Annotated in this window: 52 protein-coding genes (1 of these 52 only partly in view); 31 read left to right on the top strand and 21 right to left on the bottom strand. The window is 72.8% G+C overall.

All coding sequences use genetic code 11. From position 1 onward, the window contains the following. Positions 1-229 carry the final stretch of a dienelactone hydrolase family protein gene (locus ACZ4MU_RS11480; protein WP_467874133.1) on the top strand. The gene continues 341 nt to the left of window position 1, outside the view, so only the last 229 of its 570 coding nucleotides appear in the window; its start codon lies off the left edge, out of view; the stop codon is at positions 227-229. Between the two features lie 15 nt (positions 230-244). Here ACZ4MU_RS11480 and ACZ4MU_RS11475 read toward each other — a convergent pair whose 3' ends face one another. The 4 genes from ACZ4MU_RS11475 to ACZ4MU_RS11460 form a co-directional block, all read right to left on the bottom strand. Further along, positions 245-1897 (bottom strand): alkaline phosphatase D family protein, encoded by a 1653-nt coding sequence (locus ACZ4MU_RS11475; RefSeq protein ID WP_467874131.1) that lies wholly within the window; start codon positions 1895-1897, stop codon positions 245-247. A gap of 131 nt (positions 1898-2028) precedes the next feature. Further along, complete coding sequence (locus ACZ4MU_RS11470) at positions 2029-2841, bottom strand: DsbA family protein (RefSeq protein WP_467874129.1); 813 nt, start codon at positions 2839-2841, stop codon at positions 2029-2031. Positions 2842-2927: 86 nt separating this feature from the next. Then, a complete protein-coding gene (locus tag ACZ4MU_RS11465) occupies positions 2928-3617 on the bottom strand; it encodes a hypothetical protein (RefSeq protein ID WP_467874126.1) in 690 nt (229 codons plus the stop codon). Between the two features lie 46 nt (positions 3618-3663). Then, the gene (locus tag ACZ4MU_RS11460) at positions 3664-5037 is read right to left on the bottom strand and encodes a DUF2252 domain-containing protein (protein ID WP_467874123.1); all 1374 of its coding nucleotides are present in this window, start codon (positions 5035-5037) and stop codon (positions 3664-3666) included. A gap of 225 nt (positions 5038-5262) precedes the next feature. Here ACZ4MU_RS11460 and dnaE point away from each other — a divergent pair, with 225 nt between their 5' ends. After that, a complete protein-coding gene (gene dnaE / locus ACZ4MU_RS11455; RefSeq protein ID WP_467874121.1) occupies positions 5263-8802 on the top strand; it encodes a DNA polymerase III subunit alpha in 3540 nt (1179 codons plus the stop codon). Positions 8803-8901: 99 nt separating this feature from the next. Here dnaE and ACZ4MU_RS11450 read toward each other — a convergent pair whose 3' ends face one another. Continuing rightward, entirely contained in the window at positions 8902-9072 is a 171-nt protein-coding gene (locus ACZ4MU_RS11450; protein WP_358834499.1) for a hypothetical protein, read from the bottom strand. A gap of 281 nt (positions 9073-9353) precedes the next feature. On the opposite strand from ACZ4MU_RS11450, the gene ACZ4MU_RS11445 reads away from it, so the two are divergent. From ACZ4MU_RS11445 to ACZ4MU_RS11430, 4 genes are all read left to right on the top strand, one after another. Beyond that, entirely contained in the window at positions 9354-10628 is a 1275-nt protein-coding gene (locus tag ACZ4MU_RS11445) for an NYN domain-containing protein (RefSeq protein WP_467874119.1), read from the top strand. Between the two features lie 105 nt (positions 10629-10733). After that, entirely contained in the window at positions 10734-11741 is a 1008-nt protein-coding gene (locus ACZ4MU_RS11440; protein WP_467874116.1) for an ABC transporter ATP-binding protein, read from the top strand. 23 nt (positions 11742-11764) lie between these two features. Next, positions 11765-12571, top strand: a complete 807-nt coding sequence (locus tag ACZ4MU_RS11435; RefSeq protein ID WP_467874638.1) for an ABC transporter permease — start codon at positions 11765-11767, stop codon at positions 12569-12571. Between the two features lie 34 nt (positions 12572-12605). Continuing rightward, a complete protein-coding gene (locus tag ACZ4MU_RS11430; protein ID WP_467874113.1) occupies positions 12606-13244 on the top strand; it encodes a DUF2567 domain-containing protein in 639 nt (212 codons plus the stop codon). A gap of 558 nt (positions 13245-13802) precedes the next feature. On the opposite strand, the gene ACZ4MU_RS11425 is transcribed toward ACZ4MU_RS11430, so the two are convergent. The 5 genes from ACZ4MU_RS11425 to ACZ4MU_RS11405 all read right to left on the bottom strand — a co-directional run bounded on the left by ACZ4MU_RS11425 (position 13803) and on the right by ACZ4MU_RS11405 (position 18085). Further along, entirely contained in the window at positions 13803-13877 is a 75-nt protein-coding gene (locus ACZ4MU_RS11425; protein ID WP_467874636.1) for a hypothetical protein, read from the bottom strand. A 128-nt stretch (positions 13878-14005) separates the two neighbouring features. Then, positions 14006-14500 carry a Cys-tRNA(Pro) deacylase gene (gene ybaK, locus ACZ4MU_RS11420; RefSeq protein WP_467874111.1) on the bottom strand — a complete coding sequence of 165 codons (495 nt, stop codon included), beginning with the start codon at positions 14498-14500 and terminating at the stop codon, positions 14006-14008. 16 nt (positions 14501-14516) lie between these two features. Beyond that, positions 14517-15281, bottom strand: coding sequence for an LON peptidase substrate-binding domain-containing protein (locus tag ACZ4MU_RS11415; RefSeq protein ID WP_467874108.1), 765 nt, complete (start codon positions 15279-15281; stop codon positions 14517-14519). A 5-nt stretch (positions 15282-15286) separates the two neighbouring features. Further along, positions 15287-16447 carry a hypothetical protein gene (locus ACZ4MU_RS11410; protein WP_467874106.1) on the bottom strand — a complete coding sequence of 387 codons (1161 nt, stop codon included), beginning with the start codon at positions 16445-16447 and terminating at the stop codon, positions 15287-15289. Positions 16448-16543: 96 nt separating this feature from the next. After that, positions 16544-18085 (bottom strand): oxidoreductase, encoded by a 1542-nt coding sequence (locus tag ACZ4MU_RS11405; protein ID WP_467874633.1) that lies wholly within the window; start codon positions 18083-18085, stop codon positions 16544-16546. 229 nt (positions 18086-18314) lie between these two features. Between ACZ4MU_RS11405 and hisD the strand changes: the two genes are divergently transcribed. Genes hisD through hisF form a run of 8 tightly spaced genes read left to right on the top strand, consistent with a single transcriptional unit; the run spans position 18315 to position 24076 of the window. Further along, entirely contained in the window at positions 18315-19646 is a 1332-nt protein-coding gene (hisD, locus tag ACZ4MU_RS11400) for a histidinol dehydrogenase (RefSeq protein WP_467874104.1), read from the top strand. Then, positions 19643-20758: a histidinol-phosphate transaminase gene (locus ACZ4MU_RS11395; protein WP_467874102.1), complete on the top strand. Its 1116-nt coding sequence runs from the start codon at positions 19643-19645 to the stop codon at positions 20756-20758. Before hisD ends, ACZ4MU_RS11395 begins: the two co-directional genes overlap by 4 nt. Continuing rightward, positions 20755-21348 (top strand): imidazoleglycerol-phosphate dehydratase HisB, encoded by a 594-nt coding sequence (gene hisB, locus ACZ4MU_RS11390; RefSeq protein ID WP_358834507.1) that lies wholly within the window; start codon positions 20755-20757, stop codon positions 21346-21348. Before ACZ4MU_RS11395 ends, hisB begins: the two co-directional genes overlap by 4 nt. After that, positions 21345-21509, top strand: coding sequence for a hypothetical protein (locus ACZ4MU_RS11385; protein ID WP_467874099.1), 165 nt, complete (start codon positions 21345-21347; stop codon positions 21507-21509). Before hisB ends, ACZ4MU_RS11385 begins: the two co-directional genes overlap by 4 nt. Continuing rightward, a complete protein-coding gene (gene hisH / locus ACZ4MU_RS11380) occupies positions 21500-22156 on the top strand; it encodes an imidazole glycerol phosphate synthase subunit HisH (RefSeq protein ID WP_467874096.1) in 657 nt (218 codons plus the stop codon). Before ACZ4MU_RS11385 ends, hisH begins: the two co-directional genes overlap by 10 nt. Next, on the top strand, positions 22156-22908 hold the full coding sequence (priA, locus tag ACZ4MU_RS11375; protein ID WP_467874093.1) for a bifunctional 1-(5-phosphoribosyl)-5-((5-phosphoribosylamino)methylideneamino)imidazole-4-carboxamide isomerase/phosphoribosylanthranilate isomerase PriA: 753 nt from the start codon (positions 22156-22158) through the stop codon (positions 22906-22908). Before hisH ends, priA begins: the two co-directional genes overlap by 1 nt. Then, positions 22905-23324: a RidA family protein gene (locus tag ACZ4MU_RS11370; RefSeq protein ID WP_467874091.1), complete on the top strand. Its 420-nt coding sequence runs from the start codon at positions 22905-22907 to the stop codon at positions 23322-23324. The genes priA and ACZ4MU_RS11370 overlap by 4 nt, the downstream gene beginning before the upstream one ends. Beyond that, complete coding sequence (gene hisF, locus ACZ4MU_RS11365) at positions 23321-24076, top strand: imidazole glycerol phosphate synthase subunit HisF (RefSeq protein WP_467874088.1); 756 nt, start codon at positions 23321-23323, stop codon at positions 24074-24076. The genes ACZ4MU_RS11370 and hisF overlap by 4 nt, the downstream gene beginning before the upstream one ends. Positions 24077-24546: 470 nt before the next feature. Here hisF and ACZ4MU_RS11360 read toward each other — a convergent pair whose 3' ends face one another. Further along, positions 24547-25179: a TIGR03085 family metal-binding protein gene (locus ACZ4MU_RS11360; protein WP_467874086.1), complete on the bottom strand. Its 633-nt coding sequence runs from the start codon at positions 25177-25179 to the stop codon at positions 24547-24549. Positions 25180-25262: 83 nt separating this feature from the next. On the opposite strand from ACZ4MU_RS11360, the gene hisI reads away from it, so the two are divergent. The 11 genes from hisI (at position 25263) to lgt (ending at position 34562) form a co-directional block, all read left to right on the top strand. Beyond that, positions 25263-25619 carry a phosphoribosyl-AMP cyclohydrolase gene (gene hisI / locus ACZ4MU_RS11355; protein ID WP_467874084.1) on the top strand — a complete coding sequence of 119 codons (357 nt, stop codon included), beginning with the start codon at positions 25263-25265 and terminating at the stop codon, positions 25617-25619. A 9-nt stretch (positions 25620-25628) separates the two neighbouring features. Then, positions 25629-27113, top strand: coding sequence for an anthranilate synthase component I (locus ACZ4MU_RS11350; protein WP_467874082.1), 1485 nt, complete (start codon positions 25629-25631; stop codon positions 27111-27113). A gap of 284 nt (positions 27114-27397) precedes the next feature. Continuing rightward, entirely contained in the window at positions 27398-28060 is a 663-nt protein-coding gene (locus ACZ4MU_RS11345; protein WP_467874080.1) for a TIGR02234 family membrane protein, read from the top strand. Positions 28061-28190: 130 nt separating this feature from the next. Beyond that, positions 28191-28463: an HGxxPAAW family protein gene (locus ACZ4MU_RS11340; protein WP_467874078.1), complete on the top strand. Its 273-nt coding sequence runs from the start codon at positions 28191-28193 to the stop codon at positions 28461-28463. A gap of 110 nt (positions 28464-28573) precedes the next feature. Beyond that, a complete protein-coding gene (locus ACZ4MU_RS11335; protein WP_467874075.1) occupies positions 28574-29029 on the top strand; it encodes a DUF2752 domain-containing protein in 456 nt (151 codons plus the stop codon). Between the two features lie 148 nt (positions 29030-29177). Further along, the gene (gene trpC / locus ACZ4MU_RS11330; RefSeq protein ID WP_467874072.1) at positions 29178-29987 is read left to right on the top strand and encodes an indole-3-glycerol phosphate synthase TrpC; all 810 of its coding nucleotides are present in this window, start codon (positions 29178-29180) and stop codon (positions 29985-29987) included. A 7-nt stretch (positions 29988-29994) separates the two neighbouring features. Then, positions 29995-30138, top strand: coding sequence for a tryptophan biosynthesis modulator TrpM (trpM, locus tag ACZ4MU_RS11325; protein ID WP_467874069.1), 144 nt, complete (start codon positions 29995-29997; stop codon positions 30136-30138). Between the two features lie 148 nt (positions 30139-30286). After that, the gene (gene trpB / locus ACZ4MU_RS11320) at positions 30287-31576 is read left to right on the top strand and encodes a tryptophan synthase subunit beta (protein WP_467874066.1); all 1290 of its coding nucleotides are present in this window, start codon (positions 30287-30289) and stop codon (positions 31574-31576) included. Then, positions 31573-32388 (top strand): tryptophan synthase subunit alpha, encoded by an 816-nt coding sequence (gene trpA / locus ACZ4MU_RS11315; RefSeq protein ID WP_467874063.1) that lies wholly within the window; start codon positions 31573-31575, stop codon positions 32386-32388. Before trpB ends, trpA begins: the two co-directional genes overlap by 4 nt. Before the next feature lie 131 nt (positions 32389-32519). Beyond that, positions 32520-33512: a DsbA family protein gene (locus tag ACZ4MU_RS11310; RefSeq protein WP_467874060.1), complete on the top strand. Its 993-nt coding sequence runs from the start codon at positions 32520-32522 to the stop codon at positions 33510-33512. Positions 33513-33605: 93 nt separating this feature from the next. Next, positions 33606-34562 carry a prolipoprotein diacylglyceryl transferase gene (gene lgt / locus ACZ4MU_RS11305; protein ID WP_467874057.1) on the top strand — a complete coding sequence of 319 codons (957 nt, stop codon included), beginning with the start codon at positions 33606-33608 and terminating at the stop codon, positions 34560-34562. 135 nt (positions 34563-34697) lie between these two features. On the opposite strand, the gene ACZ4MU_RS11300 is transcribed toward lgt, so the two are convergent. The 7 genes from ACZ4MU_RS11300 to ACZ4MU_RS11270 form a co-directional block, all read right to left on the bottom strand. Next, the gene (locus ACZ4MU_RS11300; protein ID WP_467874054.1) at positions 34698-35546 is read right to left on the bottom strand and encodes an HpcH/HpaI aldolase/citrate lyase family protein; all 849 of its coding nucleotides are present in this window, start codon (positions 35544-35546) and stop codon (positions 34698-34700) included. Beyond that, positions 35543-36760 carry a CaiB/BaiF CoA transferase family protein gene (locus ACZ4MU_RS11295; RefSeq protein WP_467874051.1) on the bottom strand — a complete coding sequence of 406 codons (1218 nt, stop codon included), beginning with the start codon at positions 36758-36760 and terminating at the stop codon, positions 35543-35545. Before ACZ4MU_RS11295 ends, ACZ4MU_RS11300 begins: the two co-directional genes overlap by 4 nt. Then, positions 36757-37662 (bottom strand): ribokinase, encoded by a 906-nt coding sequence (rbsK, locus tag ACZ4MU_RS11290; RefSeq protein ID WP_467874048.1) that lies wholly within the window; start codon positions 37660-37662, stop codon positions 36757-36759. The genes ACZ4MU_RS11295 and rbsK overlap by 4 nt, the downstream gene beginning before the upstream one ends. Continuing rightward, positions 37659-39200, bottom strand: coding sequence for an ADP-ribosylglycohydrolase family protein (locus tag ACZ4MU_RS11285; RefSeq protein WP_467874045.1), 1542 nt, complete (start codon positions 39198-39200; stop codon positions 37659-37661). Before ACZ4MU_RS11285 ends, rbsK begins: the two co-directional genes overlap by 4 nt. After that, positions 39197-40360, bottom strand: a complete 1164-nt coding sequence (locus ACZ4MU_RS11280; protein WP_467874042.1) for an ADP-ribosylglycohydrolase family protein — start codon at positions 40358-40360, stop codon at positions 39197-39199. The genes ACZ4MU_RS11285 and ACZ4MU_RS11280 overlap by 4 nt, the downstream gene beginning before the upstream one ends. A 61-nt stretch (positions 40361-40421) precedes the next feature. Beyond that, complete coding sequence (locus ACZ4MU_RS11275; protein ID WP_467874039.1) at positions 40422-41678, bottom strand: ADP-ribosylglycohydrolase family protein; 1257 nt, start codon at positions 41676-41678, stop codon at positions 40422-40424. Continuing rightward, the gene (locus ACZ4MU_RS11270; protein ID WP_467874036.1) at positions 41678-42673 is read right to left on the bottom strand and encodes an ADP-ribosylglycohydrolase family protein; all 996 of its coding nucleotides are present in this window, start codon (positions 42671-42673) and stop codon (positions 41678-41680) included. Before ACZ4MU_RS11270 ends, ACZ4MU_RS11275 begins: the two co-directional genes overlap by 1 nt. A 249-nt stretch (positions 42674-42922) precedes the next feature. Here ACZ4MU_RS11270 and ACZ4MU_RS11265 point away from each other — a divergent pair, with 249 nt between their 5' ends. From ACZ4MU_RS11265 to ACZ4MU_RS11255, 3 genes are all read left to right on the top strand, one after another. Further along, positions 42923-43654: a VIT1/CCC1 transporter family protein gene (locus ACZ4MU_RS11265; RefSeq protein ID WP_467874033.1), complete on the top strand. Its 732-nt coding sequence runs from the start codon at positions 42923-42925 to the stop codon at positions 43652-43654. Positions 43655-44075: 421 nt separating this feature from the next. Further along, positions 44076-48641 (top strand): glutamate synthase large subunit, encoded by a 4566-nt coding sequence (gene gltB, locus ACZ4MU_RS11260; RefSeq protein WP_467874030.1) that lies wholly within the window; start codon positions 44076-44078, stop codon positions 48639-48641. Next, the gene (locus ACZ4MU_RS11255; protein WP_467874027.1) at positions 48634-50094 is read left to right on the top strand and encodes a glutamate synthase subunit beta; all 1461 of its coding nucleotides are present in this window, start codon (positions 48634-48636) and stop codon (positions 50092-50094) included. Before gltB ends, ACZ4MU_RS11255 begins: the two co-directional genes overlap by 8 nt. Before the next feature lie 132 nt (positions 50095-50226). On the opposite strand, the gene ACZ4MU_RS11250 is transcribed toward ACZ4MU_RS11255, so the two are convergent. The 3 genes from ACZ4MU_RS11250 to ACZ4MU_RS11240 form a co-directional block, all read right to left on the bottom strand. Then, positions 50227-50943: a LamG domain-containing protein gene (locus ACZ4MU_RS11250; protein WP_467874024.1), complete on the bottom strand. Its 717-nt coding sequence runs from the start codon at positions 50941-50943 to the stop codon at positions 50227-50229. Next, positions 50940-52130: a non-hydrolyzing UDP-N-acetylglucosamine 2-epimerase gene (wecB, locus tag ACZ4MU_RS11245; RefSeq protein ID WP_467874021.1), complete on the bottom strand. Its 1191-nt coding sequence runs from the start codon at positions 52128-52130 to the stop codon at positions 50940-50942. Before wecB ends, ACZ4MU_RS11250 begins: the two co-directional genes overlap by 4 nt. Positions 52131-52238: 108 nt before the next feature. After that, positions 52239-53480, bottom strand: coding sequence for a glycosyltransferase family 2 protein (locus ACZ4MU_RS11240; RefSeq protein ID WP_467874018.1), 1242 nt, complete (start codon positions 53478-53480; stop codon positions 52239-52241). A 507-nt stretch (positions 53481-53987) separates the two neighbouring features. On the opposite strand from ACZ4MU_RS11240, the gene ACZ4MU_RS11235 reads away from it, so the two are divergent. The 3 genes from ACZ4MU_RS11235 (at position 53988) to ACZ4MU_RS11225 (ending at position 57524) form a co-directional block, all read left to right on the top strand. Continuing rightward, complete coding sequence (locus ACZ4MU_RS11235; protein WP_467874015.1) at positions 53988-55820, top strand: DUF2334 domain-containing protein; 1833 nt, start codon at positions 53988-53990, stop codon at positions 55818-55820. After that, on the top strand, positions 55817-56899 hold the full coding sequence (locus ACZ4MU_RS11230; RefSeq protein ID WP_467874012.1) for a glycoside hydrolase family 113: 1083 nt from the start codon (positions 55817-55819) through the stop codon (positions 56897-56899). Before ACZ4MU_RS11235 ends, ACZ4MU_RS11230 begins: the two co-directional genes overlap by 4 nt. A gap of 109 nt (positions 56900-57008) precedes the next feature. After that, positions 57009-57524 carry a pyridoxamine 5'-phosphate oxidase family protein gene (locus ACZ4MU_RS11225; RefSeq protein WP_467874008.1) on the top strand — a complete coding sequence of 172 codons (516 nt, stop codon included), beginning with the start codon at positions 57009-57011 and terminating at the stop codon, positions 57522-57524. The last annotated feature ends 147 nt before the right edge of the window (positions 57525-57671 follow it).

Here is a 57671-nt window from a genome sequence, read left to right as displayed (position 1 = left end):
GGTGGACGAGTTGCCCGTGCAGCTCCATGTGGCCGACCCGGACCCGTTCGAGACGCATGACTGGCTGAACACGTGGTACCTGCGCATGGGCAGGATCGGCGCCGACGCGGAGGTGTACCGGTACCCGGGCGCCGGGCACCTGTACACCGACCGCGAACTGCCGGACTACGACGAGGCGGCGGCCGAGCAGAGCTGGACCACCGCGCTCGCCTTCCTGGCGTCGCTGTAGGGCGCGGCGCGGGGGTCAGACCACCGGCGAGTAGACCCGCTCGGCCTTCTGGCTGCCGCTGAGCGTCCGGTACGAGCGGGTCCACGAGGACGTGGCGTCCTGCCTGCGCTTGTCGGACACCGTGTAGTAGTCCATCTGCGAGCGCTGGGCGTCGACGTCGAGGACGCCGTAGCCGTGGCCGTCCATGTCGACCCACTTCACATGGCGGTTGGCGGCCTTGATGGCGGCCGCGGCGACCAGCGACAGGGTGTGCGGGGCGACGTGGAGCATCTCGTCGAGGTTGTCGGAGGTGACCGACGTCACCACGAACTCGGTGCCCGCCGACTTCGACAGCGGGTAGGTGCCCGCCTTGACGGGGACGTCGTTGGCCCAGGCCATGTGGATGTCGCCGGTGAGGAAGACGGTGTTCTCGATGCCGTTGTCGACCAGGTGGGCCAGGAGCTCGCGGCGGTCGTCCGTGTAGCCGTCCCACTGGTCGACGTTGATGGCGATGCCCTCCTTGGGCAGGCCCAGCAGCTCCGCCAGCGGGGCGGTCAGCTCGGCCGGCAGCGCGCCGAAGGCGACCGGGGAGATCATCACCGAGGTGCCGACCAGCTGCCAGGCGGCGTTCGAGGCGGAGAGCCCCGACTTGAGCCAGTCCAGCTGGGCGCGCCCGGTGATGGTGTGCTCGGGGTCGTCCACCTTGCCGCTGCCCACGCTCGCCTGCTGGGAGCGGAAGGAGCGCAGGTCGAGCAGGTGCAGATCGGCCAGCTTGCCGTAGCGGATGCGCCGGTAGGTGGTGCCCGCGGTGGACGGGCGGACCGGCATCCACTCGAAGTAGGCCTGCTTGGCGGCCGCCACGCGCGCCGCCCAGTCGCCCTCGGAACCGGGCGTGTGGTTCTCCGCGCCGCCCGACCAGGCGTCGTTGGCGAACTCGTGGTCGTCCCAGATCGCGATCACCGGGTGGGCCTGGTGCATCGCCTGGAGGTCGGCGTCCGTCCTGTACTTGCCGTGGCGGGTGCGGTAGTCCGCCAGGTTCAGGATCTCGTGGGCCGGCTCGTGCTGCCGTACGACGTACTTCGCCTCCGGATAGGCGCCCGAGGCGTACTCGTAGATGTAGTCGCCCAGGTGCAGCACCGCGTCCAGGTCGGCCCGTGCGGCGAGATGACGGTAGGGGGAGAAGTAGCCCGACTCCCAGTTGGCGCAGGAGACCACGCCGAAGCGGACGTTGGCGGCCGCCGCGTCCGTGGCGGGGGCGGTCAGGGTCCGGCCGGCGGGGGAGGAGACGCCGCCCGCGGCGAACCGGTACCAGTACGCCGTCGCCGGGCGCAGACCGCGCACATCGGCCTTGACGGTGTGGTCGGCGGCGGCGGTGGCCGTCGTGCTGCCCCGCGCCACTATTCGGGCGAAGCCCTTGTCCTCGGCCATCTCCCAGGTGACTTCGGTGTCCGGGCCCTTGCCCGAGCCCGGCACCGCGTCGGGAGCGGGGGTGACCCGGGTCCACAGCAGGATGCCGTCGGGCAGCGGGTCGCCGGAGGCGACGCCGTGCAGGAAGGCGGGGGCCGCGGCGGAGTCCGCGGCGGCGGCGGTCGCGCCGGCCACCAGGGGCGCGGCGACGACGGCGGTGGCGGCGGCGGCCTTGACGACCGTGCGGCGCGTGGGAGTTGAGGAGGTGAATCGACTGGTCACAGCCGGACACCTTACTGATGGGTAGAGCGAACGGGCAGGGTCGCGGCAGATGTTTGTCCGCCCGTCCGCCCGCGGCCACCTGAGCGTACGTCAGCGCCAGGCGGCCGCGGGCGGGACCCGGGAGGGACCGGTCAGCCCTTCAGGGCCTTGTCGATGGCGGCGGTGAACGCGGCCGGGTCCTGCGGGGCGTTGTCGCTGCCCGCACCGGTGATCTTCTTGCCGTCCATCTTCAGGGTCGGCGTCGCGGTCACACCGCTGTCGTCGAACTTCTTCGACATGGTGAGCGCCCACTTGTCGAACGTGCCGTCCTGCACGTCCTTCTGGAACTTGGCGTTGCCCTTGAGCGCCGGGACGCTGTCGGCGACCTGGAGCAGGTAGTCGTCCTTGGCGAACTTGTCGCTGGTCTCGGCCGGGTGCCACTTGGCCGAGTAGAGCTGTGCCTTGTACTCCATGAACGCCTCGGGGCTCACGTTGAGCGCGGCGCCCAGCGCGCTGAGCGCGTTCTTGGAGCCGGTGCCCGGGCTGCCGTTGTCGATGAAGGTGGCGCCGATGAACTGGACCTTGTACTTGCCGGCGTCGACGTCCTTCTTGACCGTGGCGCCGACCTGCTGCTCGAAGACCGAGCAGACCGGGCAGCGCGGGTCCTCGTACATCTCCAGGGTCTTCTTGGCGCCCGGCTTGCCGATGACGACGGTGGTGCCGTCGGCGCCCGTGGTGTTGGCGGGCTTGACCAGCGTCTTGTCCTTCGCCGCGTCCCACTCGCCGGGCTTGTTGGCCTGCATGACCGCGTAGCCGATACCACCGGCTATCGCGAGGACGCCGACGATCGAGGCGGCCACGACCACCTGGCGGCGCACCTTGTCCTTCTTGGCCTGGCGCTCGCGCTCCAGTCGCAGCCGCTCACGGGCGGCTGCCTTGCTGGCCTGGCTGTTGCGCTTGCTCATGATCGTTTTCTCCGTGTGACAGGTGGGGCAGGTGAGAAGTGCTGGGGGCCCGTGCGGGGGCCGCGTGTGCTCGGCGGGGCCGTCGCTCAGACGGCCGGGAGCAGCGCGGCGGGGGGCGGTCCCCGCCGCCCCACGCAGTGCACGAGCAGCCGGGCGCGCGAGGGCGGGTCCGCGCGCCGCACGGGCCGCGTCCGCGCCCGCGAGGGGCGGACCGCGCCGCCCACCACGGCGACCGCGAGGAGCAGCGGCCGGAACGCCAGCACCCCGACCGTGCGCACCAGGCGCGCCAGGGCTGCCTCGCCGCGCCGCAGCCAGGCCGCGGCCAGCAGCCCGACCGTCACGTGCGCGGCGAGCAGCAGCCAGGGCACGGCGGGCCCGGGGCCGCCGAGGAGCGCGGCCGCGCTCGCCCGGGACCCGGCGACGCCCGGCAGCTCGGCGCCCATGCTCCCGCCGCACAGCACGTCCACGCCCACCGACCGCAGGGCGCCCGCGACCGGGCCGCCGGAGGGCCCGTAGCAGACGTGCTGGCCGGTCGAGAAGACGGTGTCGGCGGCCAGCTCCAGCGGGACGAGCAGTCCCGCGATCGACCAGAAGCCGCGCTCACGGCCGGCGAGCGCGTACGCGATCAGGAACACGGCGCCGGCCGCGCCCGCGACCAGCCCCGCCGGCAGCGGGACGTGGGAGAGCAGGACGTGGGACGCGCTGGAGAGCGCCACGACGAGCGCCGTGAAAAGCGCCGCGCGTGCCGCTCTGAGCCGGGTCCCTGATACGTCCATCGGTGCTGAAGTCTGCCACGGCCCGCTGTCGGCGGAGCCTAAGAATTCAGTGAGACCGAAGACCCGGAATCCGACCGTTACGGAACAGGTCGACGAAGATCTGGTGGTCCGCCCGCGCCCGCGCGCCGTAGTCGTGCGCGAAGTCCACGAGCAGGCCCGCGAAGCCCTCCTCGTCGGCCGCGATCGCCGCGTCGATGGCCCGCTCGGTGGAGAACGGCACCAGCTCCGAGTGGCCGCTCTCGTCGTCCGCCGCCGCGTGCATGGTCGCGGTGGCGCGGCCGAGGTCGGCGACGACCGCCGCTATCTGCTCGGGGTCGTCGATGTCCGACCAGTCCAGGTCCACCGCGTACGGCGACACCTCGGCGACCAGCTGGCCGACCCGGCGCCCTCCCTCTTCGATCTCCGTCCAGCCCAGCCACGGGTCGGCGGCGGCCTGGAGGGCGCGCTGCGAGATCACCGTGCGGTGGCCCTCGTGCTGGAAGTAGCCGCGCACCGCCGGGTCGGTGACGTGCCGGGAGACGGCCGGGGTCTGGGCCTGCTTCATGTAGATCACGACGTCGTTCTCCAGCGCGTCGCTGTGGCCCTCCAGGAGGATGTTGTACGAGGGCAGACCGGCCGAGCCGATCCCGATGCCGCGCCGCCCCACCACGTCCTTGACCCGGTAGGAGTCCGGGCGCAGCAGGCTGGAGTCCGGCAGCGTCTCCAGATAGCCGTCGAAGGCGGCCAGGACCTTGTAGCGGGTGGCCGCGTCCAGCTCGATCGAGCCGTCGCCCTCGGCGAAGCGGCGCTCGTACTCGCGGATCTCGGTCATGGAGTCGAGCAGTGCGAAGCGCGTACGCGCGCGTGCCGAGCGCAGGGCGCCGAGCAGCGGCCCCTCGGCGGTGTCCAGGGTGAAGGAGGGCACCTCGTCCCCCTTGGCACCGGCGGCCAGGGCGTGGATCCGCTCGCGGTAGGCGCCGGCGTAGATCCGCACCAGCCCGGTGATCTGGTCGTCGCTGAGCGCCTTGGCGTGGCCGATCAGGGCCAGGGAGGCGGCGAAGCGCCTGAGGTCCCAGGTGAAGGGGCCCACGTACGCCTCGTCGAAGTCGTTCACATTGAAGATCAGCCGGCCGTTGGCGTCCATGTACGTACCGAAGTTCTCGGCGTGCAGGTCGCCGTGGATCCACACCCGGCCGGTGCGCTCGTCCAGGTACGGCCCGCTGTGGACGCTCCCGCCGCCGCGCCCGGCGTTCTCCGCGTCCAGGTCCGCGTAGAACAGGCAGGCCGTGCCCCGGTAGAAGGCGAACGCGGAGGCCGCCATCTTGCGGAACTTGACCCGGAAGGCGGCCGGGTCGGCGGCCAGGAGCTCGCCGAAGGCGGTGCCGAAGACGGAGAGGATCTGCTCGCCGCGCTCATCGGCGGTGTGCTGCGGGACCGACATCGCCGGGTGCCTCCTGGTACGTACGTGCGGGTGGTGATGCGCAACGGATGGGACGGGTGGTTCCGCCCCTTCCAACGCGTGACCGTACCCCGGAGTGCCCGGCGCCCCCCGCCCGCCTCCCCCCGGCCGTGAGCCGTGAGCCGCAGCGGTTCCCCCGCGGGCTGTCAGTCGGCCGACGTAGACTTCCAGGCTGTCCCCCCTCTCCCCGCCATGGAGGCCCCCACCGTGTCGAAGCCGCCGTTCACGCACCTTCACGTACACACCCAGTACTCGCTGCTGGACGGTGCCGCGCGGCTCAAGGACATGTTCGACGCGTGCAACGAGATGGGCATGACGCACATCGCGATGTCCGACCACGGCAACCTGCACGGGGCGTACGACTTCTTCCACTCGGCGAAGAAGGCGGGGGTCACCCCGATCATCGGCATCGAGGCGTACGTGGCGCCCGAGTCCCGCCGCAACAAGCGCAAGATCCAGTGGGGCCAGCCGCACCAGAAGCGCGACGACGTGTCCGGTTCGGGTGGTTACACCCACAAGACGATCTGGGCGGCGAACGCGACGGGCCTGCACAACCTCTTCCGCCTCTCCTCCGACGCGTACGCCGAGGGCTGGCTCCAGAAGTGGCCCCGGATGGACAAGGAGACCATCTCCAAGTGGTCGGAGGGTCTGATCGCCTCCACCGGCTGCCCATCCGGCGAGCTCCAGACCCGGCTGCGCCTGGGGCAGTACGAGGAGGCCCGCCAGGCCGCCTCCGACTACCAGGACATCTTCGGCAAGGACCGGTACTTCCTGGAACTGATGGACCACGGCATCGAGATCGAGCGCCGGGTCCGCGACGACCTGCTGAAGATCGGCAAGGAGCTGGGCATCCCGCCCCTGGTCACCAACGACTCGCACTACACGTACGCGCACGAGGCCACCGCGCACGACGCGCTGCTGTGCATCCAGACCGGCAAGAACCTCTCGGACCCCGACCGCTTCAAGTTCGACGGCACCGGTTACTACCTGAAGTCGACCGACGAGATGTACGCGATCGACGCCTCGGACGCCTGGCAGCAGGGCTGCGCCAACACCGCCCTGGTCGCCGAGCAGGTCGACGTCAGCGGCATGTTCGAGGCGAAGAACCTCATGCCGAAGTTCGACATCCCCGAGGGCTACACCGAGGTCACCTGGTTCCGCGAGGAGACCATGCGGGGCCTGCACCGCCGCTTCCCGGACGGCATCCCGGAAGACCGCATGAAGCAGGCGGAGTACGAGATGGACACCATCATCTCGATGGGCTTCCCCGGCTACTTCCTCGTGGTCGCCGACTTCATCATGTGGGCCAAGAAGCAGGGCATCGCGGTCGGCCCGGGCCGAGGCTCCGCGGCCGGTTCGATCGTGGCGTACGCGATGGGCATCACCGACCTCGACCCGATCCCGCACGGCCTGATCTTCGAGCGGTTCCTCAACCCCGAGCGCGTCTCGATGCCCGATGTCGACATCGACTTCGACGAGCGCAGGCGCGTCGAGGTGATCCGGTACGTGACCGAGAAGTACGGCGCCGACAAGGTCGCCATGATCGGCACCTACGGAAAGATCAAGGCCAAGAACGCGATCAAGGACTCCGCGCGCGTCCTCGGCTATCCGTACGCGATGGGCGACCGCCTCACCAAGGCGATGCCCGCCGACGTCCTGGGCAAGGGCATCGACCTCAACGGCATCACCGACCCCAAGCACCCGCGCTACAGCGAGGCGGGTGAGATCCGCTCGATGTACGAGAACGAGCCGGACGTGAAGAAGGTCATCGACACCGCCAAGGGCGTCGAGGGCCTGGTCCGTCAGATGGGTGTGCACGCCGCCGGCGTGATCATGTCCAGCGAGACCATTACCGAGCATGTCCCGGTGTGGGTGCGCCACACCGACGGGGTGACCATCACCCAGTGGGACTACCCGAGCTGTGAGTCGCTCGGCCTGCTGAAGATGGACTTCCTGGGTCTGCGCAACCTGACGATCATGGACGACGCCGTCAAGATGGTGAAGTCCAACAAGGGGATCGACATCGATCTCCTCGGGCTGCCGCTCGACGACGCCAAGACCTTCGAACTGCTCCAGCGCGGCGACACCCTCGGCGTCTTCCAGTTCGACGGCGGCCCCATGCGGTCCCTGCTGCGGCTGATGAAGCCCGACAACTTCGAAGACATCTCCGCCGTGTCCGCGCTCTACCGCCCGGGCCCGATGGGCATGAACTCGCACACGAACTACGCGCTGCGCAAGAACAAGCAGCAGGAGATCACCCCGATCCACCCGGAGCTGGAGGAGCCCCTCAGGGAGGTCCTCGGCGTCACCTACGGCCTGATCGTGTACCAGGAGCAGGTGCAGAAGGCCGCCCAGATCATCGCCGGGTACTCGCTGGGCGAGGCCGACATCCTGCGCCGCGTCATGGGCAAGAAGAAGCCCGACGAACTGGCGAAGAACTTCACGATCTTCCAGGCCGGCGCCAAGAAGAACGGCTACAGCGACGAGGCCATCCAGAAACTGTGGGACGTCCTGGTCCCCTTCGCCGGATACGCCTTCAACAAGGCGCACTCCGCCGCGTACGGCCTCGTGTCGTACTGGACCGCCTATCTGAAGGCGAACCACCCCGCCGAGTACATGGCGGCCCTGCTGACCTCGGTCAAGGACGACAAGGACAAGTCCGCGGTCTACCTCAACGAGTGCCGCCGCATGGGCATCAAGGTGCTGCCGCCCAACGTCAACGAGTCCGAGTCGAACTTCTCGGCGCAGGGCGACGACGTGATCCTCTTCGGGCTGACGGCCGTGCGCAACGTCGGTCAGAACGTGGTGGACTCGATCATCAAGTCCCGCAAGGCGAAGGGGAAGTACACCTCCTTCCCCGACTTCCTGGACAAGGTCGAGGCGGTCGTCTGCAACAAGCGGACGGTCGAGTCGCTGATCAAGGCCGGCGCCTTCGACGAGATGAAGCACACCCGCAAGGGCCTCACCGCGCAGTTCGAGCCGATGATCGACAACGTGGTGCAGGTCAAGCGCAAGGAGGCCGAGGGGCAGTTCGACCTCTTCGGCGGGATGGGCGACGAGGCCTCCGACGAGCCGGGCTTCGGCCTGGACGTGGAGTTCTCCGACGTGGAGTGGGAGAAGTCCTATCTGCTCGCCCAGGAGCGGGAGATGCTCGGTCTGTATGTGTCGGACCACCCGCTCTTCGGTCTGGAGCATGTGCTCTCCGACAAGAGCGACGCCTCCATCCAGCAGCTCACCGGCGGTGAGCACGCGGACGGCGCGGTGGTGACCATCGGCGGCATCATCTCCGGCCTCCAGCGCAAGATGACCAAGCAGGGCAACGCCTGGGCGATCGCCACCGTCGAGGATCTGGCGGGCTCCATCGAGTGCATGTTCTTCCCGGCGACCTACCAGCTGGTCTCCACCCAGCTCGTCGAGGACGCGGTGGTCTTCGTCAAGGGCCGCCTCGACAAGCGCGAGGACATCCCGCGCCTGGTCGCGATGGAGCTGATGGTGCCGGACCTGTCGTCGGCGGGGACCAACGCCCCGGTGGTGCTGACCATCCCGACGGTGAAGGTGACGCCGCCGATGATCAGTCGGCTGGGGGAGATTCTCGGCCACCACAAGGGCAACACCGAGGTGCGCATCAAACTCCAGGGGCCGCGCAAGACCACGGTGCTGCGGCTCGACCGGCACCGGGTCCAGCCCGACCCGGCGCTCTTCGGTGATCTGAAGGTGCTGCTCGGTCCGTCCTGTCTGGCGGGCTGAGGTCCGGGGAGCGGTCGAGCGGTTTATTTCCATGCGGAAGGGGCGCGTCCAATAGGGCGCGCCCCTTCCGTATTCACGTGCCTGATGTGCGGGGAATTATCAGTTGTGACCGAAGCGACGCTGGTGCTTACGGGCAACATCGGCCGGGCTGCCCTGCGCCTGGGGCTGGGACAGCGCCTGCGCCTCCATCGACGACTTCTGGGCCTCCTGCTGACCGCGCTCGGCCTGCGAGGCGGGCTGCTGCTTGCGGCCGGACTTGTTCTTGGCCATGGTGATGCCTCCTGTGGGGACTAGGGTCCAGGGCCGCTGCCAGACTCACACACCCCGACAAAGAACGCATTCCAGACGATTACCGTGCGTAATCCTCCGTAACGGCTCCGTAGATAGCGGTTCGCCACGCCGATGATCGAGTTCCGGCCGTCAACCCCCGCCGGGTCGGGCAGACTCGAAGGAAACCCGAAGTACGTTCCCTGATCTCTCGATCTCCTGCACTCTTATCTCCCTGATCTCCTTTGCCTCTGATCTTTTGATTTTCAAGGTTCTGAAAGAGGGTGGAACGCGTGGACCGCTGCGTCGTCCTTGTGGATGCGGGTTACTTGCTGGGCGCGGCCGCGAGCCTTCTGGCCGGAGAGCCTGCCCGTTCGCGGATCACCGTCGACCACGCCGCCCTGATCCAGGCGCTGCGCGAGCGGGCGGAGGCCGACACCGAGCAGCCGCTGCTGCGGATCTACTGGTTCGACGGCGCCCCCGACCGGGTGCCCCAGCCCGAACACCGCAGGCTGCGGGTGATGTCCCGGGTGACGGTCCGCCTCGGCGCGCTGACCCGCAGCGACGGGCGGTGGGCGCAGAAGGGCGTCGACGCGGCGATGCACGCCGAGCTCACCGAGTTGGCCAGAAACCGCGCCTGTTCCGATGTGGTCCTGGTGACCGGGGACGGCGATCTGCTGCCCGGACTCATGTCGGCCAAGGAGCACGGGGTCGCCGTGCACCTGTGGGCGGTCCAGGCCGCCGACGGCGACTACAACCAGTCCGAGGACCTGGTGGCCGAGGCCGACGAGCGGCGGGTACTCGACCGCAAGTGGATCACCCAGGCGGTCCGGGTGAAGGAACTCAGCAGCATGTACGCCCCGGCCGCCGCCCCCCGCCCCGAGATCGCCGCCATCCTCTCCGCGCCGCTGCCCGAGTCCGCGCTCGCCGCCTCCGCCGAGCGGGCCGCCGAGGCGGCCCGGGCCGCCCAGACCGCCGCCGTACGCAACGGGACGGCGCAGCCCGCGGCGGCGGTCGGCAACGGCACCGCGGTCGCCCCCGCGCCCGGCACCGCGGTCAAGGGCGTGCCCACCCCCAAGGACCTCGCGGCCCTGCGCGCGCCCGGCGCCCAGACGCCCGCGCCGCACGCCGCGCACGCGACCCTGCGCTGGTCCTCCGACAAAGGGTGGGTGGAGCGCCCGGGAGCCACGCTCGGCGAGTCCCCGGAGACCGCCTCGCTGCCCACCCTCGCCCAGCTGACCAGCGCCGAGCAGCGCTGGGCGGACCGCGAGGAGGACATCACCACGGTCGGCGGCGACCCCTACGAGGTGGGGCAGGTCTTCGCACGCCGCTGGATGGGGCGGCTGCCGGAGACCACCCACGTACAGAAGCTGTCCACGATGTACCCGCGCATCCCGCACCGCATCGACGGCGAACTCCTGCGGTACGCGGCCCGGTTCGGGCTCCTCGCCCACAAGGACGACCAGATCGACGAGCACGACCGGTACGCGATCCGGGCCGGGTTCTGGCGGGAGATCGACGTCAGGGCGGCGGCCGAGCGCACCCCGGCCGGGGACTGAGGCGGCCCCGGGGCGGCTCCGCGCCCGCGCGGTCGTTCGGTGAACGGAACCAAACCGGGGGTCCGGGGACAGCGCGGCCCGGCCGACCCCGTAGGCTCGTTCTCCGTGAGTACCGGCACAGCAGCGGCGCGGGCCGGCACCGTTTGCACGGTGCGGGGCCTCACCAAGACGTACCCCGCCGCGCGCGGACGGCGCGGCTCGGCCGGTACGCCCGAGATCAGGGCCACCGACGGGATCGACCTCGACGTGGGAGGCGGCGAGATCTTCGGCCTGCTCGGGCCCAACGGCGCGGGCAAGTCGACCCTGGTTCGCCAGCTCACCGGCCTGATGCGGCCCGACTCCGGCAGCGTCGACGTCCTCGGCCACGACCTGGTGCGCCACCCCGAGCGGGCCGCCCGGCTGATCGGCTACCTCGGGCAGGAGTCCACCGCCCTGGACGAGCTGACCGTGGCGCTCGCCGCCGAGACCACCGGCCGGCTGCGCGGACTCACCGCCCGGGCCGCGCGCGCCGAGTGCGGCGCCGTACTGGAGGAGCTCGGGCTGACCGCGCTCGCCGGGCGGCCCCTGAAGAAGCTCTCCGGCGGACAGCGGCGGCTCGCCTGCTTCGCCACCGCCCTCGTCGGCGACCGGCCCGTACTCGTCCTCGACGAGCCGACCACCGGCATGGACCCGGTGGCCCGGCGGGCCGTCTGGGCCGCCGTGGACCGCCGCCGGGCCGAGCGCGGCGCGACCGTGCTGCTCGTCACCCACAACGTCATCGAGGCCGAGACCGTGCTCGACCGGGTCGCCGTCCTCGACCGCGGCAGGGTCATCGCCTGCGACACCCCGGCGGGCCTCAAGGAACGGGTCGCCTCCGAGGTCCGGGTCGAGCTGGTGTGGCGCGAGCGGGCGCCCGTCGAGCTGCCCGAGGTCGCGGCGCTGCGGGCGGACGCCCAGGAGTCCGGGCGGCGCTGGGTGCTGCGGCTCGGCCCCGACGCGGCGCGCGCCGCCGTCGCGGCGGTCACCGGCGGCCCGGCGTTCGCCGCCCTCGACGACTTCACCCTGGCCACGCCGAGCCTGGAAGACGTCTACCTCGCCCTCGGCGGCCGCACGGAAGGTCTGGTGAAGGCGTGAGCGCGATTCCCCTGGAGGTTTCCGTGGAGGCTCCCGCGGAGGCGGTCGCCGCCCCGGCGCGGCCCGCCGCCGCCGCGCCGCTCGCGCCCCGGGCGCGGCTGCTGCCCGCCCTCGCGGCCGTCTACCGGGCCCAGCTCTCCCGGGCCAGGGTGGCCCGGATCCCGCTGCTCTTCGTGGCGACCTTCCAGTCCGTCGGGATCATGGTCCTGATGCGCGGGGTCGTGGACGGCGGGAGCGAGGCGCGGGCCGTGGTCGCCGGGTCGAGCGTCCTGGTGGTGGCCTTCGTCGCGCTCAACCTGCTCGCGCAGTACTTCGGGCACCTGCGGGCGGGCGGGGGCCTGGACCACTACGCGACGCTGCCGGTGCCGCCCGCCTCGGTGGTGCTGGGCACGGCCGCCGCGTACGCCTCGTTCACGGTGCCCGGGACGCTGGTCACGGCGGTCACCGGCTGCGCCCTGTTCGGGCTGCCGGTGGCGCACCTGTGGGTACTGGCCGCGGTGATCCCGCTGGCGGGCGCCGCGCTCGCCGGGCTCGGCGCGGCCCTCGGACTGCTGGCCCCGCGCCAGGAACTGGCCACCCTGCTGGGCCAGTTGGGCATGTCGGCGGCGCTGTTGCTCGGCGTCCTGCCCGCCGACCGGCTGCCCGGACCGATCGCGTACGCACGCGATCTGCTGCCCTCCACGTACGGGGTGGAGGCGTTCGCGCACAGCTTCGGCGGGCACCCCGACTGGGCCGTCATCGGGCTCGACCTCGCGGTCTGCGCGGGCGTCGGGGTGGTGTCGCTGCTCGTGGCGACGTGGGCGTACCGGCGGGCGGCGGTCTCCCGGTGAGGCGCCGCACAGGAGCGCCTGGCACGATGGCGGGGTGACCGCACCTCTGACTCCGCCTCACCAGCCGCCGCCGGACGACGACGCCTGGCAGGACTCCGCACACCCCCGTTCCGGCCCGGGCGCCGAGGGCCCCGCGGCCCTGGCGAGCGAGGAGGGCAGCGCGATGAGGACGGAGCTGCGGGACGCCGTGGTCGCGGCGGTCGCGGTGGCGGTCATGGGCGTGCTGCTCGGGCTGCTGTGGGTCTGGCTGTCGCCCCGGGTGCCGCTCGTCTCCGACGACAAGGCGGTGTTCCTGAAGGACACCGAGGGCGAGGAGGCGATCGGGGCGGACGGAACGTTCATCCTGCTCGCGCTGGGGTTCGGTGTGCTCTGCGCGGCTCTCGTCTTCCTGCTGCGCAAGCGCGGGGGCATCCCGCTGGTGGTGGGGCTCGCGGTGGGCGCGCTGCTCGGTTCCTGGGTGGCCATGGAGCTGGGGGAGTGGCTGGGCCCCACGGATGACGTGGTCGCGGCGGCGCGGGCGGCGGGGAAGGGGGTCGTCTTCGACGCGCCGCTTCGGCTGAACGCGAAGGGGGCGTTGTTGGCGTGGCCGTTGGCGACGATGGGGGCGCATCTGGGGCTTACGGCGCTGTTCGCTCCGCGGGATCCCGAAGTGTGGCCGGCGCCGGAGCTGTGAGCCCCTACGGGGGCGGGTGCGGCTTCCTCGGGCGCTCGGCCCCCGAACCCCTTACCGGGGGCTGCGCCCCCTGGACCCCTGCGGTGCCGATTCGTGTGCGGCCCGGTGGGGGCTGATCGCGCAGTTCCCCGCGCCCCTGGGCAGTACGCCGCCTCCCAGCCCGAGAGCGTTCCGGTCCGGGGCACAGGGACCGACGGGAGCAACGGTCACCGTGCCCCGAAGGGGCGCGGGGAACTGCGCGAGCAACCGTCCACGACCCGGAGGCGGGCACTGGGCCTTGAAGGGGCGCGGGAACCGACGGGAGCAACTGTCCCCGGGCCCTTGAGGGGCGCGGGGACCGACGCGGGCAACTGTCCCCGGGCCCTTGAGGGGCGCGGGGAACTGCGCGGCCAGCCCCCACCGGCCCGCAGGTGACCGGCGACCTCTCAGGGGCGCGGGGAACTGCGCGAGCAACCGTCCACGACCCGCAGGCGGGCACTGGGCCTTGAAGGGGCGCGGGGAACTTCGCGAGCAACCCCCATCGGCCCGCAGACGACCCCCGGGTTCAAACAGCGCGCGCTACGCCGGGCGGCGGCCGTGGTTGGCCCGGCCTTTACGGACGCGCCACCTCCGCTTGCGGGTTCGTTTCGACATGAGGGCAACCTGCTCGCGCCGGGGCGAGGTGTCCAGGGGGATTACCGGACATCCCCGTCAGCCACGGCCCGCCCCCACCCGCACCACCCGCACCGCCCGCACCGCCAGGAACACCGCCGGGAACACCGTCAGGAACGCCCCACCGCCGCCAGCACCGCCCCCGTCAGGGCCACCAGGTCCTGAGGAGACAGCTCGACCTCGAGCCCGCGGCGGCCCGCCGAGACACAGATCGTGGCGTGCGCCGACGCCGACGCGTCCACGACCGTGCGCAGCCGGCGGCGCTGCCCCAGGGGGGAGATGCCGCCCCGGACGTAGCCCGTCGTGCGCTCCGCCACCGCCGGGTCCGCCATCACCGCCCGCTTGCCCCCCACCGCCGCCGCCAGCGCCTTGAGGTCCAGGGAGCCCGCCACCGGGACCACGGCCACGGTCAGCTCGCCGTCCACGTCAGCCACCAGCGTCTTGAAGACCCGGTCGGGGGAGACGCCCAGCGCCCGCGCGGCCTCCTCCCCGTACGACGCGGAGGAGGGGTCGTGCTCGTACGCGTGCACCGTGAACGCCGCGCCCGCCGCCGTCAGTGCCACGGTCGCCGGGGTGCCGCCCCCGGCCGCCTTCTTCTTCGCCACCGAAGCGTTCCTCGGGTCAGTTGGGGCTCGTGGGGGAGCGGGTCAGGTCCACCGCCGGGAGCGAGGGAAGGTGGCGGATCACCGCGGTCTCGGCGCGCAGCAGCGTCAGCTCCTCCCGCAGCCGCGTCGCCGTGTCGGGCGCCTGGAGCAGCCGCTGCTTGGCGGGGACGTCGAGCACGGCGGCCGCCGCCACCAGGTAGGAGACCACCGAGGGCTCGTCGGGGAGCTCGGCCGAGCCGGTCACCGAGCGCTCCCGGGCCCCGGCCAGCCGCTTCTGGTACGCCCGGAACGCCCGCAGCACGCCCTCCGCCAGCGCCCCCGCCTCCTCGCCGGGCTCCTCGGGCAGCTCCTCCAGCTCGGCCGTCAGATAGGGGCCGCTCGCGTCGACCGAGAGGAGCTTGACGCGGGTCGTGCCGGTCGCCAGGACCTCGAAGCTGCCGTCCGCGCGCTCCCGGATCGTCGCCGCGTCCGCGATACATCCCACCTGGTGGAACGCCTGGATCGGGTCGGGGCCGAAGCCGGCCGCCGGGCCCTTCTCCGGGACGGACGTCTGGTCGGGCAGCCCGGGACCCGTCGGCGCGACCTCCCGGCCGTCGCGGATCGCGACCACGGCGAACCGGCGCGGCTCGTCGTCGTCCGGGTCGGCGCCGGAGTCCGGGCCGGACTTCAGCAGATCGCGCATCATGGCGCGATAGCGCTCCTCGAACACGTTCAGCGGCAGGACGAGACCGGGGAACAGGACCGAGTTGAGCGGAAAGAGGGGGAGGCGAGCGGTGGTCACAACGCTCAAGCGTAATGGTCGCCGGACCGGCTGCGTCCGGGCTTGCCCAGGGCGCCCGCGCCCGGGGGCCCGGCGGAGCGGCCGGGCACGGGCGCGGGCGGCCGCCCCAGGGCGCCCAGCGGCGCGACCTGGATGCCCACGGGACCCCGTTCGCGCCCCGGCCCGCGCGCGGCCACCCGCCGGCGCACCTCGTCGCGCAGCTCGGTGAACCGGCCCAGCGGATCGTCGTCGAGCCGCGCCCACGGGAACGCCGTGGCATAGGCCCCGATCCGGCCGAACTGCTCCAGGGCCTCCTCCCACCGCTCCCGTACGACCAGGACGTACGCGAGCAGATTGCGCACCTCGGCGGGCCACGGGTCGCCCGGCTCGTAAGCGGCGGAGAGCGCGATGGCGAGGTCGGCCGCCGCGTCGATCCGGTCGGCGAATAGCTCGCGCGGGCTCTGACGGCCGCTCGGCGCCCCGGCGGTGCCGGCGGCCAGGCACGCGAACGCGGCCCGCACCGGCAGCGCCCGCACCAGCGAGCCCGGCAGCGCGTCCGCCGCGGCCTCCTCTGCGAAGCCGAAGCACTCCCGGTGCGAGCCGTACCACTGGGCCGAGAGGTACTGCAGGGCCGCTACATGGCAGCCGTAGTGGTGAGAGGAGCGGCCGACCGCCTCCGCCCACAGCGCCTCGAAGACGGTGTGCGGGGCGTGGGTGCCGCGCGCGTGGTCCAGCGCGATGCGCCACGGCACCGGGTCCGCGGGCTCGGCCGAGGCCGCCGCGTCGATCAGCGGGGCGATCTCGCGCAGCAGCTCGGCGCGGGCCGGGGAGCCCCACGCCCGTACGATCGCCAGCTCCGCCTTGACCAGCAGCGCGTCCGGGTCCCGGGGCGCGGCGGCCAGCCAGTCGGCGAGCCAGTCCGGGCGGCTGACCGCGAAGGCCGCGAGGCGCATGGTGTAGCGGTCGCGGTTCTCCCACTCGGCCGCCTCCCGGGTCGCGGCCAGGAGCGCGGCCGCGCCCGCGAACTCGCCCCCGGCGGCGTCCACCAGCGCGGGGCCGAGCCGCCCGTCGGGCGCGTCGAGGAGCAGATCCTCGTCGGCCGGGAGGTCGGCGACGGGCTGCGGGGTGTGCCTGCCCGCGCGGGCGGCACGGAGCAGGGCGCGTACGAATGACATGGTGCGAACCATTCAAAACCGCAGGTCGGAGCTTTGCCAGAGGCGTGCGGTGAAGAGTGTGTGGCGGCCGTGACGGTTGTACGGGGACGGGTCAAAGACCGGCAAATTTCAGCCACGTCGCAGCAGTCGCGAGGCCCCCGCCGCCACGGTCGTGGCCAGGATCCAGCCGAGCATGATGAGCACCGCCGAGACCCACTGCCAGCTGCCGTGCAGCTTCCAGTAGCCGTCCTGCCCCAGATCGATCACCGGGACGAGCAGATCGAGGGCGTACAGGGAGGCGTTCCAGTCCGGGTGCTCGTCGGGTTTGATGGGCTGCGGGTCGTAGCGCGAGAACGCCAGCGCGCCCATCGCCCACAGCACCGCCATCCACAGCGCCGCCCGGCCCGGCCGGTAGCCGTAGGCGACGGTGACGTCCTGGAGCACCCCCCACGCCTTGCCCGCCAGCGGCAGGGTCTCGCGGCGCCGGCGCTGCTTGGCGAGCAGCACCTCGCGCGCGTCCGCGTCCTCCCCGCTGCCGCGCAGCACCGCGGCCAGCCGTTCGTACGGCTCCGGCGCGTACTCCGGAGTCGCCGCCCCCACCCACTCCAGTCGTCTGGTCAGCGGAAACAGTCCGCGCGGGATCAGGTTGTCATAGCTGAAGCCGCCCATCGCGAGCCCGCCGGGCCCCGGCCAGCTCGTCGACATGTCGACCAGGTTCACCACCCGGGCGCCCGAGAGCACCACCCGTCCCCGCTCCGGCCGCTCCCCGAGGAAGCGCAGCTCCGGCGTCTGCACCCGGCGCAGCGACACCTCCTGATAGTCGCGCATCACGAAGCGCGCGCTCTGGAAGTCCACCGCGTCCCCGAACCGGCCGTCGTCCAGGCGCAGCCCGCCCTCGCAGACGAACGGCTGGACGCGGGTGCCCCGGGCCGGGGTGCCCGGGTAGGTCGTGCCGTACGGAGGCGTGGTGGTCTCGGTACCGCCCGGCGACACCGCCGCCGCCGTCATGTAGAGCGTGCGCTCCACGGTCAGCTGGGGGGCGTTCAGCGCGCGCCGGCCGTCGGGGTTCACCAGCCGGCTGCCGCGCAGGCTCAGCGTCACGCCCACGTTCGCCGCCCGCAGGCTCACCTCCCCGTAACTCTCGATCAGCTCGGCCTGGAGGTCCTGGGCGACCGAGAGGCCGTCCGCCGCGATCGAGCGGCCCTTGCGGTCGGCGCGGACCACGGCCTCGTTGATCAGCAGATCGGTGCCGATGTGGGCGTCGGTGAGCCGGATGCCGCGCGCGATGCGACAGCGCGGCAGATGCAGATCGCCCTCGGTCTGGAGCCGGGCCGCCTCGATCCGCGGGATCGCGCAGTTGACCATCCGCACGGTGGTGACCCGGCACTCCGGCATCAGCACTTCGCCCTCGAACCGGCAGTTGGTCAGCTCCACGTACGGGGTGACCGTGCCGCCCGACAGATTGAGCGTCCCGGTGATCTGCACCCCGTTCAGCTTCAGCGCCGCGACCCGGCCGGGCAGTGCCGGCGGCCCGCTGAGCAGCAACAGCGCCACCGCCCGGGCCTTCACATAGCGCTCGGGCCCCCAGACGCGCCCGGAGAACGGGTCGTCCCGCACCCGGTTGCGGCTGCTCAGGTCGTAGGTGCTGCCGTTGCGGAAGGCCTCCCACATCCCGAGCTCCACCGGACTGAACCAGTCCGGCGCCACAGCGACATCCGGCGCCTCGGCCACTGCCGTCCCCCTGTCCCCTGCTCACCCGCGCGGTCGTGTGCGGGCTGTACGTGCGTCTGTAACGGAGTGAACGCTAGTGGTCACGGGCCGGATCCGGGACGGACGGGATATGTATCAGCCAGTGATACGGGCGTCCGGTGGCGGGATGTGGTCTGAGAGAATTGGTCCCGTGATCTCTCGAATCGATCTGCGCGGCAACGCCCTCCCCGAGGGTGGCGCCCTGCGCGACCTGCTGCCCCGTGCCGAGTTCGACGTGGAAGCCGCCCTGGAGAAGGTGCGGCCCATCTGCGAGGACGTGCATCATCGCGGCACGGCGGCGCTGATCGAGTACGCGGAGAGGTTCGACGGCGTGACCCTGGAGCGGATCCGGGTGCCCGCCGAGGCGCTCACCGAGGCCCTGGAGCAGCTCGACCCGCAGGTCAGGGCGGCCCTTGAGGAGTCCATCCGGCGCGCCAGGATCGTGCACCGCGCCCAGCGCCGCACCGAGCACACCACCCAGGTGGTCCCCGGCGGCACCGTCACCGAGAAGTGGGTGCCGGTCGAGCGCGTGGGCCTCTACGCGCCCGGCGGCCGGTCGGTGTACCCGTCCTCCGTGGTCATGAACGTGGTCCCGGCCCAGGAGGCGGGCGTGCAGTCCATCGCGCTCGCCTCCCCGCCGCAGAAGGACTTCGGCGGCCTGCCGCACCCGACGATCCTCGCCGCGTGCGCCCTGCTCGGCGTGGACGAGGTGTACGCGGCGGGCGGCGCCCAGGCCGTCGCGATGTTCGCGTACGGGACCTCGGGACCCGACGCGTGTGCGCCCGCGAACATGGTGACCGGCCCCGGCAACATCTGGGTCGCCGCCGCCAAGCGCTACTTCACCGGCCGCATCGGCATCGACACCGAGGCCGGGCCGACCGAGATCGCCGTCCTCGCGGACGAGACCGCCGACCCGGCGCACGTCGCCGCCGACCTGATCAGCCAGGCCGAGCACGACCCGATGGCCGCCGCGGTCCTGGTCACCGACTCCGTGGCGCTCGCGGAGGCGGTGACGCGCGAACTGGAGACGCAGATCGCGGCCACCAAGCACGTCGAGGACCGCATCAGGCCCGCGCTGGCCGGCAAGCAGTCCGCGATCGTGCTGGTCGACGGCCTGGAGGAGGGCCTGAAGGTGGTCGACGCCTACGGCGCCGAGCACCTGGAGATCCAGACCGCCGACGCCGCCGCGGTGGCCGGCCGGGTCCGCAACGCGGGCGCGGTCTTCGTCGGCCCCTGGGCGCCGGTCTCCCTCGGCGACTACTGCGCGGGCTCCAACCACGTCCTGCCCACCGGCGGCTGCGCCTGCCACTCCTCGGGCCTGTCGGTGCAGTCCTTCCTCAAGGGCATCCACATCGTCGACTACAGCCGGGACGCCCTCGCGGAGGTCGCCCACCACGTGGTCACCCTCGCCGAGGCCGAGGACCTGCCCGCGCACGGGGCCGCGCTCAAGGCGAGGTTCGGATGGAAGGTGCCGGGACAGTGACCGACCGCCTCACCCTGGACGACCTGCCCGTACGCGACGAACTGCGCGGCAAGTCCCCCTACGGCGCGCCCCAGCTGGACGTGCCGGTCCAGCTCAACACCAACGAGAACCCGTACCCGCTGCCCGAGCCGCTGGTCGAGCGGATCGCGGAGCGGGTCGCCGAAGCCGCGCGCGGCCTCAACCGCTACCCCGACCGGGACGCGGTCGAGCTGCGCACCGAGCTCGCCCGCTACCTCACACGGACCGGGGGACACCCGGTCGCCACCGAGAACGTCTGGGCGGCCAACGGCTCCAACGAGGTCATCCAGCAACTGCTCCAGACCTTCGGCGGCCCCGGCCGCACCGCCATCGGCTTCGAGCCCTCGTACTCGATGCACGGCCTGATCGCGCGCGGCACCGGCACCGGCTGGATCTCCGGGCCCCGCAACGAGGACTTCACCATCGACGTGGCGGCCGCGCGCGAGGCGATCGCCGAACACCGGCCGGACGTCGTCTTCATCACCTCGCCCAACAACCCCACCGGCACGGCCGTCGAGGCAGCAACGGTCCTGGCGCTCTACGAGGCCGCCCAGGCCGCCAAGCCGTCCCTGGTGGTCGTCGACGAGGCGTACGTCGAGTTCAGCCACCGCGCCTCGCTGCTGCCGCTGCTCGCGGACCGCCCCCATCTGGTCGTCTCGCGGACCATGTCCAAGGCCTTCGGCGCGGCCGGGCTGCGCCTGGGCTATCTCGCCGCCCACCCCGCGGTGGTCGACGCGGTCCAGCTCGTCCGGCTGCCCTACCACCTCTCCGCCGTCACCCAGGCGACCGCGCTCGCCGCCCTGGAGCACACCGACACGCTGCTCGGCTACGTCGAGCAGCTCAAGGGGGAGCGGGACCGGCTGGTCACCGAGCTGCGCGCGGCCGGGTACGAGGTGACCGACTCGGACGCCAACTTCGTCCAGTTCGGCCGCTTCGAGGACTCCCACACCGCCTGGCAGCGGATCCTCGACCAGGGCGTCCTGGTCCGCGACAACGGGGTGCCCGGGTGGCTGCGCGTCACCGCGGGCACCCCTGCCGAGAACGACGCGTTCCTGGACGCGGTCCGCCAACTCAAGAAGGAGCAGAGCGCATGAGCCGCGTCGGCCGTGTCGAACGCACCACCAAGGAGACGTCCGTCCTCGTCGAGATCGACCTCGACGGAACCGGAAAGGTCGATGTGTCGACCGGGGTCGGCTTCTACGACCACATGCTCGACCAGCTCGGCCGCCACGGTCTCTTCGACCTCACGGTCAAGACCGACGGCGACCTGCACATCGACTCGCACCACACCATCGAGGACACCGCCCTCGCGCTCGGCGCCGCCTTCCGGCAGGCGCTCGGCGACAAGGTCGGCATCTACCGCTTCGGCAACTGCACGGTCCCCCTCGACGAGTCCCTCGCCCAGGTCACCGTGGACCTCTCCGGCCGCCCGTACCTGGTGCACACCGAGCCGGAGAACATGGCGCCGATGATCGGCGAGTACGACACCACGATGACCCGGCACATCCTGGAGTCCTTCGTGGCGCAGGCGCAGATCGCCCTGCACGTCCACGTCCCCTACGGGCGCAACGCGCACCACATCGTGGAGTGCCAGTTCAAGGCGCTGGCGCGGGCGCTGCGTTACGCATCCGAGCACGACCCGCGTGCCGCGGGCATCCTTCCTTCGACCAAGGGCGCGCTGTGAACGGCCTCAACTCCATCCTCATCGTCCTCGGGCTCTTCCTCGCGGGCGGCGTCTACTCCTTCGTCAAGCAGGACATGTCCAAGAGCCTGATCACGCTGCTCGCGATCAGCTCGGCGCTCTGCCTCGTCGCGGGCGTGCTGCGCCTGGAGGTGTGGAATTGAGCGCGAGCACTTCTCGTAAGAAGGTCGTCGTCTTCGACTACGGCTTCGGCAACGTGCGCTCCGCCGAGCGCGCCCTCGCCCACGTCGGCGCGGACGTCGAGATCACCCGCGACTACGACCGGGCCATGAACGCCGACGGGCTGCTCGTCCCCGGCGTCGGCGCCTTCTCGGCCTGTATGCGCGGGCTGCGCGAGGCGCGCGGCGACTGGCTGGTGGGCCGGCGCCTGTCGGGCGGGCGGCCCGTGATGGGCATCTGCGTCGGGATGCAGATCCTCTTCGAGCGCGGCATCGAGCACGGCGTGGAGACCGAGGGCCTGGACGAGTGGCCCGGCACGGTCGAACCGCTGAAGGCGCCGATCGTCCCGCACATGGGCTGGAACACGGTCAAGGCGCCCGAGGACAGCGAGCTGTTCGCGGGCCTGGACGCCGAGGCCCGGTTCTACTTCGTGCACTCCTACGCGGTGCACGACTGGAGCCTGGAGGTCACCAACCCCAAGATCCGCGCGCCCCGGGTCACCTGGGCCACCCACGGCGAGCCTTTCGTGGCCGCGGTGGAGAACGGCGCGCTGTGGGCCACCCAGTTCCACCCCGAGAAGTCCGGCGACGCCGGCGCGCAGCTGCTGACCAACTGGATCGGAACCCTGTGATGTCCGCGAACCCCGCCGCGAACCCCTCCGCGAAGCTCGAACTGCTCCCGGCCGTCGACGTCCGCGACGGCCAGGCCGTCCGGCTCGTCCACGGCGAGTCCGGTTCGGAGACCTCCTACGGCTCCCCGCTCCAGGCGGCGCTCGCCTGGCAGGCGTCCGGCGCCGAGTGGCTGCACCTGGTCGACCTCGACGCCGCCTTCGGCACCGGAGACAACCGCGCGCTGATCGCCGAGGTCGCGGGCGCGATGGACATCAAGGTGGAGCTCTCCGGCGGCATCCGCGACGACGCCTCCCTGGAGGCCGCGCTCGCCACCGGGTGCCGCCGCGTCAACCTGGGCACCGCGGCCCTGGAGACCCCCGAGTGGGTCGCCAAGGTCATCGCGGAGTACGGCGACCGGATCGCGGTCGGTCTGGACGTACGGGGCACGACGCTGCGCGGCCGCGGCTGGACCCGCGACGGCGGCGATCTCTACGAGACGCTGGCGCGCCTGGACTCCGAGGGCTGCGCGCGGTACGTGGTGACCGACATCGCCAAGGACGGCACGCTCACCGGCCCCAACCTCGATCTGCTGCGCAACGTCTGCGCGGCCACCGACAAGCCGGTGGTGGCCTCCGGCGGCGTCTCCTCGCTCGACGACCTGCGGGCGATCGCGCAGCTGGTGGGGCAGGGTGTGGAGGGCGCCATCGTGGGCAAGGCCCTGTACGCGAAGGCGTTCACCCTCGAAGAGGCCCTGGAGGCTGTGTCCCGATGAGCGACGTACGGCGTGTGCAGAGTGACAGTCCCTGGGAGGACACGATCGGCTTCGCGCGCGCCGTCGCCGCGGGCGACCATGTGCACGTCGCCGGCACCACGCCGTTCCGGGGCACGGTGCTGTACGGCGAGGGCGACCCGTACGAGCAGGCCAAGGTGGCCTTCTCCAACGCCCTCGCCGCGCTCGCGGAGTTCGGACTCGGGGCCGAGTCCGTGGTCCGCACCCGGATGTACCTCACCCACGCGCGCGACATCGACGAGGCGTCCAGGGCCCACAAGGAGCTCTTCGGCGCGGCCCGTCCGGCGGCCACGCTGGTGATCGTCAGCGGTCTGATCGACCCGCGCATGCTGGTGGAAGTGGAAGTGGACGCCTACCGGGGCGTCCCCGAAGGAGCCCCAGAAGGAGCCCCAGAATGACCCTCGCGGTCCGCGTCATCCCCTGCCTGGACGTCGACGGCGGGCGGGTGGTGAAGGGCGTCAACTTCCAGAACCTGCGCGACGCCGGTGACCCGGTGGAGATGGCGAAGCTGTACGACGCCGAGGGCGCGGACGAGCTGACGTTCCTGGACATCACGGCGTCCTCCGGCAACCGCGAGACGACGTACGACGTGGTGCGGCGCACCGCCGAGCAGGTGTTCATCCCGCTCACCGTGGGCGGCGGCGTCCGCTCGGCGGAGGACGTCGACAAGCTGCTGCGGGCCGGGGCGGACAAGGTGGGCGTCAACACGGCGGCCATCGAGCGGCCCGAGCTGATCCGCGAGATCGCCGAGCGCTTCGGGCGCCAGGTGCTCGTGCTGTCGGTGGACGCGCGCCGCACTTCTTCCGGCACCTTCGAGGTGACGACCCACGGCGGGCGCCGGGGGACGGGCATCGACGCGGTGGAGTGGGCGCACCGGGCCGCGGAGCTGGGGGCGGGGGAGATCCTGCTGAACTCGATGGACGCGGACGGGACGAAGGACGGGTACGACACCGCGATGATCTCCGCGGTGCGGCGCCATGTCACCGTGCCGGTGATCGCCTCCGGCGGGGCCGGGCGGTTGGAGGACTTCGCGCCTGCGGTGGGGGCGGGGGCGGATGCGGTGCTGGCGGCGTCGGTGTTCCACTTCGGGGAGTTGCGGATCGGGGAGGTGAAGGGGGCACTGCGCGCCGCGGGCCACCCGGTGCGCTAGCCCCTCCCCGCCCCTTTCCCAAACCCGCCGGGGGTGGGTGGGGGTGAAGGCGGTTTTCCCGAGGGCTGCGCCCCCGGACCCCCTGCGGGGCCTGCGGCCCCTGCACCCCGCTCACGGCCCTGCGGGCCGCGATCTTTCACCTGCGGACCGTGCCGGGTCGCTCGCGCAGTTCCCCGCGCCCCTAACCACCCAGGGGCGCGGGGAACTGCGCGCTCGGGCCACAGACAACCCGCAGCGAACCACCGGCCCTTGAGGGGCGCGGGGAACGGCGCGACCAGCCACCCACAGCCCGCAGACGACCCCGGCCCTTGAGGGGCGCGGGGAACTGCGCGACCAGCCCACCCCCGCCCCGCAGTCGAAGTCCGGGCCTGAAAGGGGGAACTGCGCGACCAGCCACCCACAGCCCGCAGGCGAACCGCCTCGGTGCGTGCTCCGAGCCAGAACGGGGCCTCGGGGGGCGTGGCCCCCGGCTACACCCCGAGCTTCGCCTCCAGCGCCCGCGCCGCCGCCGACTTCTCCCCCTCGATCTCGACCCGCGCCGCCTCCTGGCGGCCCGAGGCGAACAGGCAGAGCTCACCCGGCTCACCCGTCACCGTCACCACCGGCGCCCCCCTCCGCGCCACCGCCGTCTGCCCGTCGGGGCGGCGCAGGACCAGGCCCACGGGGGAGCGGCGGCCCATCAGGCGGGCCATCTTCTCCAGGCGGGACCAGAGCGTGTCCGCGAAGACCGGGTCGACCGGGCGCGGCGTCCAGTCGGGCTGGGCCCGGCGGACGTCCTCGCCGTGGACGTAGAACTCGATCGCGTTCGCCCCCTCGTCCACCTGCTTGAGGCTGTACGGCGAGAACTTCGGCGGCCCCGTACGGAAGAGCCGCACCAGCTCCTCGTACGGTTTCGCGGCGAACTCCGCCTGCACCCGGTCCAGACGGGACTTCAGGGCGCCGAGGATTATCCCGCCGGCCGCGTCGAGGCGGCGCTCGCGGACCACCAGGTGGGCCGCGAGGTCGCGCGTCGTCCAGCCCTCGCAGAGGGTCGGCGCGTCGGGGCCCGCCGCCTCCAACAGGTCGGCGAGCAGAAGTCGTTCACGCTTGGCATGGGTCGACATGGGGCCCAGCGTACGGCCCGTACCGGCGTCCGCCCAGTGGACGCACCGCCACCGGTGCCCCGGCGCCACGGCACAATGGGCCCATGACCAGCACTCTCGACCCCGCCGTCGCCGCCCGCCTCAAGCGGACCGCCGATGGACTGGTCCCGGCCATCGCCCAGCAGTACGACACCGGCGAGGTGCTCATGCTCGGCTGGATGGACGACGAGGCCCTGCACCGCACCCTGACCACCGGCCGCTGCACCTACTGGTCGCGCAGCCGGAACGCGTACTGGGTGAAGGGGGACACCTCCGGACACGTCCAGCACGTGAAGTCCGTCGCGCTGGACTGCGACGGGGACACCCTGCTGGTCAAGGTCGACCAGGTGGGGGCCGCCTGCCACACCGGTGACCGGACATGCTTCGACGCCGACGTCCTGCTGCCCGCCCCGGCTCAGTAGGGTCGCGCCATGGATCTCGAAACCTTCCGCAAGCTCGCGGTGGACCGCCGCGTCATCCCGGTCAGCCGCCGCCTCCTCGCGGACGGCGACACCCCCGTCGGGCTCTACCGCAAGCTCGCCGCCGAGCGCCCGGGCACCTTCCTCCTGGAGTCCGCCGAGAACGGCCGGACCTGGTCGCGCTACTCCTTCGTCGGCGTACGCGCCGCCGCCACGCTCACCGCCCGCGACGGCCAGGCCCACTGGATCGGCACCCCGCCCGTCGGCGTCCCGGCATCGGGCGACCCGCTGGAGGCCCTGCGGGCGACCATCGAGGCGCTGCACACCCCGCGCGACCTGGTCGCCGGAATGCCGCCGTTCACCGGCGGCATGGTCGGCTACCTCGGATACGACATCGTGCGCCGGCTGGAGAAGATCGGCGAGCACGGGCGCGACGACCTGCGACTGCCCGAGCTGACCATGCTGCTCACCTCCGACCTCGCGGTCCTCGACCACTGGGCCGGCTCGGTGCTGCTGATCGCCAACGCGATCAACCACAACGACCTGGACACCGGTGTCGACGAGGCCTACGCGGACGCCGTGGCCCGCCTCGACGCCATGGAGGCGGACCTGGCGAAGCCCGTCGAGTGCGCGCCCACCGTCCTGCCGCCCTCCGTGCTGCCCGAGTACACCGCCCTGTGGGGCGGCGAGGCGTTCCAGGACGCCGTCGAGGACATCAAGGAGCGCATCCGCGCGGGTGAGGCCTTCCAGGTCGTGCCCTCGCAGCGGTTCGAGACGCCCTGCACCGCGAGCGCGCTCGACGTCTACCGGGTGCTGCGGGCCACCAACCCGTCCCCGTACATGTACCTCTTCCGCTTCGACGGCTTCGACGTCGTCGGGTCGAGCCCGGAGGCGCTGGTCAAGGTCGAGGATGGGCGGGCGATGGTCCACCCGATCGCCGGGACCCGGCACCGCGGCGCCGGCCCGCAGGAGGACAACGACCTCGCCGAGGAGCTGCTCGCCGACCCCAAGGAGCGGGCCGAGCACCTGATGCTGGTGGACCTGGGCCGCAACGACCTGGGCCGGGTCTGCGAGCCGGGCAGCGTCGAGGTCGTCGACTTCATGTCGGTCGAGCGGTACTCGCACGTCATGCACATCGTGTCGACCGTGACCGGCCGGGTCGCCCCGGGCCGCAGCGCCTTCGACGTGCTCACCGCGTGCTTCCCGGCGGGGACGCTCTCCGGGGCGCCCAAGCCGCGCGCGATGCAGATCATCGAGGAGCTGGAGCCGAGCCGCCGCGGGCTCTACGGCGGCTGTGTCGGCTACCTCGACTTCGCGGGCGACTCCGACACCGCGATCGCCATCCGGACGGCCCTGCTCCGCGACGGCACGGCCTACGTCCAGGCCGGCGCGGGCGTGGTCGCCGACTCCGACCCGGTCGCGGAGGACAACGAATGCCGCAACAAGGCGGCGGCGGTGCTGCGGGCCGTCCACACGGCGAACCGGCTCCACGGCTGAGCACTCCGCGCGAGCCGGCAGGCGGCCGGCCGCGCGGCTCCCCGCCCCCTGGGCGTCCGTGGCCGGGGCAGCCGTCGCGGCGACCCCACTTCCCAGCGGGGCGGGGCCGTGCCGGGTGCGGCTGCGCCCGCGTGGGGGCGACGCCGTCCACGGAAAGGTCTGGCCCGGCCGAGCAGGTGCGGCTGCCCCCGCGCGGGCGCGACCGGCCATCCACCGTCCGCCGCCGCCCTGTTCCCGCCATAAATCCGCCCCCGCCTGACAAGATCACCCCCGCGCAGGCGATAGTGGAGTACGTGAGTGCCGTACCCGTACCCCAGTCGCGTGCCGAATCCGCGTCGTCCGCCCGCGCCGGAGGCGGAGGCGGCGGTCGCCGTACCCTCGCGGCCGCCCTGCTCCTCGCCGCCGCCGGGGCCGCCGTCGTCCTGCTCGCCTCCGGGCAGACCTGGGCCGAGGGCCACGCCGCGGTCGGAGGCGGCTCGGTGCCGCTGCGCGCCACCGGGCAGAACGTGACGGGCGTGCCCGCCGCCCTGGCCATCGTCGGACTCGCCGCGCTCGTCGCGGTGTTCGCCGTGCGCCGCGCCGGCCGGCTGCTGGTCTCCGGGCTGCTCGCGCTGAGCGGCGCCGGAGCCGCGCTCGCCGCCTTCCTCGGCGCCGACGACAGCTCCGCGCTCGACGAGAAGGCCGCCAGGACCAGCGGCGACGCGGCCGCGACCATCGGCGGCCTCACGCACACGGCCTGGCCCTACGTCACCTTCGCGGGCGGTCTGCTGCTCCTGGTCGCCGGGCTGCTCGCGCTGCGCTTCGGCGCCGCCTGGCCCGCGATGGGCGGGCGTTACGAGCGCGACGGCAGCCCCCGCCCCCGCAAGCCCCGCCCGGCCAGGGACCCGGACCGGCCCGAGGAGCTGTGGAAGGCCCTGGACCGGGGCGAGGACCCGACCGGGGTGTGAGCTCCCCCACGGGGGCGACCCCAGGCTCGGGGCACGCGCGCGGGTGCGCGACAATGGTCGGTGAGCGGTCGCGGTCCCCGGACTGGGCGGCCACTTCGCGACCCAGAGATTCACCAACGAGGAGCAACTCATGGCGGGCAGCAGCGGCGGCCACGGACACACCCCGGCCGCCTGGACCGGTGTCATCATCTCCTTCATCGGCTTCTGTGCGGCCTCGGTCTTCATCGTCGCCGCCAACCCGGTCGGCTTCTGGGCCGGTACGGCGCTCATCCTGCTCGGCGCGGTCGTCGGCGGTGTCATGAAGATGGCCGGCCTCGGCACGCCCAAGGAGTCCCCGGAGATGGCCGCCGCCCGTGAGGCGGCCGGCGCCAAGGCCCGCGCCCGCCTCGCCGAGGCCCGCTGAGCCACCCGGCAGGCCCTGAGCCACGCGGCACACCCTTCCGAGCATCCGACGAGAGGCGCGGCCCCCGCCCAGGGGCTGCGCCTCTCGTCGGCTCCGGGGACAATCACCGCGTGGACGCCACCGAGACCCCGACCCGCCCGGCCCCCGGCGCCCCGGCTCCCGGGGCCCGCGCCGCCGCACGCCGGCTCCTCCTCCCGCTGGGCACCCTCGCCGGGGTGGCCGCCGCCTTCGCCTACGTGGGCGCGGTCGACCCGAACGAGCCCGGCCACTACCCCGTCTGCCCGCTGCTGCGGCTCACCGGGATCTACTGCCCCGGCTGCGGGGGCCTGCGCAGCGCCCACGCCTTCGTCACGGGCGACTTCGGCGCGGCCCTCGGCGCCAACGCACTGGCCGTGGCCGGCTATGCCCTCTTCGCGGTCCTGTGGGCGGTCTGGGCCGTCCGCGCCGCGCGCGGGCTGCCCTTCCGCGTCGACCTCAAGAACAGCCACTGGTGGGCAGTCGGCGCGGTCCTGCTGGTCTTCTCGATTGTCCGGAATCTACCGTTCGGGTCTGTGCTCGCGCCGTGACATTCCGTATATCTCCCCACGTCCCGGCTGTCCGAGGAGTGGGACGGGCGTCAACCGGATGCGGGCCCTTCGCTCCGGTGCGGATACCATCGTCATGGCTGATCCTGGCCGATCGTCAACGTCACCGTCCTGGAAGGGGGCCGCTCGCGTGAGTGTGCTCGACGAGATCATCGAGGGCGTCCGCGCCGATCTGGCGGAGCGGCAGGCGCGGGTCGGCCTCGACGAGCTCAAGGAGCGCGCCGCCAAGGCGCCCCAGGCTCGGGACGGTGTAGCGGCCCTGCGCGGCGAAGGCGTCAAGGTCATCTGCGAGGTCAAGCGCTCCAGCCCCTCCAAGGGCGCGCTGGCGGCCATCGCGGACCCGGCTGCCCTCGCGGCCGACTACGAGGCGGGCGGCGCCGCCGTCATCTCCGTGCTCACCGAGGAGCGCCGCTTCGGCGGCTCGCTCGCCGACCTGGAGGCCGTTCGCGCCAAGGTCGACATCCCGGTCCTGCGCAAGGACTTCATCGTCACCGCGTACCAGCTGTGGGAGGCCCGGGCGTACGGGGCCGACATGGCGCTCCTGATCGTCTCCGCCCTGGATCAGGACGCCCTGGTCTCGCTCATCGAGCGGGCCGAGTCCATCGGGCTCACCCCGCTGGTCGAGGTGCACGACGAGGACGAGGTCGAGCGGGCGGTCGACGCGGGCGCGAAGATCATCGGCGTCAACGCGCGCGACCTGAAGACCCTCAAGGTGGACCGCACCACCTTCGAGCGCGTCGCCCCGGAGATCCCCTCGCACATCGTCAAGATCGCCGAGTCGGGCGTGCGTGGCCCGCACGACCTGATCGCCTACGCCAACGCGGGCGCGGACGCCGTCCTGGTCGGCGAGTCCCTGGTCACCGGCAAGGACCCCCGGGCGGCCGTCGCCGACCTGGTGGCCGCCGGCGCCCACCCCGCCCTGCGGCACGGACGGAACTGACACCGCGATGCCGATTGCCGCCCGTCTCGCCCCCGGCTGCCGCCCCCGCGGCTGCCGCGCCCCGGCGCGCCGGGTGCACGGGCGGCGCGTGCGCTATGTGATCGGCTCGGAGCCGGGCCAGGTCAACGGGATGCGATGGCGTCGCCGCTGAGCTGAGCGCCCCACAGGGGCGCGGGGAACCGCGCGACCGGCCGACGACCACGGACGGACGCCGTCCACGCGCACCCGCCACGGCGCTCGGCGCACGCGACCACACGTAACCCAGGACCGGGGCCACGGCGCCCCGGGGAGGTATCCCCATGTCCCACGAGCATGAGTTCTTCATCCCGGACCCGGAGGGCCGAGTCCCCGGCCCCGAGGGCTACTTCGGCGCCTTCGGCGGCAAGTTCATCCCCGAGGCCCTCGTCGCCGCGGTCGACGAGGTCGCCGTCGAGTACGAGAAGGCCAAGGCCGACCCCGCCTTCGCCGCCGAGCTCAACGACCTCATGGTCAACTACACCGGCCGCCCGAGCGCGCTGACCGAGGTGCCCCGGTTCGCCGAGCACGCCGGCGGCGCCCGGGTCTTCCTCAAGCGCGAGGACCTGAACCACACCGGCTCGCACAAGATCAACAACGTCCTCGGCCAGGCGCTGCTCACCAAGCGCATGGGCAAGACCCGGGTCATCGCCGAGACGGGCGCCGGCCAGCACGGCGTCGCCACCGCGACCGCCTGCGCCCTCTTCGGCCTCGAATGCACCATCTACATGGGCGAGGTCGACACCCAGCGCCAGGCGCTGAACGTCGCCCGGATGCGGATGCTCGGCGCCGAGGTCGTCCCCGTGAAGTCCGGCAGCCGCACCCTGAAGGACGCCATCAACGAGGCGTTCCGCGACTGGGTCGCCAACGTGGACCGCACGCACTACCTCTTCGGCACGGTCGCGGGCCCGCACCCGTTCCCGGCCATGGTCCGCGACTTCCACCGGGTCATCGGCGTCGAGGCCCGCCGCCAGATCCTGGAGCGCGCGGGACGGCTCCCGGACGCGGCCGTCGCCTGCGTCGGCGGCGGCTCCAACGCCATCGGGCTCTTCCACGCCTTCATCCCCGACGCGGGCGTCCGCCTGATCGGCTGCGAGCCCGCCGGGCACGGCATCGAGACCGGCGAGCACGCGGCGACCCTGACCGCGGGCGAGCCCGGCATCCTGCACGGCTCGCGGTCCTACGTCCTCCAGGACGACGAGGGCCAGATCACCGAGCCGTACTCGATCTCGGCGGGCCTGGACTACCCGGGCATCGGCCCCGAGCACTCCTACCTCAAGGACATCGGCCGCGGCGAGTACCGCGCGGTCACCGACGACGCGGCGATGCAGGCCCTGCGGCTGCTCTCGCGCACCGAGGGCATCATCCCGGCGATCGAGTCGGCGCACGCACTCGCGGGCGCGCTGGAGGTCGGCAAGGAGCTCGGCAGGGACGGCCTGATCGTGATCAACCTGTCCGGTCGCGGCGACAAGGACATGGACACGGCCGCCCGCTACTTCGGCCTGTACGGCACCGACGCCGAGGTGGCCGCCGACGCCGCGGGCCTCGCCGAGATCGAGGGAGACGCCAAGTGAGCGGGAACGTGACCCTGCTGGACGACACCCTCGCCCGCGCGAAGGCCGAGGACCGGGCCGCGCTCATCGCCTATCTGCCCGCCGGGTTCCCGACCGTCGACGGCGGCATCGAAGCGGTCAAGGCCGTCTTCGAGGGCGGCGCCGACATCGTCGAGGTGGGGCTGCCGCACAGCGACCCGGTCCTGGACGGGCCGGTCATCCAGACCGCCGACGACATCGCCCTCAAGGGCGGGGTGAAGATCGCCGACGTGCTGCGCACGGTCCGCGAGGCCCACGCCGCCACCGGCAAGCCGGTGCTGGTGATGACCTACTGGAACCCCATCGACCGGTACGGCGTGGAGCGCTTCACCGCCGAGCTCGCCGAGGCGGGCGGCGCCGGCTGCATCCTGCCCGACCTGCCGGTCCAGGAGTCCGCGCTGTGGCGCGAGCACGCCGACAAGCACGGTCTCGCCACCGTCTTCGTGGTCGCGCCCAGCAGCAAGGACGAGCGGCTCGCGACGATCACGGCCGCCGGCTCCGGCTTCGTGTACGCGGCGTCCCTGATGGGCGTCACCGGCACGCGCGCGTCGGTCGGCGCGCAGGCCGAGGACCTGGTGCGGCGCACCCGGGCCACCACCGAACTGCCGGTCTGCGTGGGCCTCGGCGTCTCCAACGCCGAGCAGGCCCGCGAGGTCGCCGCCTTCTCCGACGGCGTGATCGTCGGCTCGGCCTTCGTGCAGCGGCTGCTCGACGCGCCGGACCACGCCGCCGGGCTCGCCGCCGTGCGCGCCCTCGCGGGTGAACTCGCCGCGGGCGTCCGCCGTACGCCGTAGGGGTGCGGGCCGTACGCGGCGCCGCCCCGTGACCCCGCCAGGTTCGGACGGACCCGGAACGCGTTAGCTCGTACGGGTGGATCTGGGACCGGGGAGGCACGTGGGTGCCTCCCCGGTTCGTTGCTGCGGGTGTGAGCGAGAAGAACGAAGGCAAGAGAACGGCCCGCGAGCGGCTGGCCCAGGAGCGCGAGCGGCAGCGGACCCAGGACCGCCGCAGACGCACGATGATCGTCGCCGCGGCGGTGGTGTGTGTCCTCGGGCTGGCCGCGGTGATCGGCGTGATCGCCGCCAACACCAAGAGCGGCGACAAGAAGAGCACGGCGGGTCCGCTGCTGGCGCCCTCCGGGGCGGAGGGCAAGGACAAGCCGGCCATCCCGGTGGGCGTCGCCGACGCCCCGTCCACGCTCACGGTCTGGGAGGACTTCCGCTGCCCGGCGTGCGCCGCGTTCGAGAACGGCTTCCGGTCCACGATCCACGAGCTCCAGAACAGCGGCCGGCTCCGCGTCCAGTACCACCTCGCCACCCTGATCGACCGCAACCTCGGCGGCAGCGGCTCGCTGCGCGCGGCGAACGCGGCGGGCTGCGCACAGGACGCCGGGAAGTTCCCGGCGTACCACGACGTGCTCTACATGAACCAGCCGCAGGAGACGAACGACGCGTACGGGAAGAACGACAAGCTGATCGAGCTGGCCCAGAAGGTCCCCGGCCTGGACACGGCTGCCTTCCGCTCCTGTGTGCGGGAGGGAAAGCACAACAGCTGGGTCACCAAGTCCAACGACGCGTTCCAGAACGGCGGCTTCAGCGGGACGCCGACGGTCCAGCTGAACGGGGAGTCGGTCTTCCCGCAGAAGGGCAGCGAGCAGATCAGCCCGGCGAACCTGAAGAAGTGGGTCACCGAGGCGAACAAGGACAAGCAGCCGGGCACCGCGTCGCCGTCGGTGGCGACCGGGGCGCCGGGCTCGCCGCCCGCGGGTGAGCCCGCCGGGTCCGGGACGCCGAAGCCGAAGTCCCCGCACGGGTCCGCGCACGCGCCCGGGGCGGGCCCGGCGGCCCCGAAGAAGGCCCCCGCCCCGGCCCCCTCGCACCCGGGGGCCCCGGCGGTCCCGGCTCCCCTGGAGCCCTAGAGGCGTCGGCGGCCCCGGTCCGCCGCTCGTTACTCAGAAGTTGCCGGGTGGGTGGTCCGGCCGCCCGCCCGGCAGGGTAGCGTCGACCCTGCCATGAACCTCGCCTTCATTCCCAGCCCGTCGACCGGCGTGATCCACCTCGGACCCATCCCGCTGCGCGGCTATGCCTTCTGCATCATCATCGGTGTCTTCGTCGCCGTCTGGTACGGCAACAAGCGCTGGGTCGCCCGGGGCGGCCAAGCCGGCACGGTGGCCGACATCGCCGTCTGGGCGGTGCCCTTCGGCCTCGTCGGCGGCCGGCTCTACCACGTCATCACCGACTACCAGCTGTACTTCAGCGACGGTGAGGACTGGGTCGACGCCTTCAAGATCTGGCAGGGCGGGCTCGGCATCTGGGGCGCGATCGCGTTCGGCGCGGTCGGCGCGTGGATCGGCTGCCGCCGCCGGGGCATCCCGCTGCCGGCCTGGGCCGACGCGCTGGCTCCCGGCATCGCCTTCGCCCAGGCGGTGGGCCGCTGGGGCAACTGGTTCAACCAGGAGCTGTACGGCAGGCGCACCGACGTGCCGTGGGCGCTGAAGATCTCCGAGGGCACGAACCGGGTCGAGGGCACGTACCACCCGACGTTCCTGTACGAGTCGCTGTGGTGCGTCGGCGTCGGCTTCCTCGTCATCTGGGCGGACCGCCGCTTCAAGCTGGGCCACGGGCGGGCGTTCGCGCTGTACGTGGCGGCCTATTGCGTGGGGCGCGGCTGGATCGAGTACATGCGGGTGGACGAGGCGCACCACGTCCTGGGCCTGCGGCTCAACGACTGGACCGCGATCACGGTGTTCGTGCTCGCCGTGACGTACATCGTGATCTCCTCACGGGTGCGGCCGGGGCGGGAGACGGTGGTGGAGCCTGTGGCGGCGGATGCGGGGGCGGGGGACGCGGCGGGGGATGCGCCGTCTGGCGTGTCGTCCGACGTGCCTGCCGAGGGTGACGTGGCCGAGCCCGCCGACGACGGCGAGAAGCCGGTACCGTCCGAGAACGGAACCCCGAGCAAGGGCTGATCCCCCTTCCCGCCCGCGCTCAGCCCAGCACGGTCCGCAGGCGAAGACGGGGCGCGGGGCGCAGCCCCGCAACGGGACACCAGGGGCCCGGGGAAACCGCTTCCCCCCCCGCCCTCGGCAGGGTCCCCCGGAGAGTTAAGGGAACGGGCGGGGTGGGGGGACAGGCCGGTGGGCCAGGGACAGGGTGCGGCGGGCCGCCTCCAGCACCGCCGCGTCCACGAACCGCCCATCCGCCAGCGCCAGCGCCCCCGTATCGGTCGGCGCCGCCGTCACGATCTCCTCCGCCGCCGCCACCTCGGCCGGCGGCGGCAGATAGGCCCGTTCGATCACCGGCAGCTGCGCCGGATGGATCGCCGCGCGTCCCAGAAACCCCAGCGCCCGCCCCCGGGCACAGGACGCGGCGAGACCGTCCAGATCGCTGATGTGCCGGTAGACGGACTGCGCGGGCGGGTCCAGGCCCGCCGCCCGCGCGGCCACCACCACCCGGCTGCGCGGCCACTCCAGGCCCGACTCGTCACGTACGCCCAGATCCGCGCAGAGGTCCGCCTCCCCGAGCGCGATGCCCCGGACCGCCGGGTGCGCGGCGGCGATCGTGTACGCGTGCTCCACCCCCAGAGCGCTCTCCACCAGCGGATAGAGGGCGATGCCCGGGGCCAGCGCCGCCACCCGCTCGACCTGGAGCGCGTGGGTGACCTTGGGCAGGCGCAGGCCCGACAGACCCGGCAGCCCGGCCACCGCCCGTACGTCCTCCTCGGTGGCCACCCTGACGTGCACCGGCGTGGCGAGCGGCCGCGCCAGCAGCTCCGCCGTCGCCGCCCGGGCGTATGCCTTGCGGTCCGGCCCGACCGCGTCCTCCAGGTCCACGATCACCACGTCCGCCCCCGCCGACAGTGCCTTCTCGACCACCTGCGGACGGTCGCCGGGGGCATACAGCCAGGTCAGTGGAAGCGGCGGGGGCGGCGGGCTGGTAGGGGGCGTGGTCACAGCGCGCCCGCCCGGCGCAGCGCGCTGATCTCGGGGGCGGACAGGCCGAGTTCGGCCAGGACCTCGTCCGTGTCCGCGCCGTGCGGGCGGCCCGCCCAGCGGATCGCGCCGGGGGTCTCGGAGAGCCGGAAGAGGACGTTCTGCATCCGGACCGGCCCCAGCTCCGGGTCGTCGACCGTGGTGAGCGTGTCCAGCGCCCGGTACTGCGGATCCTCCATCACCTCGCGGATGTCGTAGACCGGCGCGATCGCCGCCTCCGCCTTCTCGAACGCCGTCATCGCCTCCTCCCGGGTGCGGCGCCCGATCCAGTGGCCCACCGCCTCGTCCAGGACGTCCGCGTGCTCGGCCCGCCCCGACCCGCTCGCGAACCACGGCTCCTCGATCAGCTCCGGCCGCCCCACCAGCCGTATCACCCGCTCGGCCACCGACTGGGCGGAGGTGGAGACGGCGAGCCAACTGCCGTCCGCCGTACGGTAGGTGTTGCGCGGGGCGTTGTTGCGGGAGCGGTTGCCGGTGCGCGGCTGGACGTAGCCGAGCTGGTCGTACCAGATGGGCTGCGGACCCAGCACGGTCAGGATCGGCTCGATGATCGCCATGTCGATGACCTGTCCGCGCCCGGTGGCGGCGCGCGCGGTGAGGGCGGTCAGTACGGCGTACGCGGTGGCCAGCGCGGCGATCGAGTCGGCGAGGCCGAACGGGGGCAGCGTCGGCGGGCCGTCCGGTTCACCGGTGACGGCGGCGAAGCCGGACATGGCCTCGGCGAGCGTGCCGAAGCCGGGGCGGTGGGCGTACGGACCGTACTGGCCGAAGCCGGTGACGCGGGTCAGCACCAGCCCCTCGTTGGCGGCGGACAGTTCGGGCCAGCCCAGGCCCCAGCGCTCCAGGGTGCCCGGACGGAAGTTCTCGATGATCACATCGGTGGAGGCGGCGAGCCTGAGCAGCGTCTCGCGGCCCCCCGGGGTGGACAGGTCGAGGGTGATGGCCCGCTTGTTGCGGCCCAACAGCTTCCACCAGAGCCCCACACCGTCCTTGGCGGGGCCGTGGCCGCGCGAGGGGTCGGGGCGGCGGGGGTGCTCGACCTTGATGACCTCGGCGCCGAAGTCGCCCAGCATCGTCGCCGCGAGCGGCCCCGCGAAAAGGGTGGCCAGGTCCAGCACCCGCAGCCGCTGGAGGGGTGCGGGCGGCGGGTGCGCCCCGCCCGGGGGAGTCGTCACCGGTCCGTGCCCCCGGCCGCCGCCGCGTCGATCTCCGTGCGGTACGGCATGGCGGCGATCGCGCCGGGCCGCTGGACCGAGAGCGCTGCGGCCCGCGACGCCCACGCCAGCGCCTCCGTCATCGCCCGGCCCTCACCCAGGCGGACGGCGAGCGCGCCCACGAACGTGTCACCCGCGCCCGTCGTGTCGACCGCGGTGACCTCGGGGGCCGCGACCGCGACCGGCTCCTGGCCGCGGGCCGCGTACAGGCAGCCCCGGGAGCCGAGCGTGACCACCGCCTCGGGGACCAGGTCGAGCAGCGCGCGAGCGGCGGCCTTGGGGTCGTCGACGCCGGTCAGCGAGGTGGCCTCGTGCTCATTGGCCACCAGCAGGTCGGTGGAGGCGAGGAGTTCGGGTGGCAGCGGCTGGACGGGGGAGGGGGTGAGGACCGTCCGCACCCCGTGGCGCCGGGCCGCCGCCGCACCCTCGACCACCGTGTCCATCGGCAGCTCCAGCTGGAGCAGCAGCGCCTGCGCGCCGGCGATCAGCGCCTCGTCGCCGGGGCCGAGGTGGGTGACGGAGGCGTTGGCACCGGGGATGACGACGATCGCGTTGCCGCCGGACGCGTCGACCACGATGTGGGCCGTGCCGGACGGGCCCTCGGTGGTGCGCACGAGGTCGGTGTCGACGCCCGAGCCGTCGAGCGCGGCCCGCAGCCGGGTGCCGAACTCGTCCGTGCCGACGGCCCCGATGAGCGCCACGTCGCCGCCCGCGCGGGCCGCCGCGACCGCCTGGTTGGCGCCCTTGCCGCCCGGGATCGTACGGAACTCGTGGCCGGTGACCGTCTCGCCGCGGCGCGGGGCGGTCGCCACATAGGCGACCAGGTCCATGTTGGTGCTGCCGAGCACCGCGATACGCGTCATGCGTTCCGTACCTCCTGGGGGATGGGGTGGGGGATGAGGCTCGCGGTGAGTTCCGCGAGGGTGTCGAAACCGGTGCCGTCGAAGTCGGCGACGGAGGTGGCGAGGCGGTTCTTGAGCGGGACGGTCCAGCGGGCGGGCAGGGCGTCCGGGTGTCCGGCGAGGAGTCCCGCGAGCGAACCGGCGGTGGCCCCGTTGGAGTCGGTGTCCCAGCCGCCCGACACGGCACGGCAGATGGAGCCGGAGAAGTCGCCGTCGGCATGGGTGAGGGCGGCGGCGAGCAGGGCCGCGTTGGGGACGGCGTGCACCCAGTGGTACGCGCCGAGCGCCGTGTGCAGCCGGTCCACGACCGTCTCGAAGTCGTCCTCCTCGCGGGCGAGTCCGATGCCGAGGCGGACCGCCCGGGCGAGGCGGGAGTCCGGGGGGATCACGGTGAGTCCACCGGCGAGGCAGGCGTGTACGTCGTACGCGCCGGTGGCGGCCAGGGAGATCGCGGCGGCCGTGAACATCGCGTGGTACACGCCGTTGGCGGTGTGGGTGAGGACGGCGTCGCGGTGCGCCTGTCCCGCGGCGGCGGCGGGGTCGCCCGGGTTGGTCCAGCCGTGGATGTCGGCGCGGATGGCCGCGCCGATCCACTCGCGGAACGGGTTGCGGTGGGTGGCGGTGTGCGGGGGTTCGACGCCGTCGAGGAGGTTGCGGTACGCGACGCGCTCGGCGGTGAACGTGCGGCCCGCCGGGAGTTCGTCCAGCCACAGCCGTGCCACGTCGGCGGTGGTGAAGGCGCGGCCGTGGCGCTGGAGGAGGAGCAGGCCGAGGAGGGGGTAGTTGAGGTCGTCGTCCTCGGGCATGCCGTCGATGTTCTCGGCGAGGGAGGTGGGGGCGGAGCGGCGGTTCCAGGGGTGGGCGGCGGCGAGGCCGGCGGGCAGGCCGTGGGCGGTGAACCAGGTGTGGAGGGGCCAGTTGGCGGTGGCGCGGGCGATGGCTCTGATGCCTAGGAGGGGGAGCTTCTCGACGGGCTTGCCGAGGAGGCAGCCGGCGGCTCGGCCGAGCCAGGCGGCGTGGAGGCGGGGGATTTCCCCCACCCCGCCCCTTCCCTGAACCCCCCGGGGGTGGGGGTGGGTGGGGCAGGGAGGTGTTCCCGGGGGCTTCGCCCCCGGATCCCCGAGCGGGGGCTCCGCCCCCTGCGCCCCTTGCGGGGGTGCGTCCCTGGGCCCCCTCAAGGGCGCGGCTGTGCCGGGAGCCCCGGAAGCGTTCGGCCAAGTTGGTGTGGTGGACCTGATGGCTTCCAGGTCCGTCGGCTCCGTCTGTGCCGACGGGCCTGGCAGCAGCGCCAGTTCGTCCAGTAGGCGCAGGGCCAGGGCTCTGAGCGCGGGGGGTGCGGGCGGTAGTGACGCGCCGCCGTGTGCGGGGGTCGTCGTGCCGCCCGCAGACGACCAGCGGGCCGCGATCGCGCTCGCGTCCCGGCCGTCCTCGGCCGCCTGGCGGAGTTCGTGGGGCAGGAGGTCCTCCGGCTGGACCCAGGTCACGCGCAGGAGGCTCATCGGGTCAGGGCCTCGAAGGCCGCGTGGTGGGCGGACCGACGGGCGCGGTCCTTGCCGTGCACCTCGACGGCCACCTCCGTCAGCGCCCGCGCGGGAGCGTGCAGGTCCAGGCGGCTCGCCTCCGCGATCTGTTTGGACCAGACGGCCGGAACGGTCCCCTCGCCCCGTAGCGCGCCCGCCAGCGCACCCGCCATCGTCGCGATGGAGTCGCAGTCCCGGCCGTAGTTCACCGCGCCCAGGACCGCCGTACGGAAGTCGCCGTCGGCCACCAGCAGCATGCCCAGGGCGACCGGCAGCTCCTCGATGGCGTGCAGCCGGGACGGGCGGCGGGCGCCCAGGGAGGGGGCGCGGTAGTCGGGGCCGACCGTGTCGAAGGGGGCGACGGCCGCCCGCAGCGGGGCGATCGCGGACTCGAAGTCCGTGTGGCCGGACGCCGCTTCGGCCACCGCCTCGATCGCCGCGCGGGTCCCGTCCTTCGCCAGGGAGAGGCAGGCCTGAACGACCGTCGCCGCCGTCGCGCCCGGCACGCACGCCGCCGCCACCGCCGCCGCGAAGACGCCCGCGGCCTCCCTCCCGTACGAGGACTGGTGCGGGGCCGCCACCTCCAGGGCCTCCGCGTACGCCCCCGCCGGGTCGGCCGCGTTGACCAGGCCGACCGGGGCCATGTACATCGCCGCACCGCAGTTGACGATGTTGCCGGTGCCCGCTTCGCGGGGGTCGACATGGCCGTAGTGCAGCCGGGCCACCAGCCACTTCTCGGCGAGGAAGATCCGGTGCAGGGGGATCGTCTCGGCTTCGAGTTCGGGGATCCAGACCGGGCGGGAGAGGAGGTCGGGGACCAGGTGGTCGGCGATCGCGTACGCGTCGAGGTGGTCGCGGACCTTCTCGTAGACGCGGATGAGCGCGTGCGTCATCAACGTGTCGTCGGTGACGTGTCCGTCGCCCTTGTGGTACGGGGCGATTGGCCGCGCGGTACGCCAGTCGTCGCCGTGCCAGGGGCCGACGATGCCGTGGACGCGGCCGCCGTGCCGCTCCGCGATCTGCTCGGGGCTGTGGCCCTCGACGGGGCCGCCGAGGGCGTCCCCGACGGCCGCGCCGACCAGGGCGCCGGTGATGCGGTCCTCAAGAGTGGGCGTCGTGTACGACGTCGTGAGCGTCATGCCGGAATTGTCCACCCTGGGCGGTCAGTTCGGGGTGGTTCGCGGCACTTTCGTGAAAAGCTCAGCCGCCCGGGTGGTGGCACAGCGTGTCGGCGAGGAGCCCGGCGAGTTCCACGAGGTCGGTGCCGGCCAGGCGGGGGAGGGCGCAGCCGGACAGGGTGCGGCAGGCGTCCAGCCACGGGGCGGGGATCGCGGCGATGCCGCCGAGCGCGCCGGTGAGGGCTCCGGCGAGGGCGGGCGCCGAGTCCGCGACCCGGGACAGACAGGCGGCGGCCGGGACCGCCGCGGCCACGGTGCCGCGCGAGGCGAGGGTCAGGGCGAGGGCGACGGGGACGGTCTCGGCGGCGGCGATCCCGTAGCTGTAGACATGGTCCACGATCTGGTGCTCCAGGAGCGGGACCAGGGCGAACGCGCCCGCGGTGTCGTCGGCGAAGTCGTGCGCGAGTTTGACGGCGTGGCGGGCGTTGCGGCCGATCTCGGTGTCGGGCGGGAGCTGGTCGAGGGCGGCGTCCACGGCGTCCTCGGTGGTGGCGCCGCCGAGGGCCGCCGCGACGGCGGCGGCGACGGCCCGGGCGCCGTGCACGCCGTCGCCGTCCTGGGTGTAGCGGGCGTCGAACTCGGCCAGTTCGGCGGCCTCCCGGGGCGCGCCGGGGTGGACCACGGCGAGGACGGCGGCGCGTACGCAGGCGGCGTCGTCGAAGTAGTGGGGGTTGTCGTGGCCGGTGGCGGGCGGGCGCAGACCGGTGGCGAGGTTGCCGAGGCCCGCCCGTACGGAGATGCGGGCGCGCAGGGGGAGCACCGCGGACTCGACCTCGGGGGCGCGCTCGGCGGCGGCGGCGACCTCGGCGGCGAGCAGGTTCCAGGCGCGGTCCACCGCGGCGCGGACGCGGCGGGCCGCGGGGAGGTGGGCGAGCAGCGGCTCGGCGGCGGTCAGGACGCTCTCGGCGGCGAACGCGGCCCACTCGGCGTCGTCCGAGGGGCCCAGGCGCAGGGGTTCGGGGGGCTGGTTGAGGGCGATGGGGACCGGGAGGGTGGTGGTGGCGTTCTGTTCGGCGAAGGTGTCGAGTTCGCGGGTGAGCCGCCGGGTCCACTCGGGCATCCGGGCGGCGCGGTGCCGCGCGGCGGGCCACCCGGCGGCGTCACCGGCGGCCAGCCCGAGCAGGAGGCCCTGGACGCGGGTACGCGCCGGAGACCCGGGAACCCCGAGCCCGCCCTGGCACACCGCCCGGCCCGGCTCGCTCGCCTGAGCCCCCTGCCGCCCGCCACGCGTCGCCCCCCCGCCCCCGCCGGACCCCTCCTCGTCCCGGTAGATCTCCATCACGCGCCCTCCTCCGGGTCCGGTGTCAGCAGGTCCGCGATGTCCAGGACGTGGTGGCCGCGCATCTCGGGGAGGCAGCTGCCGCGGACCGGGCCGATCCGGGTGGACCAGGCGGCGGGGATCGCGGCGGCGCCGCCGTACGCCCCGGCCAGGGCGCCCGCCACCGCCGCCGTCGTGTCCGCGTCGCGGCCCATGTTGACGGCGGTGAGGACCGAGGCGGTGAAGTCGCCCCGGGCCGTGGCGAAGGCGCCGAAGGCGAGGGCGACCGCTTCGGGGGCCAGGTCCGTCCAGGGGTAGCCGCCGATCACCACCGCCGAGCGGACCGCGCGCTCGCCCTGGTGGGCCACGGCCACCGCGCGGCGCAGCGAGCGCGCGGTCCAGGAGTCCATCGGGATCACCGAGAGGGCCGCGGCGATGACGGAGGTGAGGTCCGCGCCCGCCATCGCCACCGCGACGCCCGCCGCCACCGCCTGGCCGCCGTAGATCCCCTCGCCCTCGTGGCTGACGCAGCCGTCGATCGCCACCAGCCGCGCCGCTTCTCTCGGCGCGCCCGCGGCGAAGACGCCGAAGGGGGCCGCCCGCATGGCGAGGCCGTCGCTCCAGGCGTGGCGGTGCTGGGCCGAGATGGGGGCGGCCAGGCCCCGGCGCAGGTTCTCCAGGGTGCCCCGCTCGCTGAAGCCCGCGCCGCGGAACGGGCCCTCGTCGCGGTCGGCGATCCAGTGGTGCCAGGCGTGTTCGACATGGGTGACGGTGAGCGCGGACCCGTGCCGGGCGAGCAGCAGCCCGGAGAAGATCGCGTACTCGGTGTCGTCCGTGCCCGCCGGGTCCTCGCGGACGAATCCCTCGATCCGGCCCCAGCGGCGCCGGATCTCCGAGGGTTTGAGGTTCTCGGCCGGGGCCCCGAGCGCGTCCCCGACCGCGAGGCCCAGCAGCGCGCCCCTGGCTCGCTCGCGGATGGCCTCGGCTGTTCCCGGGCCGCTGGCGATCAACTCCATGGGAGGGCCTTTCGCGTCGCCTGATCCTTCGCTTGATCTCTGCCACACGGAACGACCCGGGAGTCCAACCGTCACACCAATGCCCACATGTGTGCATGTGTGGCCACGCATGAGCGAAACACAGCTCTGACCTGGGTAAGTACGGCCTGCCTTGCTAGCGCGGGACTTACATCGCGCGTACTTTCGACCCCGAAGAGGCGACGAGGGGAGCGGACGCACGGTCCGCCGCCGCAACGCAAGGGGAGAGCTGTGTCCGTCATCGACACCCACGCCACGCTGCACGAGGCGCACCGGGACAACCACACCCACCGGGACGTGAACGGCGGATGGCTGCGTCCGGCCGTCTTCGGCGCGATGGACGGGCTCGTCTCCAACCTCGCCCTGATGACCGGTGTCGCGGGCGGCGCCGTCTCGCAGCACACCATCATCGTCACCGGCCTCGCGGGGCTGGCCGCCGGGGCGTTCTCCATGGCGGCCGGCGAGTACACCTCGGTCGCCTCGCAGCGTGAGCTCGTCGAGGCCGAACTCGACGTGGAGCGCCAGCAGTTGCGCAGGCACCCGGTGGACGAGATGGAGGAGCTGGCCGAGCTGTACGTGTCGCGCGGCGTCGAGCCCGCGCTCGCCCGCGAGGTCGCCATGCAGCTCTCCCGCGACCCCGAGCAGGCGCTGGAGATCCACGCCCGCGAGGAGCTCGGCATCGACCCGGACGACCTGCCCTCGCCCGCCGTCGCGGCCGTCTCGTCCTTCGGCTCGTTCGCGCTGGGCGCGATCCTGCCCGTACTGCCGTATCTGCTCGGGGCCAGTGCCCTGTGGCCCGCCGTGCTGCTCGCGCTGGTCGGCCTCTTCGCCTGCGGCGCCGTGGTCGCCAAGGTCACCGCGCGCTCGTGGTGGTTCAGCGGGGTGCGCCAGCTCGCCCTCGGCGGCGCGGCGGCGGCCCTCACCTTCGGCCTCGGCTCGCTCTTCGGCACCGCGGTCGGCTGACCGGCGGGCCGGTTTGCGGCCCGCCCGCCCCGCCGCCACCGCAAGGCCCGTCCGGACGTCTCCCCGTCCGGGCGGGCCTTCGCCGTGCGCGCGGACGGATCGCGGGCCACCATGTGACCTACGTCCTGCTCGGGAAGGCCCCGAGGCCCGTAGGATGCGGGACTATGCAGGGCGCCACATAAGTAATCGTTACTCCACGGTTTCGTGGCATCCGTGGACGGGCATAGGCCGGACACACTCCGCCGCCGCAGGCAACGAAGCCTGCCCCGGGCGGCACGGCGAGCGCCGTCGAGTGTCCGCATGCTGGAATGGGCTATCCGGTTCCCGAGATCCGACCCATCATGTAACCTGCACGAAATTTCGCAGAGGGCCAACGTCGTCCCTCGGCACTGAACATGCCACGACGACGACGGGAGAGCCGATGCGTTCCGACGCCTGGTCGCCCATGGACGGTCGACCCGCCCCGCAGGGGCTGTACGACCCCCGTAACGAACACGACGCCTGTGGAGTCGGGTTCGTGGCCACCCTGACCGGTGTGGCCAGCCATGAGCTGGTCGAGCAGGCGCTGACCGTACTGCGCAATCTCGAACACCGTGGTGCCACCGGCTCCGAGCCGGACTCCGGCGACGGCGCCGGAATCCTGCTCCAGGTCCCGGACGCGTTCCTGCGCGAGGCCGCCCCCTTCGAGCTGCCCGAGGCCGGTGCGTACGCCGTCGGCATCGCCTTCCTGCCCCTGGACGACAGCGCCGCCGCCGTGGCGCGGATCGAGGCCATCGCCGCCGAGGAGGACCTGGACGTCCTCGGCTGGCGCGAGGTGCCCGTCACGCCCGAGCTGCTCGGCAACGGCGCCCGCGCCACCATGCCCGCCTTCCGGCAGATCTTCGTGGCCGACGGGACGAGCACCGGCATCGCCCTGGACCGCAAGGCCTTCGTGCTGCGCAAGCGCGCCGAGCGCGAGGCCGGGGTGTACTTCCCCTCGCTCTCCGCCCGGACGATCGTCTACAAGGGCATGCTCACCACCGGACAGCTGGAGCCGTTCTTCCCGGACCTCTCCGACCGCCGGTTCGCCACCGCCGTCGCGCTGGTCCACTCGCGCTTCTCGACGAACACCTTCCCCAGCTGGCCGCTGGCCCACCCGTACCGCTTCGTCGCCCACAACGGCGAGATCAACACGGTCAAGGGCAACCGCAACTGGATGGTGGCCCGCGAGTCGCAGCTCGTCACCGACGTGTTCGGCGGCGACGGCAAGGACCTCGCGCGGATCTTCCCGGTCTGCACGCCGGACGCCTCCGACTCCGCCTCCTTCGACGAGGTGCTCGAACTCCTCCACCTCGGCGGTCGCTCGCTGCCGCACTCCGTGCTGATGATGGTCCCCGAGGCGTGGGAGAACCACGACTCGATGGACCCGGCCCGGCGCGCCTTCTACCAGTACCACTCCACGATGATGGAGCCCTGGGACGGCCCGGCCTGCGTCACCTTCACCGACGGCGTCCAGGTCGGCGCGGTCCTGGACCGCAACGGACTGCGCCCCGGCCGCTACTGGGTCACCGACGACGGCCTGGTCGTGCTCTCCTCCGAGGTCGGCGTCCTGGACATCGACCCCGCCAAGGTCGTCCGCAAGGGCCGCCTCCAGCCCGGCAGGATGTTCCTCGTCGACACCGCCGAGCACCGGATCATCGAGGACGACGAGATCAAGGCGGGCCTGGCCGCCGAGGCCCCGTACGCCGAGTGGCTGGAGGCCGGCGAGATCGAGCTGGAGGACCTGCCCGAGCGCGAGCACATCGTGCACACGCACGCCTCGGTCACCCGCCGCCAGCAGACCTTCGGCTACACCGAGGAGGAGCTGCGCGTCATCCTCGCGCCGATGGCCCGCACCGGCGGCGAGCCGCTCGGCTCGATGGGCACCGACTCCCCGATCGCGGCCCTCTCCGAGCGCCCCCGGCTGCTCTTCGACTACTTCACCCAGCTGTTCGCGCAGGTCACCAACCCGCCGCTGGACGCCATCCGCGAGGAGCTCGTCACCTCGCTGCGCTCCTCGCTGGGCCCGCAGGGCAACCTGCTCGACCCGACCGCCGCGTCCTGCCGCTCCGTCACACTGCCGTTCCCGGTGATCGACAACGACGAGCTGGCGAAGCTGATACACATCAACGCCGACGGCGACATGCCGGGGATGAAGGCCGCCACGCTCTCCGGCCTCTACCGCGTCTCCGGCGGCGGCGCGGCCCTGGCCGAGCGCATCGAGGCCATCCGTGCCGAGGCCGACGCCGCCATCGAGAACGGCGCCCGCCTCATCGTCCTGTCCGACCGGCACTCCGACGCCGAGCACGCGCCGATCCCGTCGCTGCTGCTCACCTCGGCCGTCCACCACCACCTCATCCGCACCAAGCAGCGCACCCAGGTGGGGCTGCTCGTCGAGGCCGGCGATGTGCGCGAGGTGCACCACGTCGCCCTGCTCATCGGGTACGGCGCCGCCGCCGTCAACCCGTACCTGGCGATGGAGTCCGTCGAGGACCTGGTCCGCGCGGGCACCTTCATCGAGGGCCTGGAGCCCGAGCAGGCCATCCGCAACCTGATCTACGCCCTCGGCAAGGGCGTCCTGAAGGTCATGTCCAAGATGGGCATCTCGACCGTCGCCTCCTACCGGGGCGCCCAGGTCTTCGAGGCCGTGGGCCTGGCCGAGGAGTTCGTCGGGACGTACTTCAGCGGCACCGCCAGCAAGATTGGCGGCGCCGGGATCGACGTCATCGCCAAGGAGGTCGCCGCCCGGCACGCCAAGGCCTACCCGGCCTCCGGCATCGCGGCCACCCACCGCGCGCTGGAGATCGGCGGCGAGTACCAGTGGCGCCGCGAGGGCGAGCCGCACCTGTTCGACCCGGAGACGGTCTTCCGCCTCCAGCATGCCACCCGCGGCCGCCGGTACGACATCTTCAAGAAGTACACCGAGCGCGTGAACGAGCAGTCCGAGCGCCTGATGACGCTGCGCGGGCTCTTCGGCTTCTCCTCCGACCGCCCCTCGATCCCCATCGAGGAGGTCGAGCCGGTCTCCGAGATCGTCAAGCGCTTCTCCACCGGCGCCATGTCCTACGGCTCGATCTCGCGCGAGGCGCACGAGACGCTCGCCATCGCCATGAACCAGCTGGGGGCGAAGTCCAACACCGGTGAGGGCGGCGAGGACGCGGACCGCCTGTACGATCCGGCGCGCCGCTCCTCCATCAAGCAGGTCGCCTCCGGCCGCTTCGGTGTCACCAGCGAGTACCTGGTCAACGCGGACGACATCCAGATCAAGATGGCCCAGGGCGCCAAGCCCGGCGAGGGCGGCCAGCTGCCCGGCCACAAGGTCTACCCGTGGGTCGCCAAGACCCGGCACTCCACCCCGGGTGTCGGTCTGATCTCGCCGCCGCCGCACCACGACATCTACTCCATCGAGGACCTGGCTCAGCTGATCCACGACCTCAAGAACGCCAACCCGGCCGCGCGCATCCATGTGAAGCTCGTGTCCGAGGTCGGTGTCGGCACGGTCGCCGCCGGTGTCTCCAAGGCGCACGCGGACGTCGTCCTCATCTCCGGCCACGACGGCGGAACGGGCGCCTCCCCGCTGACCTCCCTGAAGCACGCGGGCGGCCCCTGGGAGCTCGGCCTCGCCGAGACCCAGCAGACGCTGCTGCTGAACGGCCTGCGCGACCGGATCGTGGTGCAGACCGACGGCCAGCTCAAGACCGGCCGCGACGTCGTCATCGCGGCGCTGCTCGGCGCCGAGGAGTTCGGCTTCGCGACCGCCCCGCTCGTCGTCTCCGGCTGCGTCATGATGCGCGTCTGCCACCTGGACACCTGCCCGGTGGGCATCGCCACCCAGAACCCGGTGCTGCGGGACCGTTTCTCCGGCAAGCCCGAGTTCGTCGTCAACTTCTTCGAGTTCATCGCCGAGGAGGTCCGCGAGCTCCTCGCCGAGCTGGGCTTCCGCACGATCGAGGAGGCCGTCGGCCACGCCGAGCTCCTCGACACCAGCCGCGCGGTGCGCCACTGGAAGACCCAGGGCCTGGACCTGGACGCGCTCTTCCACGTGCCCGAGCTGCCCGAGGGCGCGGTGCGCCACGCGGTGATCGCCCAGGACCACGGTCTGGAGAAGGCGCTCGACAACGAGCTCATCGAGCTCGCCGCCGACGCGCTGGGCGCGGCCACCGCCGAGGCCGCCCAGCCGGTCCGCGCCCAGGTCGCGATCCGCAACATCAACCGGACCGTCGGCACCATGCTGGGCCACGAGGTGACCAGGAAGTTCGGTGGCGCGGGCCTGCCCGACGACACCATCGACATCACCTTCACCGGCTCGGCGGGCCAGTCCTTCGGCGCCTTCGTGCCCCGGGGCGTCACCCTGCGCCTGGAGGGCGACGCCAACGACTACGTCGGCAAGGGCCTCTCCGGCGGCCGTGTGATCGTCCGCCCCGACCGGGGCGCCGACCACCTCGCCGAGTACTCCACCATCGCGGGCAACACCATCGCGTACGGCGCTACCGGCGGCGAGCTGTTCCTGCGCGGCCGTACCGGCGAGCGGTTCTGCGTCCGCAACTCCGGCGCCCTGGTGGTCTCGGAGGGCGTGGGCGACCACGGCTGCGAGTACATGACCGGCGGCCACGCGGTGGTCCTGGGCGAGACCGGACGCAACTTCGCGGCCGGCATGTCCGGCGGCGTCGCGTACGTGATCGACCTCGACCCGAACCACGTCAACGCCGGCAACCTCGCGGCGGTCGAGGCGCTCACCGAGGCCGACGAGCAGTGGCTGCACGACGTCGTGCGCCGCCACCAGGAGGAGACCGGCTCCACGGTCGCCGAGAAGCTGCTCGCCGACTGGCCGGCCGCCGTCCGGCGCTTCAGCAAGATCATCCCGTCCACGTACAAGGCAGTGCTCGCCGCCAAGGAAGCCGCTGAGCTCGCCGGTCTCTCCGAGCAGGAGACCACCGAGAAGATGATGGAGGCGGCGACCAATGGCTGACCCCAAGGGCTTTCTCACCACCGGTCGCGAGGTCGCCAGGACCCGCCCCGTGGCCGAGCGCGTCAAGGACTGGAACGAGGTCTACGTTCCCGGCTCGCTGCTGCCGATCATCAGCAAGCAGGCCGGGCGCTGCATGGACTGCGGCATCCCGTTCTGCCACAACGGCTGTCCGCTGGGGAACCTGATCCCCGAGTGGAACGACTACGCCTACCGCGAGGACTGGTCGGCGGCGTCCGAGCGGCTGCACGCCACCAACAACTTCCCGGAGTTCACCGGGCGGCTGTGCCCGGCCCCCTGCGAGTCGGCGTGCGTGCTCGGCATCAACCAGCCGGCCGTCACCATCAAGAACGTCGAAGTCTCCATCATCGACAAGGCGTGGGACAGCGGCGACGTCACCCCGCAGCCGCCGGAGCGCCTCTCCGGCAAGACCGTGGCGGTCATCGGCTCGGGCCCGGCGGGCCTCGCCGCCGCCCAGCAGCTGACCCGGGCAGGACACACGGTGGCGGTGTACGAGCGCGCCGACCGCATCGGCGGTCTGCTGCGCTACGGCATCCCCGAGTTCAAGATGGAGAAGGTGCACATCAACCGCCGCATCGAGCAGATGCGCGCGGAGGGCACCAAGTTCCGCACCGAGGTCGAGGTCGGCCGTGACATCGACGCGGCGAAGCTGCGCAAGCGCTACGACGCGGTCGTCATCGCGGCCGGCGCCACGGTTTCGCGCGACCTGCCGGTGCCCGGCCGCGAGCTGAACGGCATCCACTTCGCCATGGAGTACCTGCCGCTGGCGAACAAGGTGCAGGAGGGTGACTTCGTGGCGCCCCCGCTGACCGCCGAGGGCAAGCACGTCGTCGTGATCGGCGGCGGCGACACCGGCGCGGACTGCGTGGGCACCGCCCACCGCCAGGGCGCGGCCTCGGTCACGCAGCTGGAAATCATGCCGCGGCCCGGGGACGAGCGGAACGCCAGCCAGCCCTGGCCGACCTTCCCGATGCTCTACAAGGTCACCTCGGCCCACGAGGAGGGCGGCGAGCGGGTCTACTCCGTCTCCACCACCCACTTCGAGGGCGACGAGGACGGCAACGTCCAGTTCCTGCACCTGACCGAGGTCGAGTTCATCGACGGCAGGCTCACCCCGAAGCCCGGCACCGAGCGGAAGATCCCCGCCCAGCTGGTCACCCTCGCCATGGGCTTCACCGGCACCGACCAGGCCAACGGCCTGGTGGCGCAGTTCGGCCTGGAGCTCGACGAGCGCGGCAACATCGCCCGCGACGCCGACTTCGCGACCAACGTCGACGGAGTGTACGTGGCCGGTGACGCCGGGCGCGGACAGTCCCTGATCGTGTGGGCGATCGCGGAGGGCCGTTCGGCAGCACGTGGTGTGGACCGGTACCTTACGGGGAGGAGCGAACTGCCCGCCCCGATCCGTCCGACGGACCGGGCCCTGACGGTCTGAGTCGCTCCACCCCAAAACGTTCCGTACAACGGTGTACGGGCTGCGCCGGACCGGGGGACACCCCCGGCCCCCCGCAGCGTGGCGCCTGCCCCACTGTCCCCGACCGGACGACTGGGCGGGCGCCGCGGCGCGTCACCCCTGCTCGCCCCCGGCCCGCAGCCCCCGGAACTCCACCCGGGCGTCCTCCGTGTACGCGCCCAGGGCGCCCCGCAGATACGGGCGTTCGGTGTCGGTGAAGTCGGCGAGGCCCGCCGTGTCCACGGCCACCCGCAACCGGCCGCCCCGCTGCTCGACCCGGACCGTGTACCAGGCGCCGACCGGGAAGGCCCGCTCGCCGGTGGCCAGGAAGCGCTGGCCGCCGGGGTAGGCGGGATCGCGTTTGCCCAGCTCCCAGCCGTTGGGCTTGAGAGTGATGTAGTAGAAGTGCTCCGGGTCGGTGTACCCCCAGACCAGCCAGGCCACCTCCCAGGTGTTCGGCGCGGGTCTGCGCAACTGCTCCACCGTGCGCATCCGGGCCTCGTAGCCCACGTTCCCGTACACCGCGCGACTCACCACCAGGCCCGCGTGGGTGGTGCCGGGGTCGGCGGCCGCGCGCGGCGCGAGCTCCAGGGCGTCGTCGTCCCCCGTGTTGACGCCGTGGCCGTTGAACACCGACTGCCAGCGGCCGTGCGCCGTACCGTCGGCCCACGGCTCGCGCGGCGCGGGGCCCCCGTCCCCCACGCATCTACTCAGGCCGAAGGCCCCGGCCGTCAGCAGGGCGGCGGCCAGGACCAGGGCGGTGGCCCGGCGTCGGCGGCCACCACGTCCGGCCGGTTGGGCCGGGCGCCGCAGCCGCGGGGCTGTCGTCATGCCGTCGAGTATGGCCCCGGTCCGCCGCCCGCGGGGGGCACAGGGAGCAAGGGGGCGGCGGCGCACGGGACCTCGGCCGCGAAGTCCTCCGCGAGCTGGGTCACGATCCGGGCGGTGGCGCCGCCGTCACCGTAGGGGTTGCCCGCCGTCGCCATCCGCCGGTACGCCTCGGGGTCGTCCAGGAGTGCTGCCGCCGCGCTCACGATCATCTCCGGATCGGTGCCGACGAGCCGGGCCGCACCCACCTCCACCGCCTCCGGCCGTTCGGTCGTGGTCCGCAGCACCAGGGCCGGCTTGCCCAGGCTCGGGGCCTCCTCCTGGATGCCGCCGGAGTCGGTCAGGACGAGGTCGCAGCCCGCCAGCGTGGCGGTGAAGTCCGGGTAGTCCAGCGGCTCGACCAGGGTGATGCCGGCCCGGCCGGTCAGCGGCAGCAGCGCGTCGCGCACCGCCGGGCTCTTGTGCAGCGGGATCACGATCTCCACGTCGCCCCGCTCGGCGAGCCGCCCCAGCGCCCGGCCCATCGCCCGCATCCGGGGGCCCTGGTTCTCCCGGCGGTGCAGGGTGACCAGGACGCGGCGCCGGGCGGTGCGGAACGCGCAGGTCCCGATCCCCTCGGCGAGCGTCCACTGGAGATTGTCGATGACGGTGTTGCCGGTGGTGAAGATCTGGCCCGCCGGGACGCCCTCGGCCCGCAGATGCCGGGCGGCGCGCTCGGTGGGGGCGAAGTGCCAGCGCGCGATCCGCCCGATCAGACTGCGGTTGAGCTCCTCGGGGAACGGGTTGTCCAGGACCCCGGTGCGCAGCCCCGCCTCCACGTGCGCCACCGGGACGCGCTCGTAGAAGGCGGCGAGCGCCCCGGCCAGCGCGGTCGTGGTGTCCCCCTGGACCACGACGAGGTCGGGCCGCTCCCTGCGCAGCAGTTGGCCGAGCCCCTCCACCAGGCGGGACGTCAGATCGGAGAGCTGCTGGCGGTTGCGCATGACGTCGAGGGCGTAGCGGACGTCGACGCCCAGCAGGCCCAGCATCTGGTGGAGCATCTCGCGGTGCTGGCCGGTGGTGACGACGACCGGCTCGAACTCGGTACCCGCGGCCAGCGCCCGGGCCAGCGGCGCGAGCTTGATCGCTTCGGGCCGGGTGCCGAGCACCAGCATGGCGCGCACGGGCACGCCGGATGAGAACGCGGACATGGGTCCCCCTAGGACAAGGACGAGCACGATGAGAGAGACGAGAGAGACGAGAGAGAGGAAGAGAAGGCCGAGGGGCGTACGGGGTCCGGCCCCGTCACCGTGTGCCGCTCAGGTGCGGGCGGTCTTCAGCCAGGTGCGCTTGCCGGTCGCCATCCGCCACAGCCCCCACCAGCCGGCCGCGAACCAGATGTAGCCGTAGAACACGAAGACGTGGGCCACCAGCACCGACCGCACCAGACCGAGCTCCCGCTCCCGCTTGGCGTAAACGAATCCGTAGGCGTACGCGGCGGTGAAGGAGAGCAGATACGGGCCGAGCAGCCACATCGGGGACACCAGGGCCCGGCCCGCCTCGACGGAGGCGAGCGCCGTGCCGCCGAGGGCGACCAGGAAGGACAGCGGCAGCAGCGAGGTGAGCAGGATCAGCACCGGGCTGGAGAGGTGGTACAGCAGATCGAGCGCGGGGCGCGTGGGGACCTCCCGCAGGATGAGCGGGACGAGGCCGGCCGACTGGAGGTGGCCCTGGAACCAGCGGGACCGCTGCCGCACCAGGCGCCGCAGCGAGAGGACGGCCTGCTGGGAGACCGAGGCCGTGGTGCAGTGCTGGGTGCCCCAGCCCTTGGCGATCAGCCGTACGCCGAGGTCCAGGTCCTCGGTGAGGCTGTCGCTCCAGGGGCCGCCGGGCCCCAGGGTGTGCAGCGCCGACAGCCGCATGAACTGCCCGTTGCCGCCCATGCCGACACTGCCGATGAAGCGGCGCGCGCTCTGGAAGACATCGCCGTAGACGACGAACTCCATGTCCTGGAGGCGGGCGAGCAGTCCGGTGGTCCGGTTGTACATCCGCACGCAGATCTGGGCGGCGCCGGTGCGGGGGTCGTCGAAGAACGGGTCGACGGCCTGCACGACATGGCCGTCCAGGCGCCCGTCCGCGTCGACCACGCAGACGATGACGTCGTCCGGGTCGTGCCCGTCGAGCACCCCGGACCCGGTCAGGAACCGTATGCCGTCGTTGAGCGCGGCGCCCTTGCCGCGCCGGGCGTCGGGCAGTTCGCGCCGGTGGAGCAGGACCCGGTCGCCGGCGGCCCGGGCGATCGCGGAGGTGCGGTCGTCGGAGGCGTCGTCGATGACGAGCGCCAGGAATTTCCCGGCCGGTAGCCCGGTGATCCGCGCGAGACTTTCGGCCAGTACCTGCTCTTCGTTGAGGCAGGCGAGGAGGAATACATAGAGCCGCTCTTTGCGCGGCCCTTTCCGGCGGGGTGCGCGGCGTCTGGAGAGAGCGAAGAGGCCGGTGTTGTAGCAGCCCGCCATCAGGATGATGGAAATGCTGGACCAGAGGAGCAGTTCGAGGATCATGTGCGCCGCCGGTGCCCGTGGGGCTGGTCCGCACCGGCGGTTTTCGAATTAATCCGCCATCGCATTCGAATTCTGATCGATATGAGGACGCAGGCGGTGACGCAGTAGAGAGCGAAGCCGGCCCCTGCCGTGGCCTGCAGAGCTTTGGCCAAAGGCAGGCCCGGCACGGCCTCGGGTGCGGCTGCCATCCCGGCCAGGGGCAGCACTGTGCCCCAGGCTGGCTTTCCGTACATGGGTCCCCCCCATTTGTTCACGCAGCAGGTCTCATGTCTCTGCGCGAGATGGCGAACGTAGCAGACGCCGACACCCTCGCGAGGGGGATGTTAAAACTTCATGGATCGTTTTTACCGAGCCCGGACGGCCGGGTTCCGGGGCGCCTTCGCCTATTGACAGGCTTTGTGGTCCACCAGAAGAATCATGGGCCTAATTCGGCCAGGTTTCACCGGCCCCGGAGAAACCGGGCCGGTGCGCGGCCGTTCCTCGGGGGAAGAGGGGGGAAAGCGGATCATGAAATCCGTGAGAAGAACACCCGGCGGGTGCCGTCGGCGGGGGCTGTCCCTGGTCCCGCTGCTGATCGCCGCCCTGCTGAGCACGGGCGTGGCGGCCGCCGCCGCCGCGCCGGACGTCAGGCCGCCGCGCTCGGAGCCGCTGGGCCCGGCCGCCAACCCGGGCGGGGCGGGGCTCGGGGAGTGGGCCAGGGCCCAGCTCGCGGCGGACGCGCAGCGCCGGGCGGCGCCGCGCAAGGCGCTGTCGGCGCCGCCACCGGGCGTGGGCCCGGTGACGGACACCGTACGGAGCCCGCTGTCGCTCGCCGCGCCGGAGTCCGCCTCGACGCTGGTGCTCTACGACGACACCGGCCCGTACGGCCACCTCGGTGAGCTGTACGCCATGGCGGCGGCGAACCTCGGCGGCCACTTCGGCGGCGTCACGGCCAGGCCGGTCGGGCAGTACACCGCGGGTCTGCTCGGCCAGTACACCGCCACGGTCTACCTGGGCTCCACCTACTACGGCGGCGGCGTCCCCGACGCCGTGCCGGCCGCGTTCTACCAGGACGTCCTGGCCGCCACCAGGCCGGTGACCTGGGTCGGGGACAACATCTGGAACATGGGCAACGCGGTGGGGGTGGCGCAGTTCACCCAGAAGTACGGCTGGGACCCCACCACGTCCTACTTCACGGACGCGAACGGCTCGGTGGGCAACGTCAGCCAGGTGACCTACGGCGGACAGACCCTGACCCGCAAGATCCCGGCGGGCCAGGACGGTGGCGTACTGCGCCCGAACATCCTCACCGGGGCGGGGTATCCGGCGGTCGCCCGGGTCGCGGAGGCGCTGGACGCGTCGACCGGGGCGACCTTCCCGTGGGCCGTGCGGTCCGCGAACCTCACCTACATCGGCGAGATCCCCTTCAGCTACGTTTCCGAAAGCGACCGGGTGATCGCGTACGAGGACATGCTGTTCGACGCCCTCGCCCCCGGGACCGCCGCCCGCCACCGGGCGATGTTCCGCCTGGAGGACATCAGCCCCGACTCCGACCCGGCGCAGCTGCGGGCGATGGCGGACTACCTCTACAGCCAGCACGTTCCGTACGGGATCAACGTCATTCCCGTCTACACGGACCCCAAGGGCGTCTACAGCAACGGTGTCGCGCAGACCGTGACGCTGGCGCAGCGGCCGCAGGTGGTCTCCGCGCTGAAGTACATGCTGGCGCGCGGCGCCGTGCTGATGGAGCACGGCTACACCCACCAGTACGGCACCACCGCCAACCCCTACACCGCGGTGACCGGCGACGACTTCGAGTTCTACCGGGCGCACGTGGACGCGTCCGACAACGTCGTCTACGACGGGCCGGTCGCGGAGGACTCGACGCCGTGGGCGCAGTCCCGGGTGACCTCCGGCCTCGCCGGCTTCGCCCAGGCCGGTCTGCCGCGCCCGCAGCTGTGGACGACCCCGCACTACGCGGGCTCCGCCACCGACTACCGCGTCTTCGCCCAGAACTACTCGGCCCGGCTGGAGCGGTCGCTCTACTTCGCCGGGACGCTCACCGCGGGCCCGGCGGACCCGAACCGGTTCATCGGCCAGTTCTTCCCGTACGTCGTCAACGACGTGTACGGAACGAAGGTGCTTCCCGAGAACATCGGGAACTATGAACCCGTGGCACAGAACAACCACCCCGCGCGGCTCCCCGCGGACCTCGTCGCCTCCGCCAGGGCCAACCTGGCGGTCCGGGACGGCTTCGCCAGCTTCTTCTACCACCCCTACTACCCGGTCCAGCCGCTGAAGGAGACGATCGACGGCATCAAGGCCCTCGGTTACACCTTCGTCAGCCCCGCGGCCCTGTGAGCGGCCCCACGAAGAAGGCGGTCGCGGCTCTGGCCGCGGCCGCCGCCCTCGTGCTCACCGGCTGCTCGGGGGAGCAGGACGGCGACCGGCCCCGGCCCAGCGGGTCGGGGCCGGGGCCCGGCTCCGCCGGGGACGGGCGGGTGCGGGGGATGACCCTGCCGTCGTGGTCGGCGGACGACTACGACAGCCCGCGCGCCGAGGCGTATCTGCGCGACATCGCGCACACCGGCGCGCGCTGGGTCGTCTTCACGCCCACCTGGTACCAGCGCACCACCCGCGACAGCGAGCAGCGCCCCACCGAGGAGACCGCGAGCGACGCGAGCCTGCGGCGGATCACCGCGCTCGCCCACCAAGCCGGGCTGAAGGTGATGCTGAAACCGCACGTCGACCTGGTGGACGGCGGCGACCGGGCCGGGATCCGCCCCGGCGACCGGGCGGCCTGGTTCACCTCGTACGAGAAGTTCATCACCCACTACGCGGCACTGGCGCACGAGACGGGGACCGAGCGGTTCGTGGTCGGCACCGAACTCGCCGGGGTGTCCGCCGACGCGGCTCCGTGGCGCCGGGTGATCGCGGCGGTCCGCGCCCGCTACCGGGAGCCCCTGACGTACGCGGCCAACTACGACGAGTACGCCCGGGTCCCCTTCTGGCCGGAGCTGGACGTCATCGGCATCGACGCCTACTGGCCGCTGGGCGACGCCCCCACGGCGGACGCGGCGCGGCTCGGCCGGGCCTGGCGGCCGGTGGCCGAGGAGCTGGCGGCCTTCGCCGGCCGGCAGGACCGCAGGATCCTCTTCACCGAGGCCGGCTACACCAGCCAGCGCGGCTCGACCACGGCGCCGTACTCCTGGACGGTCAGCAAACGCGCCGCCCCCGACGAACAGGCCGCCGGATACCGGGCGTTGCTCGACACCTTCACCGGCCGGGACTGGTGGGCCGGGGTGTGCTGGTGGATGTGGGACGACTGGCCGGACAGCGGGGAGACTCCGGCGAAGCTCGCGTACACCCCGCACGGGAAACCGGCGGAGGAGGTGCTGCGGTCGCACTGGGCGGCCTCGGGAGAGGGCTCCGCCGGGTAGACCCGGGCCCGTCCACGTCCTGGCACCGGCACCGGCACCGGCACATGACCGTCGCGGTGACGGAGTAATCCGGACAGAAGATGTCGGGTATCCGGGGTTTGCTGGGCGCATGGCACCGCAGACATACAGCTGGACGGAGTTCGAAGCGGCCGAGGCGCAGTTCGCCGACGCCGTGCGCGAGCGTTTCCTTCTCTACAAGCACCACGTCCTCGCGACCCTGCGCGCGGACGGCAGCCCCCGCGTCACCGGCCTGGAGGTCGAGATCCGGGGCGGCGAGCTGTGGCTCGGGATGATGCCGGGCTCACGCAAGGCACACGACCTGCGGCGCGATCCGCGCTTCGCGGTCCAGGCCAATCCGGGGCCGGACGCGGAGATGGCCGACGGGGACGTCCGGATCAGCGGGCGCGCGGTCGAGGTCGTCGACGCGGCGGAGCGCGCCCGGTACGCGGACGAGGTGCACCCGCCCGAGCCCTTCCTCCTCTTCCGTGCGGAGCTCACCGAGGTGGTCCACACGGGCATAGACAAGGGGGCGGAGGAGATCGTGCTGCGGGTGTGGCGCCCCGGCGCCGCCCTGCGCACCATCCGCCGGGGCGGCGGGACGGAGCCGCCTCGCGAGAGCGCGTAGGCGCTCCGCCGGGAGGGCGGGTTTTCGCCTGCGGATCGTGGTGGGTGCTCGCGCAGTTCCCCGCGCCCCCTTTGGGTCCGGAGTTCGTGTGCGGGTCGTGGTGGGTTGCTCGCGCAGTTCCCCGCGCCCCTGAGAATGCCGCTGCGC

The organism is Streptomyces sp. NPDC026377, assembly GCF_055567715.1.
This window is presented reverse-complemented; position numbering and strand designations above follow the sequence as displayed.

Coding starts and splice junctions, on each gene's coding strand:
- ACZ4MU_RS11225 (WP_467874008.1), top strand. CDS start 57,009: ATGGCACCGCAGACATACAGCTGGACGGAGTTCGAAGCGGCCGAGGCG.
- hisF (WP_467874088.1), top strand. CDS start 23,321: ATGACCCTCGCGGTCCGCGTCATCCCCTGCCTGGACGTCGACGGCGGG.
- ACZ4MU_RS11270 (WP_467874036.1), bottom strand. CDS start 42,673: ATGGAGTTGATCGCCAGCGGCCCGGGAACAGCCGAGGCCATCCGCGAG.
- lgt (WP_467874057.1), top strand. CDS start 33,606: ATGAACCTCGCCTTCATTCCCAGCCCGTCGACCGGCGTGATCCACCTC.
- ACZ4MU_RS11410 (WP_467874106.1), bottom strand. CDS start 16,447: ATGGTTCGCACCATGTCATTCGTACGCGCCCTGCTCCGTGCCGCCCGC.
- gltB (WP_467874030.1), top strand. CDS start 44,076: ATGCGTTCCGACGCCTGGTCGCCCATGGACGGTCGACCCGCCCCGCAG.
- ACZ4MU_RS11360 (WP_467874086.1), bottom strand. CDS start 25,179: ATGTCGACCCATGCCAAGCGTGAACGACTTCTGCTCGCCGACCTGTTG.
- ACZ4MU_RS11275 (WP_467874039.1), bottom strand. CDS start 41,678: ATGGAGATCTACCGGGACGAGGAGGGGTCCGGCGGGGGCGGGGGGGCG.
- ACZ4MU_RS11240 (WP_467874018.1), bottom strand. CDS start 53,480: ATGATCCTCGAACTGCTCCTCTGGTCCAGCATTTCCATCATCCTGATG.
- ACZ4MU_RS11235 (WP_467874015.1), top strand. CDS start 53,988: ATGAAATCCGTGAGAAGAACACCCGGCGGGTGCCGTCGGCGGGGGCTG.
- ACZ4MU_RS11280 (WP_467874042.1), bottom strand. CDS start 40,360: ATGACGCTCACGACGTCGTACACGACGCCCACTCTTGAGGACCGCATC.
- hisI (WP_467874084.1), top strand. CDS start 25,263: ATGACCAGCACTCTCGACCCCGCCGTCGCCGCCCGCCTCAAGCGGACC.
- wecB (WP_467874021.1), bottom strand. CDS start 52,130: ATGTCCGCGTTCTCATCCGGCGTGCCCGTGCGCGCCATGCTGGTGCTC.
- ACZ4MU_RS11450 (WP_358834499.1), bottom strand. CDS start 9,072: ATGGCCAAGAACAAGTCCGGCCGCAAGCAGCAGCCCGCCTCGCAGGCC.
- rbsK (WP_467874048.1), bottom strand. CDS start 37,662: ATGACGCGTATCGCGGTGCTCGGCAGCACCAACATGGACCTGGTCGCC.
- priA (WP_467874093.1), top strand. CDS start 22,156: ATGTCCGCGAACCCCGCCGCGAACCCCTCCGCGAAGCTCGAACTGCTC.
- ACZ4MU_RS11250 (WP_467874024.1), bottom strand. CDS start 50,943: ATGACGACAGCCCCGCGGCTGCGGCGCCCGGCCCAACCGGCCGGACGT.
- ACZ4MU_RS11465 (WP_467874126.1), bottom strand. CDS start 3,617: ATGGACGTATCAGGGACCCGGCTCAGAGCGGCACGCGCGGCGCTTTTC.
- ACZ4MU_RS11460 (WP_467874123.1), bottom strand. CDS start 5,037: ATGTCGGTCCCGCAGCACACCGCCGATGAGCGCGGCGAGCAGATCCTC.
- ACZ4MU_RS11350 (WP_467874082.1), top strand. CDS start 25,629: ATGGATCTCGAAACCTTCCGCAAGCTCGCGGTGGACCGCCGCGTCATC.
- ACZ4MU_RS11255 (WP_467874027.1), top strand. CDS start 48,634: ATGGCTGACCCCAAGGGCTTTCTCACCACCGGTCGCGAGGTCGCCAGG.
- hisB (WP_358834507.1), top strand. CDS start 20,755: ATGAGCCGCGTCGGCCGTGTCGAACGCACCACCAAGGAGACGTCCGTC.
- ACZ4MU_RS11340 (WP_467874078.1), top strand. CDS start 28,191: ATGGCGGGCAGCAGCGGCGGCCACGGACACACCCCGGCCGCCTGGACC.
- ACZ4MU_RS11370 (WP_467874091.1), top strand. CDS start 22,905: ATGAGCGACGTACGGCGTGTGCAGAGTGACAGTCCCTGGGAGGACACG.
- trpM (WP_467874069.1), top strand. CDS start 29,995: ATGCCGATTGCCGCCCGTCTCGCCCCCGGCTGCCGCCCCCGCGGCTGC.
- trpB (WP_467874066.1), top strand. CDS start 30,287: ATGTCCCACGAGCATGAGTTCTTCATCCCGGACCCGGAGGGCCGAGTC.
- ACZ4MU_RS11285 (WP_467874045.1), bottom strand. CDS start 39,200: ATGAGCCTCCTGCGCGTGACCTGGGTCCAGCCGGAGGACCTCCTGCCC.
- ACZ4MU_RS11405 (WP_467874633.1), bottom strand. CDS start 18,085: ATGTGGGAGGCCTTCCGCAACGGCAGCACCTACGACCTGAGCAGCCGC.
- ACZ4MU_RS11470 (WP_467874129.1), bottom strand. CDS start 2,841: ATGAGCAAGCGCAACAGCCAGGCCAGCAAGGCAGCCGCCCGTGAGCGG.